This is a genomic window from Companilactobacillus sp. y65-5 (assembly GCF_057541095.1).
Map to the genome: position 1 here is coordinate 57,672 of NZ_BAAJOA010000008.1, position 57,671 is coordinate 115,342.

Annotated in this window: 57 protein-coding genes (2 of these 57 cut by a window edge); 5 read left to right on the forward strand and 52 right to left on the reverse strand. The window is 39.2% G+C overall.

The genetic code is table 11. The features are described 5' to 3' along the window. The 20 genes from lgt to AC27FM_RS11445 form a co-directional block, all read right to left on the reverse strand. A protein-coding gene (lgt, locus tag AC27FM_RS11350; protein WP_487088399.1) for a prolipoprotein diacylglyceryl transferase crosses the window boundary here: on the reverse strand, nucleotides 1–99 show its beginning. It extends 717 nt beyond the left edge of the window; the window shows 99 of its 816 coding nt (coding positions 1–99); the start codon lies at nucleotides 97–99; its stop codon lies beyond the left edge, outside the window. Next, nucleotides 96–1,049 carry an HPr(Ser) kinase/phosphatase gene (gene hprK, locus AC27FM_RS11355; RefSeq protein ID WP_487088401.1) on the reverse strand — a complete coding sequence of 318 codons (954 nt, stop codon included), beginning with the start codon at nucleotides 1,047–1,049 and terminating at the stop codon, nucleotides 96–98. Before hprK ends, lgt begins: the two co-directional genes overlap by 4 nt. Before the next feature lie 206 nt (nucleotides 1,050–1,255). Next, nucleotides 1,256–1,621, reverse strand: a complete 366-nt coding sequence (locus AC27FM_RS11360; protein WP_487088403.1) for a phage holin family protein — start codon at nucleotides 1,619–1,621, stop codon at nucleotides 1,256–1,258. Further along, nucleotides 1,618–1,911, reverse strand: a complete 294-nt coding sequence (locus AC27FM_RS11365) for a PspC domain-containing protein (protein ID WP_487088405.1) — start codon at nucleotides 1,909–1,911, stop codon at nucleotides 1,618–1,620. The genes AC27FM_RS11360 and AC27FM_RS11365 overlap by 4 nt, the downstream gene beginning before the upstream one ends. A gap of 64 nt (nucleotides 1,912–1,975) precedes the next feature. Beyond that, nucleotides 1,976–2,653, reverse strand: coding sequence for a phosphate signaling complex protein PhoU (phoU, locus tag AC27FM_RS11370; RefSeq protein WP_487088407.1), 678 nt, complete (start codon nucleotides 2,651–2,653; stop codon nucleotides 1,976–1,978). An 11-nt stretch (nucleotides 2,654–2,664) separates the two neighbouring features. Beyond that, entirely contained in the window at nucleotides 2,665–3,423 is a 759-nt protein-coding gene (gene pstB / locus AC27FM_RS11375) for a phosphate ABC transporter ATP-binding protein PstB (RefSeq protein ID WP_487088409.1), read from the reverse strand. A gap of 12 nt (nucleotides 3,424–3,435) precedes the next feature. After that, nucleotides 3,436–4,245: a phosphate ABC transporter ATP-binding protein PstB gene (gene pstB, locus AC27FM_RS11380; protein ID WP_487088411.1), complete on the reverse strand. Its 810-nt coding sequence runs from the start codon at nucleotides 4,243–4,245 to the stop codon at nucleotides 3,436–3,438. Between the two features lie 4 nt (nucleotides 4,246–4,249). Then, nucleotides 4,250–5,137, reverse strand: a complete 888-nt coding sequence (gene pstA, locus AC27FM_RS11385) for a phosphate ABC transporter permease PstA (RefSeq protein ID WP_487088413.1) — start codon at nucleotides 5,135–5,137, stop codon at nucleotides 4,250–4,252. Further along, the gene (pstC, locus tag AC27FM_RS11390) at nucleotides 5,137–6,057 is read right to left on the reverse strand and encodes a phosphate ABC transporter permease subunit PstC (RefSeq protein WP_487088415.1); all 921 of its coding nucleotides are present in this window, start codon (nucleotides 6,055–6,057) and stop codon (nucleotides 5,137–5,139) included. Before pstC ends, pstA begins: the two co-directional genes overlap by 1 nt. A gap of 1 nt (nucleotide 6,058) precedes the next feature. After that, nucleotides 6,059–6,934, reverse strand: a complete 876-nt coding sequence (locus AC27FM_RS11395; RefSeq protein ID WP_487088417.1) for a phosphate ABC transporter substrate-binding protein PstS family protein — start codon at nucleotides 6,932–6,934, stop codon at nucleotides 6,059–6,061. 137 nt (nucleotides 6,935–7,071) lie between these two features. Next, nucleotides 7,072–8,046, reverse strand: coding sequence for a glycoside hydrolase family 73 protein (locus AC27FM_RS11400; protein ID WP_487088419.1), 975 nt, complete (start codon nucleotides 8,044–8,046; stop codon nucleotides 7,072–7,074). Nucleotides 8,047–8,266: 220 nt separating this feature from the next. Beyond that, on the reverse strand, nucleotides 8,267–9,292 hold the full coding sequence (locus AC27FM_RS11405) for a glucosaminidase domain-containing protein (protein WP_487088421.1): 1,026 nt from the start codon (nucleotides 9,290–9,292) through the stop codon (nucleotides 8,267–8,269). Nucleotides 9,293–9,462: 170 nt separating this feature from the next. After that, on the reverse strand, nucleotides 9,463–10,386 hold the full coding sequence (locus AC27FM_RS11410) for a peptidoglycan recognition protein family protein (RefSeq protein ID WP_487088423.1): 924 nt from the start codon (nucleotides 10,384–10,386) through the stop codon (nucleotides 9,463–9,465). Between the two features lie 126 nt (nucleotides 10,387–10,512). After that, on the reverse strand, nucleotides 10,513–12,162 hold the full coding sequence (locus AC27FM_RS11415) for a sensor histidine kinase (protein ID WP_487088425.1): 1,650 nt from the start codon (nucleotides 12,160–12,162) through the stop codon (nucleotides 10,513–10,515). 5 nt (nucleotides 12,163–12,167) lie between these two features. Next, nucleotides 12,168–12,830, reverse strand: a complete 663-nt coding sequence (locus tag AC27FM_RS11420; RefSeq protein WP_487088427.1) for a response regulator transcription factor — start codon at nucleotides 12,828–12,830, stop codon at nucleotides 12,168–12,170. A gap of 1 nt (nucleotide 12,831) precedes the next feature. Beyond that, nucleotides 12,832–13,948 (reverse strand): peptide chain release factor 2 gene (gene prfB / locus AC27FM_RS11425; RefSeq protein WP_487088429.1). Its coding sequence is split into 2 segments (ribosomal slippage): nucleotides 12,832–13,875 and nucleotides 13,877–13,948, totalling 1,116 coding nucleotides; the frame shifts between segments, so codons are not numbered across the junction. 43 nt (nucleotides 13,949–13,991) lie between these two features. After that, nucleotides 13,992–16,352, reverse strand: coding sequence for a preprotein translocase subunit SecA (secA, locus tag AC27FM_RS11430; protein WP_487088431.1), 2,361 nt, complete (start codon nucleotides 16,350–16,352; stop codon nucleotides 13,992–13,994). Nucleotides 16,353–16,546: 194 nt separating this feature from the next. After that, a complete protein-coding gene (hpf, locus tag AC27FM_RS11435; protein WP_487088433.1) occupies nucleotides 16,547–17,095 on the reverse strand; it encodes a ribosome hibernation-promoting factor, HPF/YfiA family in 549 nt (182 codons plus the stop codon). Nucleotides 17,096–17,188: 93 nt separating this feature from the next. Next, nucleotides 17,189–17,869 (reverse strand): ComF family protein, encoded by a 681-nt coding sequence (locus AC27FM_RS11440; protein WP_487088435.1) that lies wholly within the window; start codon nucleotides 17,867–17,869, stop codon nucleotides 17,189–17,191. Beyond that, nucleotides 17,866–19,170, reverse strand: coding sequence for a helicase-related protein (locus AC27FM_RS11445; protein WP_487088437.1), 1,305 nt, complete (start codon nucleotides 19,168–19,170; stop codon nucleotides 17,866–17,868). Before AC27FM_RS11445 ends, AC27FM_RS11440 begins: the two co-directional genes overlap by 4 nt. 31 nt (nucleotides 19,171–19,201) lie before the next feature. On the opposite strand from AC27FM_RS11445, the gene AC27FM_RS11450 reads away from it, so the two are divergent. After that, nucleotides 19,202–19,831 carry a YigZ family protein gene (locus AC27FM_RS11450; protein WP_487088438.1) on the forward strand — a complete coding sequence of 210 codons (630 nt, stop codon included), beginning with the start codon at nucleotides 19,202–19,204 and terminating at the stop codon, nucleotides 19,829–19,831. A gap of 33 nt (nucleotides 19,832–19,864) precedes the next feature. Here AC27FM_RS11450 and AC27FM_RS11455 read toward each other — a convergent pair whose 3' ends face one another. From AC27FM_RS11455 to AC27FM_RS11515, 13 genes are all read right to left on the reverse strand, one after another. Continuing rightward, nucleotides 19,865–20,950, reverse strand: a complete 1,086-nt coding sequence (locus tag AC27FM_RS11455; RefSeq protein ID WP_487088440.1) for a glycosyltransferase family 4 protein — start codon at nucleotides 20,948–20,950, stop codon at nucleotides 19,865–19,867. A 135-nt stretch (nucleotides 20,951–21,085) separates the two neighbouring features. Continuing rightward, nucleotides 21,086–22,651 carry a ribonuclease Y gene (gene rny / locus AC27FM_RS11460; RefSeq protein WP_487088441.1) on the reverse strand — a complete coding sequence of 522 codons (1,566 nt, stop codon included), beginning with the start codon at nucleotides 22,649–22,651 and terminating at the stop codon, nucleotides 21,086–21,088. Between the two features lie 126 nt (nucleotides 22,652–22,777). Then, nucleotides 22,778–23,902, reverse strand: coding sequence for a recombinase RecA (gene recA / locus AC27FM_RS11465; RefSeq protein ID WP_487088443.1), 1,125 nt, complete (start codon nucleotides 23,900–23,902; stop codon nucleotides 22,778–22,780). A gap of 96 nt (nucleotides 23,903–23,998) precedes the next feature. Beyond that, nucleotides 23,999–24,553, reverse strand: a complete 555-nt coding sequence (locus AC27FM_RS11470; RefSeq protein WP_487088445.1) for a nicotinamide-nucleotide amidohydrolase family protein — start codon at nucleotides 24,551–24,553, stop codon at nucleotides 23,999–24,001. 23 nt (nucleotides 24,554–24,576) lie between these two features. Next, a complete protein-coding gene (gene pgsA, locus AC27FM_RS11475; RefSeq protein WP_487088446.1) occupies nucleotides 24,577–25,161 on the reverse strand; it encodes a CDP-diacylglycerol--glycerol-3-phosphate 3-phosphatidyltransferase in 585 nt (194 codons plus the stop codon). 118 nt (nucleotides 25,162–25,279) lie between these two features. Further along, a complete protein-coding gene (locus AC27FM_RS11480; RefSeq protein WP_487088447.1) occupies nucleotides 25,280–26,131 on the reverse strand; it encodes a helix-turn-helix domain-containing protein in 852 nt (283 codons plus the stop codon). A 65-nt stretch (nucleotides 26,132–26,196) separates the two neighbouring features. After that, entirely contained in the window at nucleotides 26,197–26,916 is a 720-nt protein-coding gene (gene ymfI, locus AC27FM_RS11485; protein ID WP_487088449.1) for an elongation factor P 5-aminopentanone reductase, read from the reverse strand. 10 nt (nucleotides 26,917–26,926) lie between these two features. Continuing rightward, nucleotides 26,927–28,153, reverse strand: a complete 1,227-nt coding sequence (yfmH, locus tag AC27FM_RS11490; RefSeq protein ID WP_487088451.1) for an EF-P 5-aminopentanol modification-associated protein YfmH — start codon at nucleotides 28,151–28,153, stop codon at nucleotides 26,927–26,929. Nucleotides 28,154–28,162: 9 nt separating this feature from the next. Further along, nucleotides 28,163–29,440 carry an EF-P 5-aminopentanol modification-associated protein YfmF gene (yfmF, locus tag AC27FM_RS11495; protein WP_487088453.1) on the reverse strand — a complete coding sequence of 426 codons (1,278 nt, stop codon included), beginning with the start codon at nucleotides 29,438–29,440 and terminating at the stop codon, nucleotides 28,163–28,165. After that, the gene (locus tag AC27FM_RS11500; protein WP_487088455.1) at nucleotides 29,437–31,860 is read right to left on the reverse strand and encodes a DNA translocase FtsK; all 2,424 of its coding nucleotides are present in this window, start codon (nucleotides 31,858–31,860) and stop codon (nucleotides 29,437–29,439) included. The genes yfmF and AC27FM_RS11500 overlap by 4 nt, the downstream gene beginning before the upstream one ends. A 126-nt stretch (nucleotides 31,861–31,986) precedes the next feature. Then, entirely contained in the window at nucleotides 31,987–32,430 is a 444-nt protein-coding gene (locus AC27FM_RS11505; RefSeq protein ID WP_487088457.1) for a DUF1149 family protein, read from the reverse strand. Nucleotides 32,431–32,486: 56 nt separating this feature from the next. Continuing rightward, entirely contained in the window at nucleotides 32,487–32,996 is a 510-nt protein-coding gene (gene trmL / locus AC27FM_RS11510; protein WP_487088459.1) for a tRNA (uridine(34)/cytosine(34)/5-carboxymethylaminomethyluridine(34)-2'-O)-methyltransferase TrmL, read from the reverse strand. Between the two features lie 189 nt (nucleotides 32,997–33,185). Further along, nucleotides 33,186–34,394, reverse strand: coding sequence for an AI-2E family transporter (locus tag AC27FM_RS11515; protein ID WP_487088461.1), 1,209 nt, complete (start codon nucleotides 34,392–34,394; stop codon nucleotides 33,186–33,188). A gap of 76 nt (nucleotides 34,395–34,470) precedes the next feature. Here AC27FM_RS11515 and AC27FM_RS11520 point away from each other — a divergent pair, with 76 nt between their 5' ends. The 3 genes from AC27FM_RS11520 to AC27FM_RS11530 are packed head-to-tail and all read left to right on the forward strand — an operon-like array spanning nucleotide 34,471 to nucleotide 37,023. Continuing rightward, nucleotides 34,471–35,490 carry a lactonase family protein gene (locus tag AC27FM_RS11520; protein ID WP_487088462.1) on the forward strand — a complete coding sequence of 340 codons (1,020 nt, stop codon included), beginning with the start codon at nucleotides 34,471–34,473 and terminating at the stop codon, nucleotides 35,488–35,490. Between the two features lie 29 nt (nucleotides 35,491–35,519). Next, complete coding sequence (locus tag AC27FM_RS11525; protein WP_487088464.1) at nucleotides 35,520–36,362, forward strand: undecaprenyl-diphosphate phosphatase; 843 nt, start codon at nucleotides 35,520–35,522, stop codon at nucleotides 36,360–36,362. Nucleotides 36,363–36,384: 22 nt separating this feature from the next. Further along, a complete protein-coding gene (locus tag AC27FM_RS11530; protein WP_487088560.1) occupies nucleotides 36,385–37,023 on the forward strand; it encodes a copper homeostasis protein CutC in 639 nt (212 codons plus the stop codon). 16 nt (nucleotides 37,024–37,039) lie between these two features. Here the strand turns inward: AC27FM_RS11530 and AC27FM_RS11535 are convergent, their stop codons facing one another. The 13 genes from AC27FM_RS11535 to yjbM all read right to left on the reverse strand — a co-directional run bounded on the left by AC27FM_RS11535 (nucleotide 37,040) and on the right by yjbM (nucleotide 51,065). Then, the gene (locus AC27FM_RS11535; RefSeq protein WP_487088466.1) at nucleotides 37,040–37,831 is read right to left on the reverse strand and encodes a shikimate kinase; all 792 of its coding nucleotides are present in this window, start codon (nucleotides 37,829–37,831) and stop codon (nucleotides 37,040–37,042) included. After that, nucleotides 37,824–38,663, reverse strand: coding sequence for a prephenate dehydrogenase (locus AC27FM_RS11540; RefSeq protein WP_487088468.1), 840 nt, complete (start codon nucleotides 38,661–38,663; stop codon nucleotides 37,824–37,826). The genes AC27FM_RS11535 and AC27FM_RS11540 overlap by 8 nt, the downstream gene beginning before the upstream one ends. Then, a complete protein-coding gene (gene aroA, locus AC27FM_RS11545) occupies nucleotides 38,663–39,934 on the reverse strand; it encodes a 3-phosphoshikimate 1-carboxyvinyltransferase (protein WP_487088469.1) in 1,272 nt (423 codons plus the stop codon). Before aroA ends, AC27FM_RS11540 begins: the two co-directional genes overlap by 1 nt. Before the next feature lie 43 nt (nucleotides 39,935–39,977). After that, a complete protein-coding gene (gene aroD, locus AC27FM_RS11550; protein ID WP_487088471.1) occupies nucleotides 39,978–40,679 on the reverse strand; it encodes a type I 3-dehydroquinate dehydratase in 702 nt (233 codons plus the stop codon). A 62-nt stretch (nucleotides 40,680–40,741) separates the two neighbouring features. Next, nucleotides 40,742–41,800, reverse strand: coding sequence for a 3-dehydroquinate synthase (aroB, locus tag AC27FM_RS11555; protein ID WP_487088473.1), 1,059 nt, complete (start codon nucleotides 41,798–41,800; stop codon nucleotides 40,742–40,744). 3 nt (nucleotides 41,801–41,803) lie between these two features. Beyond that, the gene (gene aroF / locus AC27FM_RS11560; RefSeq protein ID WP_487088475.1) at nucleotides 41,804–42,790 is read right to left on the reverse strand and encodes a 3-deoxy-7-phosphoheptulonate synthase; all 987 of its coding nucleotides are present in this window, start codon (nucleotides 42,788–42,790) and stop codon (nucleotides 41,804–41,806) included. Nucleotides 42,791–42,817: 27 nt separating this feature from the next. Further along, nucleotides 42,818–43,618 carry a shikimate dehydrogenase gene (gene aroE, locus AC27FM_RS11565; RefSeq protein ID WP_487088477.1) on the reverse strand — a complete coding sequence of 267 codons (801 nt, stop codon included), beginning with the start codon at nucleotides 43,616–43,618 and terminating at the stop codon, nucleotides 42,818–42,820. A 15-nt stretch (nucleotides 43,619–43,633) separates the two neighbouring features. Continuing rightward, complete coding sequence (gene tkt, locus AC27FM_RS11570) at nucleotides 43,634–45,607, reverse strand: transketolase (RefSeq protein ID WP_487088478.1); 1,974 nt, start codon at nucleotides 45,605–45,607, stop codon at nucleotides 43,634–43,636. Nucleotides 45,608–45,636: 29 nt separating this feature from the next. After that, a complete protein-coding gene (gene aroC, locus AC27FM_RS11575) occupies nucleotides 45,637–46,812 on the reverse strand; it encodes a chorismate synthase (RefSeq protein ID WP_487088480.1) in 1,176 nt (391 codons plus the stop codon). Nucleotides 46,813–47,319: 507 nt separating this feature from the next. Beyond that, entirely contained in the window at nucleotides 47,320–48,693 is a 1,374-nt protein-coding gene (gene mgtE / locus AC27FM_RS11580; RefSeq protein ID WP_487088481.1) for a magnesium transporter, read from the reverse strand. A 5-nt stretch (nucleotides 48,694–48,698) separates the two neighbouring features. Further along, nucleotides 48,699–49,607, reverse strand: a complete 909-nt coding sequence (locus AC27FM_RS11585) for an RluA family pseudouridine synthase (RefSeq protein WP_487088483.1) — start codon at nucleotides 49,605–49,607, stop codon at nucleotides 48,699–48,701. Beyond that, nucleotides 49,594–50,406, reverse strand: coding sequence for an NAD kinase (locus tag AC27FM_RS11590; protein WP_487088485.1), 813 nt, complete (start codon nucleotides 50,404–50,406; stop codon nucleotides 49,594–49,596). Before AC27FM_RS11590 ends, AC27FM_RS11585 begins: the two co-directional genes overlap by 14 nt. Before the next feature lie 2 nt (nucleotides 50,407–50,408). Beyond that, nucleotides 50,409–51,065, reverse strand: a complete 657-nt coding sequence (gene yjbM / locus AC27FM_RS11595) for a GTP diphosphokinase (protein ID WP_487088486.1) — start codon at nucleotides 51,063–51,065, stop codon at nucleotides 50,409–50,411. Between the two features lie 158 nt (nucleotides 51,066–51,223). Here yjbM and AC27FM_RS11600 point away from each other — a divergent pair, with 158 nt between their 5' ends. Continuing rightward, complete coding sequence (locus tag AC27FM_RS11600; RefSeq protein WP_487088488.1) at nucleotides 51,224–51,874, forward strand: DsbA family protein; 651 nt, start codon at nucleotides 51,224–51,226, stop codon at nucleotides 51,872–51,874. Here AC27FM_RS11600 and AC27FM_RS11605 read toward each other — a convergent pair whose 3' ends face one another. From AC27FM_RS11605 to AC27FM_RS11630, 6 genes are all read right to left on the reverse strand, one after another. Then, nucleotides 51,875–52,741: a competence protein CoiA family protein gene (locus AC27FM_RS11605; RefSeq protein WP_487088489.1), complete on the reverse strand. Its 867-nt coding sequence runs from the start codon at nucleotides 52,739–52,741 to the stop codon at nucleotides 51,875–51,877. It abuts the gene before it with no gap. Between the two features lie 80 nt (nucleotides 52,742–52,821). After that, complete coding sequence (locus AC27FM_RS11610) at nucleotides 52,822–53,541, reverse strand: ATP-binding cassette domain-containing protein (RefSeq protein ID WP_487088491.1); 720 nt, start codon at nucleotides 53,539–53,541, stop codon at nucleotides 52,822–52,824. Next, nucleotides 53,522–54,499 (reverse strand): iron chelate uptake ABC transporter family permease subunit, encoded by a 978-nt coding sequence (locus AC27FM_RS11615; RefSeq protein ID WP_487088492.1) that lies wholly within the window; start codon nucleotides 54,497–54,499, stop codon nucleotides 53,522–53,524. The genes AC27FM_RS11610 and AC27FM_RS11615 overlap by 20 nt, the downstream gene beginning before the upstream one ends. Further along, nucleotides 54,471–55,355, reverse strand: coding sequence for an ABC transporter substrate-binding protein (locus AC27FM_RS11620; RefSeq protein ID WP_487088493.1), 885 nt, complete (start codon nucleotides 55,353–55,355; stop codon nucleotides 54,471–54,473). Before AC27FM_RS11620 ends, AC27FM_RS11615 begins: the two co-directional genes overlap by 29 nt. Then, a complete protein-coding gene (locus tag AC27FM_RS11625; RefSeq protein WP_487088494.1) occupies nucleotides 55,333–56,115 on the reverse strand; it encodes an NEAT domain-containing protein in 783 nt (260 codons plus the stop codon). The genes AC27FM_RS11620 and AC27FM_RS11625 overlap by 23 nt, the downstream gene beginning before the upstream one ends. After that, on the reverse strand, nucleotides 56,115–57,671 hold the 3' portion of the coding sequence (locus AC27FM_RS11630; RefSeq protein WP_487088496.1) for a hypothetical protein. 252 nt of this gene lie beyond the right edge of the window; 1,557 of the gene's 1,809 nt are visible here — the last part of the coding sequence; its start codon lies beyond the right edge, outside the window; the stop codon is at nucleotides 56,115–56,117. The genes AC27FM_RS11625 and AC27FM_RS11630 overlap by 1 nt, the downstream gene beginning before the upstream one ends.

Consider the following 57,671-nt stretch of genomic DNA (forward strand, 5'->3'; position numbering starts at 1 on the left):
CACTCCGACCAAAGCTCCCAAGGCAATAATAATACCGTACCAATGGATCTCTAGTCCGCCCAGATTAAAGGCTATCGGATTTAATGCTAATAAACTCATTTGTTACCTTCTTCTTCGTGTTTAGTATTTTCTTTGATCAGTGAACCGAGGTTCTCTTCAAATTTCTTCGTGGCGTCATATCCCATATTCTTTGCACGGAAGTTCATTGCGGCAACTTCGATAATAATTGAAATATTACGACCGACCTTAACTGGCACGGTGATTTGCGGAACTTGGACATCAAAAATCGGACGATTATCTTCCATCGAACCTAGACGATCGTAATTTTTGTCAGGTGACCAATCTTCCAGATTTATGATCAATGAGATCTTGCTCTCTTGACGAACAGCTCCGGCACCAAATAAGTTCATCACATCAATGATTCCAATGCCACGGATCTCAAGAAGATGATTCAGGATTTTTGGTGCCTCACCAACGATTGTTTTTTCATCTTGCTGGTAAACATCAACACGATCATCAGCTATCAAACGATGACCTCGCTTAACTAATTCTAGTGCTGTCTCACTCTTTCCAATTCCTGAGTGACCAGTAAGTAAGATGCCAATTCCATAAACATCGACTAAAACACCATGGATCGACTCTCTAGGTGCTAATCGTTGATCCAAGTATTCAGTAACCATACTTGAAAGTCTAGTAGTTGGTAATTCTGACCCAATAACTGGAACACCGTGTTCTTTAGCAGCTCGCAATAGTTCGTCACTTGGTCGAATGTCACGAGATATCAACAATACTGGCGTATCTTCTCGACAAATCTCTAGCATGACTTTATAACGATTATTCGCCGTCATCGAATGTGAATATGCTGATTCTGTTTGACCGAACAATTGAATACGTTCACTAGGGTAATAGTCAAAGTACCCTGTTAATTCGATTCCCGGACGTGAGATATCACTTGTAGTTACTCTTTTTTTATCTAAAAGTTCTTTCCCACCATAAACTTTTAAATTATTTTCTTTAACTAATTCAGATACCGTAACAAAACTTGTCATAAAACAACCCTCGCTAATTTTTATTATTACTTACAATTCTATCATTTTCATCCCGATAAAAGTATTGAGCTGAATCAAGAAAACCAAAATAAAACAAGATGGCAAGTCAGCGGTTGAATACCGACAACTTGCCATCCAGATAACAGCATATTATATCTTCAATTTGAAAGCTTCACTTCAAAAAGGTACTTCTTTGACATTCGTTCTCAAAGTCTTTTATTGAAATTATCTGAAGCATAGTTACTAATAATCGAATTGCAAATCGCTAGGATGATTGCAACAACTACAGCAGCACCAAAACTACTAAAATGAAAAGTATTTGGTCCCATCAATGTCGATGTCAATTCCAAAGTAGCCGCACTGATAACGAACGAGAATAACCCGAAGGTTATGAACGTTATTGGTAGTGAAATAATATGCAGGATTGGTTTGATAGTCCAATTTAAGATTATTAATACAAAACTAGCTAAAATAGCAGTTCCTAGACTGTTCACATAAAACATTCCCGGCAATAATCTAGCAATTGCCAAGAACAGTAAAGTATAGGTCAACATTTTGATTAAAAGTCTCATTTGTTTTTATCACTCCGCTCTTTCGTATTATTTATTTTTCGAATCCGTTTATTAACTCGATTATATGGATTATACGATTTATCAAAGTCTGTTTGTTGGATGTTGCGTTTTTCAGGCATCAGGTAGACGAAAATTATATAGGCTGGAATCGTCAATAAGTATGTGAATGGAGTAATAAAAATCAAGCCCAATCTTATCCAAGTTGAGTCCACTCCAAAATATTCACCTATGCCACCGCACACTCCGGCAAGCATTCTATTAGTGCTAGATCTCGCCATATGTTTTTTCAAGAAATTTCACCTCAACTTTGTCTGAAAAATATACAACATAGTTATGGTGAATTCAACCAACAACCTAATTTGAGTCCGCCATATGTTTACGATTCAATTCAATAACATGTCCACTGTTAAGGTAAACTACCCACTCACAAATGTTAGTTGCATAATCACCAACACGTTCGAGGTAACTGGCTACCAACATGTAAGACGAACCACTCAAAACATTGTCGGCAGTCTTTTGCATATCTTTTATACACAATTCATTGATCATCTTACTCTTATCATCGATCTCGATATCGCGTTGTGCCACTTCCTCTGCCATACCACCATCTTTTTTCAGATAAGCTTCCAATGAATCTTCGACTATACTAGTACTCATGTCGCCCATTTCACTGATCAATTTTTCAATTTCAGGGATACGTGTCTTCCCTTTAACTCTAATCGTCTCCTGAGCAATACTTACAGCATGATCGCCCATACGTTCCAAGTCAGAACTAGCTTTCAAAACCGTAACAATCATACGTAAATCTGATGTAACAGGTTGTTGTAATGCAATCATTTCGAATGAATCTTTTTCTAGATCCATCTCGCGTTTATTGAGATAAGCGTCTTTTTCAATAACTTCCTTAGCTAGTGCTTTATCGTGATTAATATAAGCTTTCACGGACTTCATAATAGCCTCACTAGCCATCATACCCATCTCTGAAAATCTTAAATGCAAATCATTAAGTTGTTCTTCAAAAGTACTACGCATACCGTTGCCCCCTATCCGAATTTTCCTGAGATATAATCCTCAGTTTGTTTTTCCTTTGGATTCAAAAAGATATTTTTTGTTTTATCAGCTTCGATCAATTCTCCATTCAAGAAGAACGCTGTTCGATCAGAAATTCTTGATGCTTGTTGCATATTATGTGTAACTGTAATAATAGTATAGTCTTCACGCAAGTTTAACATAGTAGCTTCAACCTTGGCTGAAGAAATTGGATCAAGCGCAGACGTTGGTTCGTCTAATAGAATGATATCAGGTTTCACTGCTAAAACTCTAGCAATACAGACTCTTTGTTGTTGACCACCAGATAGTGACAATGCACTCTGATGTAGTTTGTCTTTCACGTCATCCCAGACGGCTGCATTCTGCAAGCTCGTTTCCACTGCTTCATCCAACACTTGTTTGTCTCTGATACCTGCTAAGCGTAATCCATAGATTACATTATCATAAACAGAGAACGGAAAAGGATTGGGTTGTTGGAATACCATTCCGACTTGCTTCCTTAATTCTACCGTATCAATGTTAGGTGCGTAAATATTTTTACCATCTAATGAAATAGTTCCGGTGATCGTTACGTCCGGTATTAAATCGTTCATTCGGTTCAAACAGCGAAGATATGTTGATTTACCGCAACCTGAAGGTCCGATTAAAGCGGTGATTTCGTTCTTGTTGAAATCTAAGTTGATTCCCTTCAGTGCTTCTTTCTTACCATAAAATAGGTGTACATCCGAAGATGTTAAAATTTTTTCTGCCAAAGGTGGATCCTCCTACCCAAAATGTCCTGAAACATAATCTTCCGTCGTTTTAATTTTTGGACGAGTAAAGATTTTTCTGGTTTCGTTAAATTCTACAACATGTCCCATATGGAAAAATGCTGTGTAGTCACTAATTCTTGCAGCTTGTTGCATATTGTGTGTAACGATGATGATCGTGAATTGATCCTTCAAATTGAGCATTGTCTCTTCAATGTTGGAAGTAGAAATTGGATCAAGTGCACTTGCCGGTTCATCCATCAATAAGATGTCCGGTTTCATCGCAATTGCACGTGCAATACACAAACGTTGTTGCTGTCCCCCAGAAAGCGCCATTGCACTCTTGTTCAGATCATCTTTGACCTGATCCCAGAGTGAGGCTTGTTTCAACGTCGTTTCCACGATTTCATCTAGCTTTTTTCTATCATGCAAACCGTGACGTTTAAGAGCAAAAGTTATATTTTCGTAAATAGATTTAGCAAAGGGATTGGGGCGTTGAAACACCATCCCTATATGTTTCCTTGTTTCGTAGATATCTACATCGTTCTTATTGATGTCCAAGCCGCGGTAAATGATCTGACCCTTAACCGTTGCTCCAGGTACATTATCGTTCATCCGATTCAAAGACCGCAAGAAAGTTGATTTCCCAGAACCTGAAGCTCCGATCAAGGATGTTATCTTGTATCGCTCAAATTGTAAGCTAGCATTATGCATCGCTTCCTTTTCGCCATAAAACACTTGTAGGTCCTTAGTTGACATGGCAATTTCATGGTCTTCTTCATCTAGATGATGAATAAATTGTTCTTCGCCTTGTTGATTATCCATAAAATTACTCTCCTGTCATTTTTTTGTAGACTAAGTTACCGATGTATCTTGATAATAAGTTAAATAATAATACCGCAATTATCAGAACTGCTGAAGCTCCTGCCGACACTTGAACCGCATCAGGGATAAGTCCTTCAGAGTTGACTTTCCAAATGTGAACCGCCAATGTTTCGGCTGGACGCATTAGATTCAACGGACTAGTAATACTGAAAATATTAAAGTTGGTAAAGTCCAGTGGTGGAGCACTTTGACCGGCTGTGTAAATCAAGGCAGCGGCTTCACCGAAGACTCTACCAGCACCAATGATCATACCAGTGATGATTCCTGGTAGTCCATCAGGAATTATAACATGCAAGACGGTCTCCCACTTTGATAATCCCAGTGCTAATCCAGCTTCACGCTGTGATTGAGGTACTGATCTTAGGGAATCTTCAACGTTACGCGTTAAGATCGGCAAGTTGAAGACTGTCAACGTCAACGCACCTGATAAAATCGAAAAACCAAATTTAAAACTGATTACGAAGATCAAAAATCCAAACAAACCAACAACGATCGAAGGTAGTGAACTTAGTACTTCGATAGAAATCCTGATGACCTCGATCAATTTGTTTTTACCGGCATACTCTGACAAGAAAATACCAGCAGAAATTGAAATCGGTATTGAGATCAACATTGATAAGATCAATAAGAAAAATGAATTGAACAATTGTATCCCGACACCACTACCTGCTTGAAAGGCTTTTGATCCTGATGTTAAGAAGTGCCAGTTAACATAACGTAGACCACTACCCAAAATGTATAACAGTAAACCAGCCAATATCAGAACAATGATGCCAGACATTGCATAAATAACGCCTGTGGCAATTTTATCTTTTACTTTTTCACTGAACATTACATCTTACCTCTCTTTGCAATTAATCTAATGACAAAATTAAATAGCAATGACATAAGAAGCAATAGTAACGCTAATGACCACAATGCATTGTTAGGCGTCGATCCCATGATCGTATTACCCATGTTCATTGTTAAAACACTGGTTAGTGTTGAGGATGGTGATACTAGATTGTTAGGCAATAGCATTGCGTTACCAATAACCATTTGAACAGCTAACGCTTCACCGAAGGCACGTGACATACCAAAAACTACTGCTGTCAAAATCCCCGGCGTAGCTGCCTTGAGGATAACTTTGTTGATTGTTTGCCAACGAGTTGCTCCAAGTGCCAATGATGCTTCACGATAATACCTAGGAACAGCCTTGAGTGCATCAACTGACATTGAAGTAATAGTTGGTAAGATCATAACAAACAGTACAAATGAACCTGCTAAAATACCGAAACCACTACCGCCGGCGATTTTTCGAACAAACGGAACAACAATTGTTAAACCGATGAAACCATAAACAACTGAAGGAATACCAACTAATAATTCAATTACTGGCTGCAAAACCTTACGTCCCCATTTTGGAGAAATTTCTGTCATAAACAAGGCAGCAGCAATTGCAAATGGTGTTCCTATCAGTGCTGCAATCAGCGTAACTGCAAATGAACCAACGATCATCGGTGCAGCACCTACGATCGGATGCCCAGCACTATCTAGCTTATTTGGAGACCAAACTGAATGTGTCAAAAAATTAATTGGATTGACACCATCTTTGATAAAAATAATCAAACCACGGGAGGCAACAAATCCAATGATAGTTACAACCAAAATTACGATAATTGCGGTAAAACTAAATGAAATTATTTTCCCTCGAGTTTCGCGTTTGGCTGAAACTGATTTTTTCGTCAGACTCTCTCTAATCGGATCTTTCATACTACTTTGCCCCCTTTGAAACAGGTGTTACATTACCCTTGTCATCTTTTTGATATTGCATATCTTTGATCGGAACATATTGTAATTTTTTCACGACTTTAGTTTGGATCTTATCTGTCATGATGTAATCCAAGAATCTTTTGGTCATACCAGTAGCTTCACCTTTAGTATATAGGTGCTCATATGACCAGATCTTCCAAGAATTATTTTCGATGTTCTTGATCGTTGGTTTCACATTATCAACTTTAAGTGTCTTAACCGTATCATTCAAATACGGCATAGCCAAATAACTAATAGCACCGTCAGTGTTGTAGACGATTTGACGCACCATACCACTAGAATCTTGTTCTTGTGAGCTGGCAAATTGAGTGTCATTCATAACATCATCTTCAAAAGCTGATCTAGTACCACTTCCGTCAGCACGGTTGATGATAGTTATCTTCAAATCTTGTCCACCAACTTGTTTCCAGTTAGTAATTTGTCCAGAGAAAATTTGACGTAACTGTGTAATTGTCAATGTCTCGACTTTGACTTTTTTGTTGACGATCGGAACCATACCAACAGCGGCAATACGATGATCGACTAGTTTGCTAGCATCAATATTGTCTTTTTGTTCAGCATAAAGATCAGAGTTACCAATATCAACGGCACCCTGTTGAATTTGACTTAACCCTGTACCCGTTCCTCCACCTTGAACATTTACATACTCGTTAGGATTTTCCTTTGAGAATTCTTCACCTGCAAGTTCTACCAACGGTTGGGCTGCCGAAGAGCCAACAGCAGTGATGGTCTTTTGGTCACTGCTACCAGAACAACCAGATAAAACAAAAATTGCAGAGAGCATTACTACGCATAATGCAACAAGCCTTTTTTTCAATATCCTCACCTCTATCCTTTCCATAGTAATATAACGATGTATATTTTTTGTATAAAATAGGCTTAAATTACAAAAAAAATCATAAAAAAAGCAGCTGCCGATTTAATCGGAAGCTGTTTTGTAAATATCATCGTAAATTATAGAACTGTGATGTCATTTGAGCTGACCCATTCTGTTGTAGCAACGTGATACCAAACAGTACCGTTAGAATCAGTCTTAGTCTTGTTGTAATACCAATCAGTGTTAGTCATCAAAGCACGATTTCTAACAATATTACCATCATTGTCATAGATTCTAGCATATGGTGAAGTTGTTGTACGAACTGTACCAGTAGTGGCATCATTGTCAGCACCACTGTTTGTTTCAGCAGTTCCATCGTATTGAGCCAAGTTGTATGTTGCAATCAAACTGTTCAATGATGAAGCATAGTTAGGAGCAGTTGCATATCTACCTTGTAGCCATGCAGTTGCGTCTTTGTATGAAGAAGTATTTTCTTTCCATGTACCACTATAATAGCTTGAATCCCATGCAACGCCGTTACGTAACTTATTACCATTGTCTAAGAATGATTCGTAGTAACTTGGGTATTGTCTAAAGTTAGCATAGATCGTATACCAACCTTGTGAAGCACTCCACTCTGATGTAGGCATTGATACATAGGCACCGTTATAGTCACCCTTGATACCAAATAAGTTGTGACCTTGAGTAGCTAAAGTTGATGTGCCCCAAGCACTTTCAAGGATTGCTTGAGCTAACATAACAGATGTATATAAGTTATATTTAGCAGCAGCTTGTTGAGCCATTGGTACAGCATCGGCTAAGAATGCTTGTTGTTGTGCTGAAGTTACGCCACTGCTTGTAGCTTGAACAACAGCTTTTGTGGATGATTGTGTTTGAACCGCTGTAGAATGTGTAACGGTTGTGTCGGCTTTTTGTACATTAGATCCGGCGATTACATTAGTATTATTATTATTTTGAGTTGTATTACTTACTTGTTCCGAAGACTCTGGAACGCTTGTTGTGTCTGTTGCAGCTGAAGCGACCGTTGGAGCAGCAACGGCAGCCAGTGTGTTGAGAACGGCAACGCTTGTTAACAGCACTTTTTTATTCATTGAAGGTATCCCCCTATATAATATCTAATTATCAGATTACTATTTTGAAAACGTATTTTCAATGAATCTTAGGTTCTGTAACAGAAACTAAATATTGTGTAATAATTCTGCAACATTCTGAGTAAATGAGTACAGTTTTTAAGAATTTATTAAGGTTTTATTGCCTTTACCTTAAATATTAAAAAAAACCACTTTCATTTTCAGAAAGTAGTTTTAAAAATTATTTCATGACAACGTCATCAGCATTGACCCATTCATTAGTTGCAACGTGATACCAGACTGAACCATCAGCGTGGGTTGATTTTTTATTGAAGTACCAATCTGTACTAGTCCTTAAAGCACGGTTCCCGATCGCCTTGCCATTGCTATCACTGATCCTAGCATATGGAGTGGATTTAACGGTAACTACGCCCGTTGTCGAATCATCATTCGAGCTACTGTTAGTTTGAGCACTATTATCAGTGTTATCATCGATACTAGTATCCACATCAGAATTATCAACTGATGTCTGTCCATCATCATATTGTGTCAATCCATATATTTGGATTATATTATTCAAAATAGCAGCATAGGTTGGCTCAGTAGCATATCTACCTTGTAGCCAAGCTGTAGCATCCTGATATGATGAAGTATTCTCCTTCCAAGCTCCACTATAAAAGCTAGAATCCCATGCAACGCCGTTACGAATCTTATCACCATTATCAGCAAAAGACTCATACAAACTAGGATACTTCCTAAAAGCTGCATTAATGTAATAATAACCTTGTTCTGCACTCCATTCAGCGGTTGGGAAGGTGATCGAAGAACCGTTATAATCACCCTTCATACCGAATAAATTATTGCCCATCGTAGCTAAGTCTGATGTTCCCCATCCACTCTCAACAATAGCCTGTGCCAGCATGACTGACGCATAAACATTATATTGTGACGCAGCTTGTTGAGCCATTGGGATGGCTTTAGCCAAAAACTCTTGTTGCTGTGCTGATGTAATATAATTTGTCGATGATTCTACTATCACTTGTTGCAAAGGATTAGTAGTCCCCGACTGAACGATTTCCGAATGAGCAATAGTCGGATCCGCCTTTTTAACATCAGGACCAGCAATCACATTCGTATCACTAGTCTGGTCTGGTGATTGTTGTGCAACAGTCTCATTAGTACTTGCAGCAGAAACGACCGTTGGAGCGGCCACAGCTGCAACGGTATTCAAAACTGCTACACTGGTTAATAGCACTCTTTTATTCATATGCATCCCCCTAATAACGTTATCTAGTTCACAGACTACTATTAGAAAAATACACATTCAATCAATTACCGATTTCATAAATAAAAATTAAACAAATTTGAATTAAAACAACAAAAAACTGAAACAAATAAAATTTATTTCAGTTTTTAAAAATATATTATTGAATTATTTTAACCGACGTAGGAAGTAGCGACCCATTCGTTTGTAGCAACACGACGATAAGTAACACCATTTGATTCTCTAGTCTTATCAGTTTGCCAGTCAGTCCCATTCATTAAGGCACGGTTAGTAACACGGGCAAAAGTTCCGTCATTTCTCAAAGCCATGATCGGAACATAACTACCATTGGCATTGTTGACGCGGATAACATTGCTGTTATTGTTAGCTCCGTTATTTGTCTCATTGGTACTAGTTCCACCGTTACTACCGTATACATTGCCGTAACTCTTAAGATTATTGTAATAATATGCGATCATATCATTCATCTGATCCATACTATATCCTTGAGCAGCAAAGTAAGTATCAGGATCGACGTGAGTAGTCTCATGATACATCAAACTTACTTGATGATGTGATACAACTGTTTTTCCAGGAATATCTGGTAAGTTGTATTGAATCAGCTTGGAAGCAACATAATACGCATCATTGGCGATCGAACGAGCAAAGGCATCGTATCCATTCACACGACAAAGTTCGATTTGAATGTACTTGCTGTTAGCAGTTGGGCCTGCTCCCCAAACCCCATAATCGGCACTGTGGATGTTGATTGTTTCTTTATCATCAGTGAACGCATGAACATACGTCTGTGCAGACTTCCAATTATTGTTGAAACTAGCAACGAATCGTTCAGCGTTTACTCCTGGAGTAGCCGTTTCGTGGACCACTACACCTTCTGGTTTTCCAACTCCATTCTCATAACCAAACCATTCACTGAATGTACCTTCACGATACTGAATGCTTGCTGGCTGAATTTTGTTGGAGATTATATAATCATTGACGCTCGCCTTAGCTTCGGTGTTATTTGTTGAGAGTAAAAGCACTCCTAACAAGATAGACAAGAAGCTTAATATATATATTCTTTTCCCCTTAAACATATGAACCTCCCCTAGTTTATATACTTACCTGAATACTATAACTTATAAAAATTCACTTGCGAACTATTTTGACATTACATTTTGGTTACAAAAAAAGTTTGGATCTACATCCAAACTTTTTGAAATTTATAGTGGAACATCTACGGTGAATTTAGTTCCTAATCCCTTATGTGATTCGAGACTGATCGTACCATTCAAAGTATCGACAGTTTCTTTGACGATGGCTAATCCTAATCCAGTGCCACCCGTCTCCAAGCTCCTAGATTTATCCACACGATAAAATCTTTCGAATACTCGACTTTGATCATCCTCTGAGATACCGATTCCAGTATCTTCAATCACAAACCTAATACGATTTTCAATTTCATCATGATGAAATTCAATCAGGATTTCCCCGTTCTCTTTGTTATAAGAGATAGCATTCTTAATTAAATTACTCATAATAAGATTCATTTTTTCTTTGTTAATAGTGATGTTCTCATTACCGAAGAAATGCTTTTTGACTTTCAACCCATGCTTATTGATCGTAATTGCTAGACCGTCGATGATCTTACTGATGTCATCATTCATGTTGACTAACTGCGTTTGTTCAGTGTCCTTTTTGATCTTAGACAACGAGAGAATATCTTGGATCAGCTCTGTCAATCTAACGCTCTCGTCATTAATGATGTGTAAGAAATGATCTAGTTTAGCTGGATCATCCTTAGCACCATTCAACAAGGTTTCAGAGAAGCCTTCGATCGAAGTGATCGGCGTCTTCAACTCGTGACTAACATTGTTTACAAAATCAACTTGTATTTGCTCAAAACGACGGCTCTCAGTCAAGTCGTAGAGTATGACCAAAACTTGTTGATCAAAATCTTCACGGGAGTGAACTAGTCGGATAACATTCGCGTCAACGAATTTTTGTGAATTACCAACCAGTTGAATTTCACGATGATGATTTTTATTTTTACGAAGTGTGTGTTCGATCATACGACTGAGACTGTATGTCTTAACATCTTCGATGAATGGATGAATCTCATTCGAAATATTGACATCTAATAATCCTGCCATTGCTTGATTATGCATCAACACTTCGCCTTGCGAGTTCAGTAACATAACACCGATCGGCAAGTGTCCGATCAAACTCTTGAACCGTCGTTCACGCAATCTGGCATTATCTCTTAACTCATTGATATCCATACTTAGATCATTTGTCTGTTCAACTAGTTCATACAACTCATTGTCTGGCGATAAAATCAGCGATGCCATATCTTTGTTCTTGCGCACGCGCTTCAAGTTATTCGTGACACTTTGAATATCCTCGCTCAATAACTGACGTTTGCGATAGAAGAACAAGATCATTGAATCAGTGATTATGAAGTAGATAAAGGCGACCATGACAAACGAGAAGGTATCTTGATTCCAAAGTCGCTTGTACTTTTTGGCAACCACGTAACGATTGGAGCCGTGCATATAGTACATTGTCCGAGTACCAAATGTTTTTTTGGCTACATAATTTTGGCCCGGTGAAAGTCGTCCACGATGTATCAGATCGTATGCGCCCTTCTCTAAGTTGGTGCTGCGCTTAGTCGTGTCAACATAGGACAGACTGGAATATCTCGCTGCTTGCAATTGCGTATGTGTCTTCTTCAATTCACGATAGGACACAGTCTCCTCCGCAAACATATCAGTTTGAGAATTCCCCAAGATATTATCGGCAAATATAGACAGTACAATAAAAACTATTACAGAAATAGCGATTGCAATTACTGGACCTAATTTTTTCCTCATTATCCTCACACCTCTAAGACATAACCGAATCCATGTACGGTTTTGATTATTTGCGGATCTTTTGTATCTTTTTCAATTTTATCACGAAGGTGACTGATTTGAATATCAACCATCCTCAATTGCGAATTAGAATTCAACCCCCATACACTATCAAAAATTTGATCACGAGATACAACTATACCTTTATTGTCTAGCAGAAATTCCAACAACTGATATTCCTTTCGAGTTAATGGGATTTCGTTGCCGTTGATGATCAGACTCTTGGCTGCAGTATTCAAAGCAAAATGAGTCTTATCAGAATCTGATGTTCTTCTCAGCACGACCTCGATTCTAGCTAACAGTTCTTTGACACTGAAAGGCTTAGTGACATAATCATCCGCACCACTGATCAAGCCTTCGATTTTGTTCTCTTCAGCATCAACAGCTGTCAAAAAAATAACTGGTGTGGAGTTACCTTCCGAACGCATTTTTTTCAAAATTTCGATGCCACTCAACTTAGGCAACATTTGATCCAACAAAACTAGGTCAAATTTTTCCATCAGTATCCGATTCAGTGCATCTTCTCCATTCGTGGCACTATCCACATCATAACCCTTAGAAGTTAAATTATATTCGATCAATTCAAGAATTGATGCTTCATCATCTACAACTAAAATTCTCTTTGGCATATTAATCTGGATTCTCCTCTTGAAGTTTCCATTGTAAGTAAGCATAGATAAATTGATCCAAATCACCGTCCATCACCGCTTGGCCGTTACCAGTCTCATAATTAGAACGATGATCTTTGACCATTGTGTAGGGATGGAATACGTAAGAACGAATCTGTGAACCCCATCCAATATCCATTTGCTCACCTTTTATTTTTGCATTCTTTACAGCTTGTTCTTCTTGTTCTTTTTGGTATAGCTTGGCCTTCAGCATGCTCATAGCCGTTTGGCGGTTTTGCAATTGCGATCTCTGTGCTTGTGAGCTCACAACTATCCCAGTTGGTATATGAGTGATTCTTACAGCTGATGATGTTTTGTTAATGTGCTGTCCACCCGCACCAGATGCGCGGAAAACATCGATACGTATATCTTCATCATTTACTTCCACATGTATCGAATCATCTAGCTCTGGCATGACATCTACTGAGGCAAACGATGTATGGCGACGACCGGCTGAGTCAAACGGTGAAATTCTAACTAGACGATGTACGCCACGTTCAGATCTCAACAGTCCATAAGCATTTCTACCTTTTATCATCACAGAGACAGCTTTGACTCCACCGTCATCACCCGGTTGGAAGTCTTCGATTTCAATCGAAAACTCATGTTGATCAGCCCATCTTTCATACATTCTCAACAACATTGAACCCCAATCTTGGGATTCCCTACCACCAGCACCGGGATGAATCTCTAAGATGGCGTTGTGAGAATCATAAGGCTCAGAGAGTAGCATCGTCAATTCATAAGACTGTAATTGTATTTCTAATGCTGCGGTGTCACTCTTTAATTGTTTCAATAATTCGTCATCTGGATCGTCTTGATATAACTCTTCCAAAATTTGCAGATTTTCAAAATCATCATTTAATTCTTGGAAATTATCAAAAGCTTCTTTTAAGTCATTATTTTCATCAATAACTTCTTGTGCTTTATCATGATCATCCCAAAAACCATTTTCAGTCATCTTTAATTCATTCTCTGCGATGGCCTCCTCTAGACCATCTAAGTCAAAGAGACCCCCTGAACTGGCTGATTTTGTTTTCAATATTGCTTATTTTTGTTTTAATTTCTCCAAATTCCATAGTTACACCTTTATAAAAAAAGCAGGCCAAATGGCCTGCCGATTTATCTCTCCATGTTTTGTCTAATTTCGGCCTTCATGAACAATCTGGTTACATCGTATTCAATATCTGAAACCATTTCTTCAAACATACGATATCCTTCTTCTTGATATTCAACAAGCGGGTTCAATTGTCCATAACCACGTAGACCGATCGATTGACGCAATTGATCCATTGCATCAATATGATCTGTCCAGTGTTCATCAACAACTCTAAGAATAACAACCTTTTCAAATTCTAGCATTTGTGATGGATCACCAAGTTGTTCTTTCTTAGATTCGTAGTTCTTGTTAACAAAGTCCATTAAATACTTAACAATTTCGTCAGATGTCTTCAATTGTAAATCAACGACACTGAATTCCTTGTCACTTACCAAGGCTGATTTTGCAAAATCAGCGATAGCGTCAAGGTTCCAATCTTCATCTTTACCTTGTGTATGAACGTCAACTTGTGCTTTGATAGTACGTTCAATCATTGGTAGAAGAACACGATCAAGATCTTCATCCTCTGTAATAACTTCCATTCTCTCTTTGTAGATAACTTCACGTTGTTCACGCATAACATCATCATATTGCAAAGTATTCTTACGAGTATCGTAGTTATTACCTTCAACACGTTTTTGAGCAGATTCAACTTGACGTGTCATCATTCTACTTTGGATAACGGCATCGTCGTCTTCGATCTTCAAAGCCTTAAGGACACGTTTGATTCTATCTGAACCAAAACGCTTCATAAGGTCATCTTCAAGTGACATGTAGAATTGTGTAACACCAGGATCACCTTGACGTCCAGATCTACCACGAAGCTGATTATCGATACGACGTGATTCGTGACGTTCAGTACCAATAACACATAGGCCACCAAGATCCGTAACTCCGGGTCCCAGTTTAATATCAGTACCACGACCAGCCATATTAGTAGCGATCGTAACAGCGCCACGTTGTCCAGCGTTCATAACGATCTCAGCTTCTTTGGCGTGGTTCTTAGCATTCAAGACAGCATGTGGAATTCCTTCATTGTCGAGTAACTTAGATAGGTATTCCGATGACTCAACGGCAACAGTACCAACCAATAATGGTTGACCCTTTTCGTGTCTTGTCTTGATGTCCTTAACAACAGACGCAAACTTACTCTTCAAGGTAGGATAAAGGACGTCTTCCTTATCATCACGAATAACTGGCTTGTTAGTAGGAATAGAAATAACTTCCATGTTATAGATTTCTCTAAATTCTTCAGCTTCAGTCTTAGCAGTACCAGTCATACCAGATAACTTGTCGTACATACGGAAGAAGTTTTGGTATGTGATGTTAGCCATAGTCTTAGTCTCATCTTGGATCTCAACGCCTTCTTTGGCCTCGATAGCTTGATGCAATCCATCTGAATAACGACGACCATCCATAACACGACCGGTAAATTGATCAACGATCTTAACTTCGCCTTCTTGGACAACGTAGTCAACGTTAAGACTCATAATGTAGTTGGCACGTAAAGCTTGGTCCAAATGGTGATTCAATACAGTATTGTCAATGTCATACAAGTTATCTAAACCGAAATAATCTTCAGCTTTTCTGATACCTGTTTCTGTCAAACTGATTGACTTTGTAGGCCAGTCGATCTTGTAGTCGTCCTTTTCAAGCGTCTTACAAAATCTATCCGTACGAACGTACATCGCAGTTGACTTTTCAGCGGCACCTGAAATGATCAATGGTGTTCTAGCCTCATCAATTAAAATTGAGTCAACCTCATCAACGATAGCGTAATGTAATGGACGTTGTACCATTTGTTCTTTGTAAACAACCATGTTGTCACGCAAGTAATCGAAACCTAATTCACTATTAGTTGAATATGTAATATCACAGTTATAGGCATCACGTTTTTCTTCTGAATCCATACTATTGACATTAAGGCCTACTGTAAGTCCTAACCAATTGTATAGTTCACCCATTTCCTTGGCATCACGAGATGACAAGTACTCGTTAACTGTAACAACGTGTACACCTTGTCCGGCAAGAGCATTCAAATAAACTGGTAATGTAGCAGTCAAAGTTTTACCTTCACCAGTTTTCATTTCAGCGATATTACCTTCATGAAGTGTAATACCACCAATGATCTGAACTCTAAATGGAAATAGACCTAGTACTCTTTTAGCACCTTCACGAGCTGTAGCAAAGGCTTCAGGCAAAATATCATCCAATGTTTCGCCATTTGCCAATCTTTCTTTAAACTCAGGGGTCTTAGCTTTGAGGTCATCGTCGGAAAGCTCACTGAAGGCATCAGCGTAACTCTCTACTTTATCAGCAATTCTGCCCATACGTTTGACTTCTCTTTTATCACTTTCGACCCATTTTCTTAATGGATTTGCCATATGTAATAATCTCTCCTAAATACTAAACATACTTTTAATAGTAGCATTTTTTTTTCATGTTTTAAACTCACATTTTTATAGAGTCTTCCAGATTTAATATGATACACCATATTTTTATATTTTTGTTATATTTTGCATAAACTTTACAAAAAGAAGCTGGAACAATTAAATGTCCCAGCTTCAATCAAAATTTCCTATTCGTTTGTTTCGATCAAACCGTATTTACCGTCGTTACGTTTATAAACAATGCTTGCACCATTGGTTTCAGCATCTTCGAAAATGAAGAATTCATGTCCGAGCATTTCCATTTGTAGAACTGCTTCTTCAGCGTCCATTGGTTTTAGTGATAGACGTTTTGTTCTAACGATTTGTGATTCGTCTTCTTTGGCGTCTTCAGCAGTAACGTCATCCAAAGGAATGTCTTTAATACTACCTGATTCACGTCCCTTACGATTTACACGTGTCTTAAATTTCTTAACTTGTCTTTCAAGTTTATCAATTACAAGGTCAACACCTGCATACATATCATCGTTGATCTCTTCAGCTCTAAGAGTCATGTATGGAAGTGGAATAGTTACTTCAACTTTTGTACCCTTTGATGGATAAGTTTTCAAATTAACGTGAGCAATTGGATTGCTGTCGTCACTGAAGTACTTTTCCATTTTTGATAGTCTTTTTTCAACGTAGTCGCGAATTGATTGTGTTACCTCGATATTTTCACCACGAACATTAATTGTTAACATAAGAATCTCTCCTTCCGACGATAGGAAATTAAAGAGTGTATCTACTCTTCAATTCAATTATATAGTTCTTACAAGAATGTGACAACGGTTTCACTATCTAGATAATGAAAAAGTATAAATATTATTGAATCCGACTATTTTAAGAGCTTGTCTAGCATGCATCATCGTACGCCCAGTAGTATAAACATCATCCAAGATCAAAACCTTACTATCCCTTGATAAATATGGCTCATCTGACTGATAATAAAAGGTTTGTGGCGTTTGAAGTCTTTCATAGCGGTTCTTTTGAGCCTGAGGTCGATCAGAATCTAACTTAACTAATAAATTCGTCAAATTAAATACTTGATGATACATTTCCCATACGGGATCGAAGCCTCTGGCCTGTAAATGTCCATTACTTGCAGGAATATATGTAATTAAATCAAATTTATTGTGCTGGGACCAAATAGATAAATCCTTAGAAAATAACTCTGCTAATAAGATATCGCCATACCTTTTATAGTTTTTAAAATAACTATGTATGAACTGATTATACTCAAACAACGACTGATGGCAATTAATAATTTGATATTTTTCTTCCCACATTAAACAATCTTGACAGATATTTTGATTATTTTTTTTATAACATCGTTGGCAGCTCTCCGATAATTTCAACGGATTGAGTTGACTGCGGCACAAAGAACAAAGCCTATCTGGAATTATTTTTTCCCAACCAAATAATTCTTTTAAGGTCCAATTATTAACTACTGAGCTCCCACAACTTAAACATTTCATTTTTGTGCCTGCCGATTCAGATAATGTATTTCTGCACAGGCCTGTCGTATTTGTCGATTATAACTTTGATAATAAAAATGAACATCGTCATCGTAATATTTTTTATCTCGGCCAGCTCGACCAGCAATCTGAATCAGTGACGTTTTGGAAAATTCTGTGGCATCAGCGTCAATTACGATCACAGTAATATGCTTGAAAGTAACTCCACGTTCCAAAATCGTTGTCGTCAGTATAGCCTGCACTTCCCCATCTCGAAATTTTGCGACTTTTTCTAATCGACGTTCATCTTTGGAACTCACGTCGACAAAGTCTAGTTCTGGGAACATCAATCTCAAGTCATTCGAAAATTGTATCATTTGCGGAATTTTGGGGAAAAATAGCATGAATCGCTCGCGATCGTTAATCATTTTTCTTATTTTAGATTTCAATCGGGGATTTATTTTTTTGTAATCAATTGATTTGAACAACATGTGACACTTGGGTTCTGGTAACGGAAATGTATGAAATCTTTGATATAATTTAGAAATAGTGATTTTTTTATCTTCGACTTGTTTGAGAAGATGTCTTGGTGGCGTGGCAGATAAATAAACTATATTGCCAGTGGTCTTCTTAGACTTGTCTATGGCCGCATTCAGCATCAAGTTCCCTGCCAATGGATATGAATCTACCTCATCAACTACCAAGACATCAAAGGCTCGTTCGAACTTTACTAGCTGATGTACGGTGGCTAAAACGATCTGTGTTAAAGAATACGGAACATCACTTCTACCATGGAATAGTCCAATACTGACTTGTGGAAATGCAGCTTGAATCCTCGGAAACAATTCAACACAAACGTCGATCCGAGGTGAAGTTATCGCGATCCTCTTGCCTTGAGAGACTGCCTTTGCGATCAGCGGAAAGATCATTTCAGTCTTACCTGCTCCAGTTACAGCCCACACTAGATGATCGTTATGCGTATTAAAAGCCGTAATTAGCTCTCCAGCAGTTTTTCTTTGCATAGTCGTCAATGTACCTTGCCAAGCCATAGGATGACTCAAATTCGGTAATTTGACCTCTGACGGCGTGATAATTATCTCGTCAGTCTGAGATATTTTACCTAGATTGATACAGTTTCGACAATAGAGCTCTTTTGATTTAAGATTTTGGTGAGTGATGCTCATCAGACATCTTTGACATTGATAATCAATGATTGCGGATTTACGAGTACTACCGATCCCCAATAACATTGCAATTTCATTGTCAGATAGATCATTCGCATTAAAAATGCTACCGCCTAAATAATTATTTAAATTTTCCATAAACTAAATTACGAAAGGAAGTCATATTTTTTTGCAAAATTACAAAACAATTGCCAAAACCGGCAGCTTTGAAAAAGACATAAAAAAATCTCGCTTCATTGCTCACCTGGCACAAACTTTTTCAGAGGATGAAGCTAATAGTTTTATTAAAAAAATCAGAGAACAGGAATCTAGTGCCACGCACAACTGCACGGCCTTCATAGTATTAGAAAACATTGAAATAGAGCGCATGTCAGACGACGGTGAACCTAGTGGAACTGCCGGTTCTCCCATCCTGAACGTGCTTCAACAAAACAACTTAAAAAATGTCACTGCCGTAGTCACTAGATATTTTGGAGGCATCAAACTCGGAGCTGGAGGATTGATTCGTGCTTACTCGTCCACGACTGCTGATGCCATCAAAGAGATCGGTTTAGTTGAGAATCGCTTGCAACAAGGATATCAGTTGTCGATTCCTTATCATCTTTATGATAAATTTGAAAATTACGCTAAGAGTAAAAAGATCAATCTAGAAAATAAAAATTTTTCGACTGATGTAACTTGTGAGGTTTTCTTAGACCTAGAAGCTCACGAAGAAATACTTCAAGACATCACTGATCAATTTCAAAACCAAATCCACTACGATCAGACTGAACAAGTTTATAAACAAGTGGAACTTTAAAAGGGAATGCCGTTTAATTGGCATTCCCTTATTTCAATCTTTCTTTTCTAATCGCTTAACAAATTTTTGAATCGCTCGCAATAACGGTTGCCTGTCATCGCCCATTAAGCCGATGGACTCGACGAACAGCTCGAGTCCTATAAAAACCCCAATGGTCAGTAAAACACTTCCCCACAGGCTTGATAATGGGTATAGAAGTGAAATAAAGGCAAAGACTAGTGATAATCCGTAAATAACTAGCACCGTCTGTCTATGTGACAAGCCTAGTTGCATCAATCGATGGTGCAAATGATGCTTATCAGCCTGCGTTATAGGTTTTTTGTTTAAGAATCGACGCAACATTGCATAAACCGTATCTGTGATCGGAACTCCTAAGATAACTACTGGAATCAACATCGTAATGAAGGTAACGTTCTTCAATCCCTTGAGTGAGAACACGGCAATCATGAATCCGATGAACAAAGCTCCCGTGTCACCTAGGAAAATACTTGCCGGATGGAAATTGTGCGGTAGGAAACCTAATAGTGAAGCTACTAAGGCAAAGATCCAAATCGAAACATAAACGTTAGTCATATTCAAGAAGAAGTAACCAACGATACCCATCGTGAACAGTGCAATGATGGAAACTCCTGTCGCCAATCCATCTAATCCATCGATCAAGTTAACAGCATTTGTGATGGCTAATATCCAAATAATAGTAATCGGGAAACTCCACCATCCCAATTTGAAAGCCCCAAATATCGGTAGTACCACTTCATTCATCCTGATGCCAGCTAGGAAATAAATCACTAACGATGCTGCAAAGATACCTGCCATTTTTGCTTTTGGGGATAATTCTCTAATATCGTCAATGACACCAGTCAGAATGATTATACATTCAGCTAGAAAAACACTGAATAACTCATGACTGGGAAATTGGTCTCGTAACAAAACAAAGGTTGAGAAGGTGAACGCAATGAAGATTGCTAATCCACCCATCGTCGGCATTGGTTTTTTGTTGACACGACGAGCATTAGGATTATCAACAGCACCCAAAATATAAGCAAGTTTGATTACAAAGGGAGTTATGATCGCTGACAATATCATTGTCAAAAACAAATATACAATTACATTAAACATACATGGATTACCCCCGAAACTCACTTTCTCATAATATTTCAATTATACAATAACTATGTTCAATACTAAAACTTAATTAAAAAAGACCGCAACTTATTATAAGTCACGATCCCCTTTGCATTCATCTGTTAGATTTTACTTAGCTAATTCAACTTTTCTAACCTCACGTACGACTGTGACTTTAATATGTCCAGGGTATTCAAGGTTATCTTCAATTTCGTTTTTAATATCACGTGAAAGAATTGCGGCTTGATCATCAGAAATTTCTTCTGGTTTGACCATAACTCTAATCTCGTGACCTGCTTGTATTGCATAACAGTGATCAACACCATTGTGTTTATTAGCAATTTCCTCTAGTTTTTCTAGACGGTGAATATAATTCTCCATTGATTCAGATCTAGCTCCCGGTCTAGCGGCTGATATAGCATCAGCTGCTGAAACGATCGTAGCGATCAAGGAGGTTGGTTCCACATCCCCATGATGCGAAGCAATCGTATTAACGACTACTTCTGGTTCTTTATACTTAGTTGCAATGTCCACACCTATTTCTACGTGTGAACCATCAACTTCACGATCAATAGCTTTGCCTATGTCGTGTAATAAACCTGCTCGTTTTGCCATCATAACATCTTCACCCAATTCGGCTGCCATTACGGCGGATAATTTAGCAACCTCAATAGAATGACTTAAAACATTTTGACCATAACTTGTACGATACTGCATGCGACCGATAATCTTGATTAAATCTGGATTGATCGAACTGATACCCAAACTATAAATTGTTTGTTCCCCAATTTCTCTAATGTGATCATCCATTTCTTTTCTAGCTTTATCAACCATTTCTTCGATACGGGCTGGATGGATACGACCATCTTCGATCAACTTCTCCAAAGCCATACGGGCAATCTCACGTCTGATTGGATCATATCCACTCAGTGCCACTGCCTCTGGAGTGTCATCGATGATCAGATCGATTCCAGTCAAAGCCTCGATCGTGCGGATATTTCTACCCTCACGACCAATTATCCGGCCCTTCATATCTTCATTAGGTAATGTAACAGTTGTAACGGTTGATTCAGAAACGGTATCTGCAGCGCTTCTTTGAATAGCAGCAACGATCAAAGCCTTAGCCTCTTTGTCAGCATATTGTCTAGCTTCTTCATTACTGTCGTTGATCATCGTAGCACGTTCGTGTGTTAACTCTTTATTTAAATTCCCTAGAATAATTTCCCTTGCTTGATCACGAGTTAAATTACTTACCCTAGTTAGTTCCGCCTTTTGTTCTTCAAGAGTTGCAGTCAATTGTTTGTCTTTTTCATCAAGCTTGTGTTGACTAGCGGCAATATGATTCTCGTTCTTTTCGATATTTTCCTCACGTTTTTCAAGCGATTGGTCTTTTCTATCCAAAATATCTTGACGCTCAAGAGCGCGATTTTCTTGTTTTTGAACATCCTTACGACGTTCTTTCAAATCGTTCTCTTGCTCTTCACGATAATTATGAATTTCATCTTTTGCCTCAAGCAATGTTTCCTTTTTTAAGGATTTAGCTGCTTTCTTAGCATTTTCAACGATATCATCAGCCGTTTGTTTGGCCTGTGAAAGTTTTTTTTCATAAGAATCTTTACAGAAAGCATATCCAAAAAAGATTCCCACGATTAATGTTATTAGCGCGAAAGAGAAGGTTACGATAGCATGATACATGCCATCACCTCCAAATCGGTAATTATTATTTGTTTGTAAAAGCAATTATTACAGAATTTTTACATACAACGTTTATATTATAGAATAAATATCACCAGTAAACCAAACAAAAAGCAAAAAAGAGACCTATTTGGTCTCTTTTTCTTCTGAAGTATCCAAATCTAGCTCTGTACTAGCTGTTTTAGGTTCTTCAGATTTTTCTTTTTTTGTATCTTTTTCTGTTTTTTTGCTGTCAGTTTCTTTTTTTTCGTCGGATTTTCCGTCCATATTATATGCGTCACGCACTAATTGGCGAATCTCTGCCATCTTATCTGGATTGGCAGCCAAGAATGCCTTCGCGTTCTCGCGACCCTGTCCAATACGTTCTTCATTGTATGAGTACCACGAACCAGCCTTATTGATTATGTCCTTTTCAACGGCCATATCAACTAATTCACCAGTCTGTGAAATACCTTGACCATACATGATATCTACTAGCGCAACCTTAAATGGTGGAGCGACCTTGTTCTTAACGACTTTGATCTTAGTTCTGTTACCGATCACGTCAGAACCATCCTTGATCTGTTCTGCTCGACGAACTTCTAGACGAATAGTTGAGTAAAACTTCAAAGCACGACCACCGGGGGTAGTCTCTGGGTTACCAAACATAATACCGACTTTTTCACGGATCTGATTGATAAACAACGCAATCGTCTTAGTTTTGTTGATCGAGCCAGATAGCTTACGCAATGCTTGTGACATAAGTCTAGCTTGCAATCCAACGTGGGCGTCACCCATGTCACCCTCGATCTCGGCACGTGGTACCAAGGCAGCGACTGAATCGACAACAACGATATCGACGGCACCACTGGAAACTAGGGCATCAGCGATCTCTAGTCCTTGCTCACCAGTATCTGGTTGTGACAACAACAGGTCATCGATATTAACGCCTAGTGCAGTGGCGTAAGCTGGATCCATAGCATTTTCAGCATCGATATAGGCGGCAGTACCACCTTCCTTTTGTACTTCTGCGACTGCATGAAGCGCAACTGTAGTCTTACCAGAACTTTCAGGTCCATAGATCTCCACGATTCTACCACGTGGGAATCCACCAACACCTAAAGCATTATCTAATGCTAAAGAACCACTTGATACAGTAGAAATTTGAGTGTTCAAATCATCACCCATTCGCATTATGGCACCCTTACCAAAATCCTTTTCGATTTTCTTTAAGGCGACGTCTAATGCTTTTTGTCGTTCATCTTTAGCCAAATTGTTTTCCTCCTAATGCATTCATCATTAGTATCTTATTAGTAATTATTCAAAAAAGCAAGAAAAAAGCGAACAAATGTTTGTTTAAAAAAATAATTATTGATGAATTAGTCTTTGTACGAGGACAAATGCCGTAATGACTGACTTCAAACGAACAGCTTGTCTTGAACCTTCAAAATGAAATTCTCTAGCAACGCATGAATCGACTGTCTTGTCGTAGATACCAATAAAGACCGTTCCCACCGGACTACCTTCAAGAGCAGTCGGACCAGCCACACCGGTCAAGCCAACGCCAATATCGGCACCAACTAGCTTAGATGCATTCTCAGCCATAGCTTGAGCGACTATTTGACTGACCACGGTGTATTTCTTGATCACAAACGGATCGATATGTATCAATTGAGACTTAGACTCATCTGAATAAGTTACGAATCCGCCCTCAAATATCTTTGAGGCACCAGGTACATCAGCGATCATCGATTGGAACATCCCCGCCGTAAGACTTTCAGCGGCCGAGATACTCATATTTAATTCTTGAAGTCTTTTAACTGTTTCATCGGGAATTGACTTGAATTCATCAGGGATACCAGACTCAAAATCTGCCGCTTCGATCAATTCACGATATTGAGCAAAACTCTTTTCGTTTTCCATTGTCCTCACTTCTAAATTACGTTTTATTTTTTGAACAAGTCTTTAGATTGGATAAAATAATCTGCTCCAGAGTACAAAGTAAAGAATAAGCAAATGTATAGGAAGATTTCACCGATAGGTATGTGGATCGCTGAGAAGAAAACATTATGCAATAGTAAGAAAATAATGGCAAACATTTGTGTTGTAGTCTTGATCTTACCAGGCATTTGGGCGGCCATGACAGTACCACCTTGCTCTAAAACTAGCATTCTCAGACCTGTGACAGCTAACTCACGACAAACGATGATGGCAATGACCCAAGCTGGAGCCATCTTTAATTCAACTAAGAAAACAAAGGCTGTCATAACTAACATCTTGTCCGCTAGCGGGTCAGCAAACTTACCGAAATTAGTTACGATATGATTAGCACGCGCGATTTTTCCGTCGGCTAAATCAGTTAATGATGCCACAATGAATACGATAGTTGCTAGAACGTGGTTAACAGGGATCAAATCGTTAGCAACATAAATATCCCCCATACCTGACCAACTGAACGCTAGTAAGATGATAAAAACTGGGATCAAGATAATACGGAACATAGTTAATTTATTTGGTAAATTCCATTCCATTTTTAAAATTCCTCCGATTTTTTAACAAAATAAATGAGGCTGGACACAATGTCACAACCTCATTATTTTAACAGGCTGGTACATATTGTTTAAGCCTCTTTATTTTTTCTTAACTAAATTATTCAACATTGAATGTCAATGTTTGAACAATTGAACTGCCATCACTAACACTACTCAAGTCGACTGACTTACCACCAACAGAAACTTCAGTGTTGTTGATATTTCCTGTTTGGATCGAGAATGTCGTGGTATCACTAGTGATCTTAGTTGTCTTCTTGTCACCTGAACTCAAAGCTTGTTGCCAAGTAGTGCTAGAACCTTCTTGGAATTGGATCCATGCTTGACCATTCTTAGCAGTGACAACTACATTAGTCCCACTTGATGGTAGATTCTTAACTGTATAAGTACCAGTTGTACTAGATTCTTTTACAGATAAGTCACTTGAGCTACTCTTTGATTTAGACTTCGTTGCTGCCTTCTTCTTAGTAGTTGGCTTCTTAGTGTCTGAGCTACTCTTTGAAGTTTGTTCTGTGTTGTCCTTTGGAATAGTTACTGATGAAGCACTCTGATTCCTGTGCACCATCCCAAATACTATAACTCCGATGATAACAACTACAATGATCCCGACAATTATTTGTGGAATATAGTTACCTAAATTAGAGAAAAACGAACTAGATTCTTCTTTGATAGATCTAGTATTGTTTTCTTCACTTTGAGTTGGTTCTTTTGGTTGAGAATCAGGGATTTCAGACTTGTATTCTTCTAAAAGATCGTCACTCGAAATTCCTACAGCATCCGAATATTGCTTGATGAATGCTCGTACATAAAAATCGCCGGGAAGATGATCAAATTGTCCTTCTTCGATCGCAATCAAATATCTCTTTTGGATCTTTGTGACTTGTTGTAAGTCATCAATTGTATATCCTTTTTTTATACGTGCATTTCTTAACTTTTGGCCAATTTCGTCCATTATTTACCACCGATTAACTAATTTTTCTAAGTATAACATATATTATTACTGAACTACTAGCGACGTTATAATAACCATCCACCAGCAAAATAAATCGTTTGCCCCGTCAAATAATTGGATTTTATGTTGACTAAATAACTGACTAAATCGGCTATCTCATCCGGATTAGCCAATCTATCTGCCGGGATTTCTTCCTTGATACTTTCTAAATCTTCTGGTGAAAATTCAGCGTTCATTTTGGTGTTGACAGCACCGGGAGCGACTACATTGACTGAGATGCCTAATGACGCCACTTCTTTAGCATATGCGTCAGCAAACGAGCTCATCGCTCCCTTGACAGTGCTGTACACTACCTCCATCGCCGAACCGATTTTACCGTAGATAGAGCCGATGAATACGACTCTCCCATGATGTGTCGAGGCCAATTTATCTTGTAGGGCTTTGAGAATCAAAATCGGCAATTTGATATGGATCTTCCATAACGCATCGATCTCTGATTCTTCAATATCAACTAATAACTTATAGAAGGTATTGCCTTGAGCAAACACAATTGCATCTAATCCAAAAATCTGCTCGGTCAAAGTCTTCACATCGTCTGACTCCATATTGAATTGAACTGGAATGAAATCTTGATCTGGATAACTCTCAGCTAACTCTGATTGTAGAGAAGCAATTCGCTCGCGGTTTTGATTGTAATGAAGGTACAACGACCAGCCTTTGGCGGCTAACGTCTTCGCAGTACTCGTCCCAATGTCACCGGAACTTCCCATAACTAATGCATACATAAGCTACTTCCTATTTTGGCAAAATATTATAGTAGGTACAATTATCGTCCTTAATAAAACGTTTGGCGATTTCTAAAACATCATTGTAACTGATTGAGTCTATTAACGAAACCAATTGTAAATAATCAACATCGTAAAAATACAATTCAGCCATCTGATTAGCAATCGCTTCAGGAGAGTTTTGGGCAAATAAATACGATCCGATCGCATCACGTTTGATTCGTTCAAAACGTTTTTCATCCAAAACTTCATTCAATTTGTTGAATGACAAGTGTTCTCTCAAATATTCTTGAAATTTATCAGGATAATTAGTAGAACCACTTACAATGATAAAGCAATAGTTGTTTTCTGCAACAACATTATAAGAAAAACTATCGTCAATTATGTTCAAATTACTCATTTTTTCATAATTATCCGAAGCCTCACCTATTAGGGTTTCCATGATCATGTTTAATTCGAATTGTAATTTAACTAAATCAGGCATTGATACGTCAGCATTTATCCTGATTCCATAAGCTGAACGTCCCTGACTGATCTCCATAGTTTCATGTCCGCCCTGACCGATTGGCTCAAAAATCTGCTTGGGGATCGGCTTTATTTCTGACAGTTCATGAAAATCAGAATTTTCAACTATATTTTCAATTTTTTCAAAATCAACATCACCAACTATGACCAAGTCCATATTGTCAGAGCGATAATTTTGTTGATAAGTGTCTAACAAATTGCTCTGATTGATACGTTGGAGAGACTCACTCGTCCCAGCGATATCTTGTGCGATGGGATCATTGGGGAACAATTGACCTAAGATTCGTTGCTCCAAGACCCATTCTGGCATATCCAAGTACATCTGAATCTCTTGATCAATGATGCCACGCTCTGAGGCAACATTTTCTTCGGTGAAATGTGGGTTCTGAACTAAATCTAATAAAATTTTTAAATTGTCATATGGATTATCGAGAGTTTGGAATAAGTACGCTGTCTTCGTGTAACTAGTATAGGCATTCGAATTAGCGCCATACTCAGCAAATTTCTCAGAAACATCGTAACTCGGCTTGGCAAATAACTTGTGCTCAATAAAATGAGCGATACCAGCAGGTAATTCACCATTACGAGTATTCACTGAACCGAAGTCGGCCATTGCCAAGCCGTACACTTGGTTGTATCCCGGCAATGGTACAACTTCGATTTCAAATCCATTCTTTAGTTTTTTAGAATATTTTTGTAATTTATCCGCCATTCTACTCTCCTAATCTCCAATAAGTCGATACTGTGCGATGGCACTCATATCTTTTGCGACACTGATGATTTGCTTACGATCGATCTTATCTAATTCTGCCTTGAATTGTTCATCATTCAACAGTGATTTGGAATAAACCGTCTCCCAAATACTACGCATGATATAGTGCTGAATCGAGTCAGAAGAAATCTCACGTCTAGTATCTAGAACTTTTTTAGCATGGGCTACTTGTTCATCAGAAAACTTGTCGTCCTTGATAAAGTTGATCTGTTCGTTGATCAAGTCAATTGCTTGTTCGATCGTCTTGGCATCTAGTCCTGCTTGAATAGTTACTAAGTGATTGATAGGTTGATAAGTACTTGAAACTGAATATGCCAAGCTGTTTTTTTCACGTACTTGTAAAAACAATTGTGATTGATCATCTCCACCAAGAATCAAGTTCATGGCCTGTGCTGACAAGCGGCTGGCATCTTGATCTAGTTTCTTAGTCAGATAGGCTAACGCCAAGCGACTTTGATTCAAGTGTTTGTGTTCTTCCTTTTTAGCGGGAGACTCAACCAACTCATCAAATTTGTCAAATTGAACTTTTAAATCATGACGAGAACTGTTGACACTGTTAGCGAATATACTATTCATAAATATTTTTTCGAATTCGTCTTCATTAACATCACCGACGACATTCACAACAATCGCATCGTTCTTGATAACATCTAGATAATGACTATACAATTCCGCATTCGTCAGAGCTTCCAATCGATCCATATCACCAAAAATCGGCACCTGTCGATCGGGGTTGTTTTGATACAACAGACTAGTCAGACCTAAGATACTGACAAGATCTTGATTATCCTCAACTGAAGCCAAATTAGACATCAGATTGCGTTTTTCAGTATCAAACGCTATCTCATCGAATTCATGTTGACTCTTCAAGTTAGGTTGAAAGACGATCTCACCTAACAAATTCAAGTTTGCTTCCAATTGGTTTGGGTCCCGTATCAAAAATTTGGGATCAGCGAATTCAACGCTGAAGGCCAAGTCATTGAAGTTTAAGAGATTTCGTGTATAAACGTTGATCTCTGAACCATAAAGCTCCATCTCGCGGTCATTCAAGGCCTTAAAAGTTGGATAGTGCTTGGTGGAATTAGACAAGACATTGGCTAGGAGACGGCGAGTAGTCGTTTCATCCTTAGCTAAGGGTCTTAAAAAATCAATTTGAATCTTGATCGTACGAAATTTTTTGATTGGATTAACGTTTAAGACAACATTGTTTGCGATTGTTTTTCTCAATTTTTCACCTGTTTTTCTTTAATTGCATCTAACTGTTCTTGAGTTAATAAAACCTTACGAGGTTTACTTCCTTCAGAAGGACCGACGATCCCCTTCTCTTCCATCTCATCGACCATTCTAGCGGCCCGATTATAACCGATCTGGAAGCGACGCTGGAGCATCGATACACTGGCAGATTGTTGTTGAACGATCATGCCGACAGCATCATCCCAATATTCATCATTAGGTTTCTCATCACTGCCTTTGCCTTCTTCGATGTCAGTTGGAATCATATCTTCGTCATAGTCCGCCTGTTGTTGCTCACTTACGAACTTGACTACATTTTCTACTTCATTTTCGGAGATGAACGCACCTTGTAATCTGACTGGCTTGCTCTTACCGATCGGCTGGAATAACATATCTCCACGTCCTAGAAGTTTCTCCGCACCTACCGAATCCAAGATAGTTCTAGAATCGACTCCACTGGAAACGGCGAACGCCATTCTTGATGGGATATTGGCTTTGATCAACCCTGTTATGACATCTACGGAAGGACGCTGAGTAGCGATGATTATGTGTAATCCCGCTGCACGTGCCATCTGAGCCAATCTGACGATAGCTGCTTCGACTTCATGGCCCGCAACCATCATTAAGTCAGACAATTCATCAACGATAACCACTATAAAAGGCAATCGTTCCATTTTTTTATCTTCATCCGCCGTCTTATTGAATTCATCAACGTCAGCGTTGTACTCGCCGATATTACGATGGTTTGTTTCAGCGAACAATTTATAACGACGTTCCATTTCGGTCACAGCCTTTTGCAAAGCTCCAGCAGCACGTCTTGCATCAGTAACAACGGGAATCAGCAAGTGTGGAATACCGTTATAAACATTCAACTCGACCATCTTCGGATCGATCAAGATGAGCTTGACTTCACTCGGCTTGGCCTTCATCAAAATACCAGTGATTATAGTATTGATGGCGACTGACTTACCACTACCGGTTGAACCGGCGATCAACAAATGCGGCATCTTAGTAATATTGACTTCAATAATATTACCAGAAACATCCTTACCTAGGGGAACAACTAGTGGGTGTGTTTTATCTTTTTGATTCTGAGTGATATCTCTAAACGACACTGTTGAGACAGTCTTGTTAGGGACTTCGATACCAACGAACGATTTACCAGGTATCGGTGCCTCGATACGAATATCTTTGGCGGCTAGTGCCAGTGCTAGATCATCAGCTAGATTAACGATCTTGCTGACTTTGACCCCGACCGCTGGTTGAACTTCATACTTAGTGATTGTTGGTCCCAAACTGGCTTTTTTAACTTCGACGTTAACGCCAAAACTTTTGAAAGTTTGTTTTAACTTGTCCTTGTTATCATCGATCAATTGAACCTCTCCACTCTGATCGACATGTGGAACTTGTTTCAAAAGATCTGCCGGAGGTAATTTGTAATCATCGTCGTCAACATTTCTCGAACTGACCGGATCTGGTAGATCTTTTTTGACAGTATTATCAACTCCATACGGCTTAGACATGATCTGAGCTGAACTACTCTCTGGTTCAGCTTTAACATTTGTCGTTGAAGACATTGGCATGTCGATTTTGAAGTCTGATTCTTCAGTCTTGGGTTCCTCGCCATCTTTGGCGAAGCTATTAACATCCTGAAAGCGATCGTCGTCACGTTTATTCTGAGTGGCCGTCTCTTTTGGTTTATCAGGTTCAGTGGCTTTTTTGGACTTACGTTCATCAATATAATTACTGTAATGTCCTGATAGTGCATTTTTTATAGAAACGAAACCATGCTTAAAGTGTACCAAAATACTCGTCGTAACAACGGCAACTTGCTTCATCGTCACGTTGAACAACATCAATATCCCGACGAAGATCATCAGTGCAGTAATGAAATACGTCCCCCAAGTGGAGAATAATGGCATAAATAAACTATACAAATACGAACCGATCATCCCACCACCAACTGATTTGGCGATAGTAAAGTCTGCCATATCAGCAGATAAAGTATTCCAAGTTATCATATTGTAATTGTGATACAGTTCGATTTTTGAAAACATTATTATATGTAGAATCACTAATGTTCCTAAGTACGTGAACAAGAAACCAAAGTTTCGCTTAGGCGTCATAACGGGTAATCTACCTGTTGCAATCAAAAACGCTCCAGCAAAGATACTGAATATCAGCATGACTGGATAACTATCACCGACAAATATACGATAAATATTAGCGAAAAAATTACCAATGATGCCAAACTTAAACAAGCCTAGGACTGATAATACAATCAGCAGTAGGCCCAAAACAGATCTGATCAGTCTGCTATCATTATTTTTCTTTTTAGTAGTTTTTCTAGTACTTTTCGTAGTGCTTTTCCTTGTTCTTTTTGTAGGCGTTGAACTCGCCCTTGTTTTTACCATACAAACCTCACACAATTCTTGTTAATCATAGAAAATTATACATTTAGAAGTTAGGTAGTACAAACTTCTAGAGACTATTTTTTATAAACAAAAAGCTGAGGTCTAGTTTTGCCCTCAGCATCTTCATTATTTCTTTTTCTTATTTTTTAAATCTTTTGTAGCTTGATTAGGTTCCACTGTACTGTGCGCCATAAAATTTAACGAAACTCCTTGATTGATTGCGACAGAAGTTACTTGATACGTTAGTGTTTCGATATACTCAACGACTGGACGTGAAATTTGTTCGACTTGTTTGGGTTCAAGGTCTTCTTGGCTACCTTGGAATCCGACTAATTGAATGACTTGTCCAATCAATCCCGAAACCTTGAATGGAGCATTTTCTGGGTGGATCTCAAACGGAATAACTACTTGAAAAATCTTACCTTCGGACTCATCTAAAGGTTGTCCCTGTTCATCCTGGAAGTCAGGATGTTCAATTTGAATTTGTAAATCTGATTTAACATCAGCCGCTGGTGATTCAACATCATAGTGAAATGATTGAACCGTGACAGCTCCCTTATGCGTCTTCATAATACATATCCCCTTTATTCTGAGAATCTTGGTACTAATATACCGCTACTCTCTTATTAATCCAGTTTATCATGTTCGTAGTGATGAGATAACTCAAGTCCAGAAAATTTTTGTTGTCTAACTGCTTCATAAATCACCAAAGCAGCACTATTGGATAGATTCAGAGCTCTAATATTATCATTCATTGGAATTCTGAGACATTTATCAGGATTATCGCGCATGAAATCTTCAGGCAATCCCGTAGTTTCTTTACCAAATAGGAAGTAATGATCTTTAGAAGTATCTGAGAAATCTTGATCACTATATACTTTGTCTGAAAACTTAGTAATCAAATACAAATACTTGTCATCAGGTATCGACTTCAAAAAGGCATCTAAATTATCGTGATATGTAATGTCTACCTTATCCCAATAATCTAGTCCCGCACGCTTCATGTGGGCATCGTCGGTACTGAATCCCAGTGGTCTGATTAAGTGCAATTTTGTATTTGTACCTGCGCAAGTACGTGCAATATTACCAGTATTAGCAGGCATAAGTGGTTCATACAAAGCTATATGGTTGGTCATTTTACGTTCTCCTCAAATAATTAAATTAAAAAAACGCATACCCTCGGTGATCGCCACAGCAAGGACATGCGTTAGTCAAGCTTTTACCTTTACGTGCTTTTGTCAAAAATAATCCTGAGAAAAACAAGTAACCGCAAAGTTTATAGATATGATACACCATACAATCTGTAACTACAATAAGAATTTGAATTAATTGTGAATTTTGTCGGAATTATTTGTATCTTCGGGGTTTTTGTCAACTATTTCGCTCTCAACTTCAGCGTCATCGTACCAATGAGAGTTACGCTTGACCCATCTAAAGATTCTCGTTGTAATGATCTTGAGGATCGCGAAGATGGGGATTCCTGCAATCATACCGATCAAGCCGAATAATCCAGCTGATACTAGCAATACTAAAATAGTCGTTACAGGATGCATTGACATTTTATTACCCACGATGATCGGCGAGATAACACGGGTCTCAATCGTCTGTTCAACCGCGAAGACGATCAGGATCTTGATAACCATAGACGGCGAGATGAAAGCACCAATTATAAGAGATGGTATCAAAGCCAATGTCGAACCAACATAAGGTATCAAGTTTAGGATTCCTGCACTGATACCTAAGATCAATGCATAGCGCTGACCGATGATCAAATATCCCACGAAGAACATCACCGCCACCCAAAAGGCAACGGTCAATTGTCCAGTGATATATGAGCTAAGTGATTGGCTCATCTCTGTCAGCATCTCACCAGTTGATTTTTTCATTCTAGTTGGCATGAATGCAACGACAGACTCTTTGAACTTATTCTTGTCCTTGAGCATGAAGAACAAGATAAATGGAGCAGTTAACATAATTATTACAATATTAGTGACCGTACTTACAGCCGAACTAATGCCACTAAAAGTCTGCGGAATTATCTTATTCATAGTCTGCTCAAAGTTCTTAGTGATCTTAGCATTTGAATTAACTAGATTCTCACGGAAAACATGTAATTTCGGATCTTGAAACATATCTTGTAAGCTTTTATTCAAGTAATTCCAATAATTGGGCCAGTTCTTAACTAACGAATCCACTTGGTTCTGGACGAATGGGATCAACGACATGATACCCCATATCAACAATGCCGCGATAATAATAAAAACAAACGTTATCGAAATGACACGATTGACATTAAATTTGTTCTCAAGAACATCGACCAGTGGATTGATCAAATAATACAGGACTAATGCCAAAATGACCGGAGGCATGGTGATCCCAAGTATTTGATTGATCGGATCAAAAACAAAACTGATCTGTGAAAACAAATAAATAACTAGAAAAAATATGAAAACATTCAATAAAACTATCGTTACTTGATTATTTAAAAACCATTTGTAAAACCAAGTCTTTTCTTTTTCCGGAATTTGTTTCATGTGTTCTCCTTACATATACAAAAAATATCTTAGTAAGATTATACTGTATACTATACATTGTTTGGAGGAATTTGTAATGAAAGAAAGAGTTCTCTTTAGTGGCTACACAAAAAAAACTGGTACAGGAGTTTATCAAGCTGAATTGGATTCAGAGACTGGTAAATTATCAACACCAGAAACATTAGTTGAGCTTGATAGCCCAACATACATTGATGTGACTAACGATCTAAAACTAATCGCTTTGGCTAAGAACGGTGACAAGGGTGGCATTGTCACCTACGACATCAGCGACGGTCAAGCTAAGCTGTTAGATGAAGACTTCTCTGAAGATAGTTCACCATCATATGTAAAATTCGATGCAAGTCGCAATTTAGTTTTCAGTGCTTATTTTCATTTGAGCAAAGTCACCATCGATCATCTCAGTGATGCAGGCAAGCTCGAACGTTATTCAGAAATAAGCTTTGAAGGCTCAGGTTCTCGTCCTGAACAAGACCAGTCTAAGCCTCACTACGCTGCACTGACACCTGATGGCAAGCTGATCATCTGCGATTATGGTGCTGATCGAATCTATATCTACGATATCGACGATGCTAAAAATCCTAAATTACTAAATAATTATATTGCTCCAGCAGGCTATGCTCCTAGACATCTAGTATTTCACCCTACTAAGCCGTATGCCTATGTAGCCTGTGAATTATCATCAAAAGTCCTTGTTTTGGAATATGACGAAGAATCATCCCGTCTGACACTAGTTGATGAGATGGACGTCGCCAAGGATGAACAAAAAAATACTACCGCTGCGATCAGGATTACTAAAGACGGAAAATATCTATATGTATCAACACGTGGAGCTAACACCATCGCTACATTCGAAGTCGATCCAGCAGGTGACCGTTTGAAAAAAGTCGATACCGTCAAGACCAAAGGCCATGGACCTCGTGACTTTGAGTTGGATCCTTCCGAAAAATACTTATTGGTCGCTAACCAGGATTCTGACAATTTGAGTATCTTTACACGGAGTTCTAAAAAAGGCAGATTGAATCTTCTTGAAGAAAATATTTCCATTCCTGAGTGTGTATGTGTACACTTTATTTAGTTCCAAATTTATAGGAGAAAATAATAATAATGTTCATTGAAATTATAAAAACCATCATACTAGGTATAATTGAAGGTTTCACCGAGTTCCTACCTATCAGTTCGACCGGACATTTATACTTAGCAGATGAATTCGTTAAGTTAAACGAATCACCAGCTTTCATCCATATGTTTATGGTTGTTATTCAATTCGGTGCCATCCTTGCGGTCATCATGATTTATTTCCACAAGTTGAATCCCTTCTCACCTCAAAAAAATCATCGTGAAAAACGTCTGACTTGGGATATTTGGTTCAAGGTTCTAGTTGCTATCATCCCTTCAGTAGTGATCGGACTACCATTAAATGATTGGATGGATAAGCATTTAACTAGCTGGCAAGTTATTGCCGCCACATTGCTGATCTATGGTATTTTATTCATTTTTGTTGAAAACTACTTCAAGAATAAACGTCCACAGGTCACTGACTTAGACAATCTATCTTACGGTACAGCACTTAAAATCGGACTATTCCAAGTTCTATCATTGATACCTGGTACTTCACGTTCAGGTGCTACGATCCTTGGTGGTATCTCAATTGGTACATCTAGATTTGTTGCTACAGAGTTTTCCTTCTTCTTAGCGATTCCAACTATGTTTGGTGCCAGTCTATTGAAGATCGTAAAATACTTCGCCAATGGTAATGCCTTCTCCACCGACCAAGTGATCATCCTCTTAGTTGGTACATTAGTATCATTTATCGTTGCCTATGTCTCAATCAAGTTCTTATTGAACTACATCAAGAACAATGACTTCAAGGCATTTGGTTGGTATAGAATTATCTTAGCTATCATCGTGATCCTATACTTCGGATTCTTCAAAAATATGATTGCTTAAAAAATCGAAAGAAGTGATTCTCATTTATAAAGAAATCGCCGTAGAAAACTTCACAAATATTCCCCAAGCCGTCTTGGCTGGAGCTAATAGAATTGAACTAAATGATAATCTAGCCGTAGGTGGCACTAGTCCTAGCATCGGTGTCTTACAAGAAGTTACCAAGTATCTCCAAGAAAAATCAATTCCGCTAGTTGAAATGATCCGCCCTCGTGGTGGCAATTTTATCTACAACGACTTGGAATTGAAGATGATGGAAGCTGATTTGTTCCAAGCTCAAAAACTCGGTGTTGACGCTGTAGCATTTGGCGCCTTGACTGAGAGTGGTGAACTAGATGAAGATGCCATGGAGCAATTGATCGCCGCTAGCTCAGGCATGCAAGTAGTCTTCCACATGGCCTTCGATGACATACCAGAGGACAAGCAGCCTGAAACAATCGATTGGTTAGTCGATCATGATGTCGATCGAATTTTGACTCATGGTGGACCACTGGATATCAACATCAACGAAACACTTGCTAATATCCAAAAAAATCTCGAATACGCTGCTGGTAGAATCAACATTCTACCCGGTGGTGGGATCAGCTATGAAAATTGCGATGAGATCGCCTCAAAACTCGGTGTTAAAGAGTTGCATGGTACTCGTTTGATCGATCTAGCTTAATACAAAAAAGTCGACTTTAATTAGTCGACTTTTTTATTTGCGAATTTTCTCTCTGAATTGAATTAGTAAATAACAGATTCATTGTATTCTCAATCAACTCATCGGTGATGTTTTCATCATGCTCAAAATCTTCCTTTAATTCCGTACGCATTTTATCCATGCGTCCGTTTTGGACAACCGAAACATTATTGAGTTTTTTGAAAGCGGCGACTTCACGCACGACGTCGAAACGTTGTGAAATCAAATCAAAAATTTGTCGATCGATACTGTCGATCTTGCTACGCAGCGGAATCAAGTTATCTTGATTCTGATTAAAAGTCAGGATCTCCTGAGCAATCCTCAAGGGTTCCTTATTAGTGGTTTCAATTGTCAAACTCGCTAGTTCCCGATAAAAGACACCTCTGCGTTCCCAGCAATTTTGTAGGTCGATGACTGACATGTTGCGTAACATTGGGCGGACGCTGTCATTGGTCAATCTTGCCAATATATGAGCTAAGTCAGTTTGCAAGTAGACTACTGGTGCTCCGGAATCCCGAATTAGTTGACGATTGGCGGCAGACTCAACTACTCCGCCACCAGTACTGATAATCGCTGACGAATTGATGTGTTTCTTTAAAATACTAGTCTCTACATCACGAAAACTTTCCTCGCCGTTTTGTTCCAAAAAACACTTGGGTGAAAGTCCCACTTCTCGTGTAAATTCGTCATCTAAATCGATCATCGCTTGACCTGATATCTGCGCTAGAGCATGTCCGACGGTGGTCTTGCCGGCACCCATGAATCCGATTAAAATTACGGTTTCAGTCATGTAATTCACCTACTTTCTGACGTACTTTTTTTGATCTACTGATAATACTAATCAATTCTTCACTATCTTTGGTTATTAAATCTTGCCGATATTGTTCTAAGGTACTTATCATCTGATCAATTCCATCCACAACTGAATCACTGTTACTGATCAAAATTTGTGACCACAACTCTGGATTGGATTGAGCAATTCTCGTCGTATCAATGAATCCTCCAGCTACTCGAGCCTGCCAGTCTAGCTGATTGTCTGGTAATTCAGCATCGATCGTATTGACCAGCGCGAACGCTACGACGTGAGGTAAGTCACTGATACTAGTAACTAGTCGATCATGTTCAGGCGCTGAGATAGATTGGAATTTTGCCTGTAATGACTGTAATATACTCTCAACGCGTTCAGTCTTGATGGCATCTCCAACTAAGAAGAACGACTTATCTACAAACATATCTTTGTTTCGGCTACAAATTCCAGTTTGGTCAGTGCCAACCATCGGATGTCCACCTACAAAATTCGACCAGTCTGCTGCTACTCTCATGATGTCTACTTTGGTTGAACCGATATCCATCACAATCGTCTCTGGATCAAGGTCGAGTTGTTTTAATGAGATAATCTCTGTTTTGATCATCGCGATCGGTCCTGCCAAAATTATCAAATCAGCCTGGAGGATGGCCGGAGAACTTAGCGTTATCGTCTCATCTACCACTTGTTCACGTTTCGCTATTTCACAAGTTTTAGGGTCATTATCGATACCTAACACTTTATTATTAGATTCATGCAACTTTTGAGCGATTGAAGCTCCCATCGCGCCTAATCCGTCTACGATTATTGTCTTCATTATTTGATCAACCCTTCCAGCTGTGAGAAAAATGTCGGATAAGAGATATTAACCGACTCTTCATCGTCAATGATGACCTTTCCAGCTGTGATCAATCGTGCTATTGCCAGCATCATCGTAATGCGGTGATCTCCGTGACCTGACACATGAGTCTCGTTTGCTACTAGTTGGGTCGGACCATCGATGATAAATCCATCGTCAGTCGCTTGAATCTTGGCACCTAGTTTTTGTAATTCTGTCGTTACATTCGCAATCCTATCAGTCTCTTTGACTTTCAATTCCGCTGCATCGTGAATGACCGTTCGTCCATCAGCCTGTGTGGCGGCTAAGGCTATGACTGGCAATTCATCAATGCAAGTGGGGATGATTGGACCACCGATGTCAGTAGCCTGCAAGCGACCAGAATGTGGCAGTATGTCGCCAATGACTTCTCCATCAGTCGAAGTCTGTTCAAGATCGATGTCGGCATCCATCTCTCTCAGAATAGTAAGAATACCCGATCTAGTAGGATTGATACCGACGTTTTTGATCATAAGCTCACTGTCTTCGACTAATAAGCCTGCAACGATCCAAAATGCCGCCGAAGAAATATCTCCCGGAACTAAGACATCGTTAGCCGTCAAATGTTGATTAGCTGGCACGGTTATTCTTGGTCCATCGACTTCCACATCGACTCCAAATTGTGGCAACATCACTTCAGTATGATTACGTGTTTGAAATTCATCAACGACTGTCATTTCGGAGCCATTGGCAAGGCCTGCTAACAAGACTGCACTCTTAACTTGGGCTGAACCTACGGACAGTCTAAAATCAAACTTGTCTTTAATAGCACCGTGACCGATCACCAATGGCAACTTGCCCTCATTGCTGGTGATATCAGCCCCAATCTCATTCAGTGGTTTGATAACTCGATTCATCGGACGTTGAGAGAGACTGTCATCACCGACGATGGTCGCAGTTAAGTTAGCTCCGGCAATCATCCCTGTCAATAATCTAGTCGAAGTACCAGAATTTCCCATGTCCAAGACATGCTGTGGATCATGCAGTCCTGCTATGCCACGACCAATAACTGATGTAACATCATCTTCTTGATGGATCTCAACACCCAAGTCGGTCAAAACCTGTCGTGTAGTGTTGACGTCGGCGGAGTTCAATAGATTAGTTATCTTAGTCACACCTTCTGCCATGGCTCCAAACATCAAAGCACGATGAGAGATACTCTTGTCGCCGGGAACTGAAACGATTCCGCGTAGTGATATTGTATTATTCATTCTTCATCTTTCCTCTCTATCAAAAACTCTCCGACAAAACCGCTTAATAATGACTGTAATAATTGTTCAGCTCTTCAATCGTCGGTTGCCCTGGTGCTGAAGATTTACCTAAGGTACCAAAGGTAAATTTCGAACCATATTTGAAGCCTTCATAACGGCTGATCGCTCCTAATTCTCCCATACTGATAGAAATCGCTGGTTTAACAAGATCTCTAGTCGATTCTAATAATAATTTGACATCAGATTTTTCCTGTGGCATAACGGCAACTTTGACGATGTCTGCAAGGCTGTGATCAATTTCTGTCATTATTTGCTTTAATTCCACAGGTGTCTCATTGAAATCATGAAAAGAACCAATGACCTCGGTTCCGTTACGATGAGCAAATCCTATCAACTGTCTGAGTTCGGGAAATAATCTGAATTCAATATCGACTATTGAGATTCCAGCGCTGATTGCGTTGGTATAAATCTTCTCATATTCAGATTTATTGAACTGACATCGTCCACCCTCAGTTTTAGTTCTCCAAGTCACGATGATCGGTAACGAAGTAGCTTCATTTATCAGTTGAAAAGTGGATAAAGTCAAGTCTGACAACCGTTCCCAGTAATCGACTCGTAGTTCGATCATATCTGCACAAGAGTGTTCGACCTGCGTTATAACGGCTAATGTGTCCGTCAAATTAGTTTCGACGATGGGAACTACTAATTGTGGACGTTGTTTTTCTAGGATAATTTGCTTCATCATTTGATTCACCTTATCTGATCTCTTAATTCAAATTTCTCGTGCCTAATCTCTTAATAACTCGGTTAACTTTTCAAAAACTCTGCCATTGATGATAAACTCTTAGGAACTAAAACTGGCTTGCCGATTTCTGACAGTGCCACTAAGTTCAATTGTTTACCGTCATTTTTTTTGTCGTTTTTTAAGTGGTCAAAAAATCCAGCCGTACCGATCAAGTCAGAATCAGTTGGTAAACCGACCGCCTTTAGCCTCTCGACTATGGATTGTGTGATGCCTACTTTCGTTATCCCTGCATCTTCAAAGCGCTGACTGATTTGAACCATGCCGATGGCAACTGCTTCACCGTGTTTCAAATCTCCATGTGCCAATAGTTCGATTGCATGTCCGAATGTATGTCCAAAGTTTAAGATTCTCCGCAAATTTTGTTCTTTCTCATCTTTCATAACTACATCGGCTTTGAACGAAATCGAATCGGTGATCAGCTCTAATGCCCGCTCAATGATGTCAGCAGGACTGCTGATTTTACCGGTCAATTTGAAGAATTCCCCACCAGCTAAGGCGCTACACTTTACGACCTCGCCGTATCCTTCAACTAAGTTACGTTGCGATAAGGTAGTTAAAAATCCTGGATCAATAATCACCAAATCTGGTTGATGGAAGGTCCCAATGATATTTTTGACATTGCCTAGATTGACCGCCGTTTTACCACCAACGCTCGAATCGACCATCGCCGTTAAGGAAGTAGCTATTTGAATGAACGGAATACCACGCATATATAGACTTGCGACCAAGCCTGACAAGTCACCGACAACTCCACCACCTAGAGCAACAACTCCGTCTTTTCTAGTAAAACCAGCGGCTGCCATGTCAGTAACGATCTTACTGACCGTCGCCAAGCTCTTGGAAGATTCCCCCACTGGCACGATTTCGACTAAAACGTCAAAGCCAGACTTTTTTAATTGTGATTCCGCATCTTGTAGGTAGTGTTGAGCTACCTCTTGATCGGAGATCAAAACTATTTTTCGAGAACTCCAAACTGATTCGACCAAAGAACCGATTCTTTGATTTAAACCTGATTTGATTTCAATATTGTATGTTTTGGTAGGTAGAGTTACGGTAATCATCTTTTACGCTTCTTTCACTATTTCATGTATTTTGTCAGATAACTTGGCTAGATGTTGAAATTGTTCTGGTGTTAATGCTTGTTTACCATCAACGAAGGCTTTTTCAGGATGATCATGAATCTCCGTCATCAAACCATCAGCGCCAGCAGCTACTGCAGCTAGACCGATCGGTGTAACTAAGTCTGATACTCCAGCGGCATGTGATGAGTCAGCCAATATTGGGTAATGTGTCAATTGTTTAAGAACGGGAATGGCTGAAACATCCATGGTGTTACGAGTGTACTTGTTATCAAAAGTTCTAATTCCACGTTCCATCAGCATAATTTGGGTATTGCCACCTGCAGCGATGTACTCGGAAGCATTCAACAGGTCATCAATGGTCGCTGACATACCACGTTTTAGAATGATTGGTTTGCGTGTCTTACCCAGTACTTTGAGTAATGCGAAGTTTTGCATATTACGTGTCCCAACTTGGAAGATATCCGTGTATTTATCGACTAAGTCAATATCTCTAGTGTCCATGATCTCGGTAACCATATCCATCTCTAACTTATCCGCCGCAGCACGATGTTCTTTCAAACCTTCTTCACCATTACCTTGGAACGTGTATGGATTAGTTCTAGGTTTGAATGAGCCACCTCTTAGCATTGTTCCACCGACTTCTTTGACCGCACGTCCCATCTTTAGAACATGTTCAGGAGATTCGATCGAATCAGGTCCAGCAATCTTAGTGAATGAGCCATCCCCTACCACGCTGTGTTCCGTGCGGATAACTGTATTCTCTGGATGAAATAGTCTTGATGCTTGTAATGCGGCGGGATGGTCTGTGATGACTTCCTCGGCTTCGATTGCAAAAGGTACATCGGCAATATCCTTGGCATGTGCAAATCCTACTCGTTCATTATGTTGGAAGACGTCCTTTAGACCAGCTTCTTCAGCTTGTTTCATAATTTCATTAGCACTCTCAGTATTTTTAGTTACGATAATCATATTAATTTCCTCATTTCAATTTTTTATTTAGTTTTTGACTACTTGACTCATCAATTCAATTGGAGCTGGTCTTCCGAACCAGATTTCAAAACTCAATGCTCCCTGTGCAACTAACATATCCAGACCATTCTTGGTTTGTAATCCTGCGTTTCTAGCTAATTCTAAAAATCGTGTCGACTGATCGCGATAGATGATATCCACCGCCATACCACCAGACATCAGTGCAAAGTCAGACTCTGATAATACGCTGGTCTCATCTTGCATTCCGACATTAGTCGCATTGATGACTAAATCAGTCGTAGGTAAAACTTGCTGAATATCTGCTAAATCCTCAAGTTCTATCCCCATCAGTCGATAAATATCTCTAGCGTGTTGTTCGAAGCGACTGCTACGATGATTAAACACATGTATCGTTATACCATCGGGTTTTGAAGCTAGGATAGACCTTGCCGCCCCACCTGATCCGATCAATGACACCGTTTTTGGTATCGTAGTTATCGTCTTCCAGAATCCCGCACCATCAGTTGAATGTCCGATCCATTTGCCGTTGATATTTTGTACGGTATTGACTGAACCCAACTTAGTTGCTTTGGCATCAACTTCATCTAAGAAATCTATTATTTTATTCTTATAGGGCATGGTCACGTTGAAACCTTGAATATTTAGTTTTTTCAATTCGGCGATTTTTTCAGCTATATCACTAGGTTTGAAACCAAAAGCTTGATATTTAGCGTTAATATTTAGTTCTTTCATAGCGGCGTTATGCATCTGTGGCGATTTGGAATGCGCTACTGGATAACCTATCAAACCGTATAATTCTTGTTCCATAATCTCCACCTCGTTTTATGATGCCATGCGCTTGCGATTGATTCTGACTAATTTCATGACCTCTGCTACTACATCTTCGACTGTAAAATCAAACATATCTTCGACGTCAGCCTCATCACCGGATCGACCAAAGCCGTCCATACCGATGATCTCACCATCTAAGCCCACTAGGTTAGCCCATCCGAGTGAACTTCCCATTCCGATAGCAACTCGGCAACGTTGATTATCTGGTAAGACGCTCTCACGGTATGACGACGCTTGATCCATGAATTCGGCCTGATTAGGGATCGAAACCACTCTGACATGAATATTGTTCATGGCTAATTGATTCTGTGCCTCACGTGCTAGTGGTAATTCCGTCCCATTAGCCATTAAGATGGCTGATAGCTGTCCGTGTTCGAAGGACGAAACGTATCCACCTCTTGATTGAAGTAAAATAGCTGAATTATCATTTTGTAGTTCTTCGATATCTTGGCGACTTAGTATGATCACCGTTGGTTTATTAGTAGATTCAATCGCCGTTTTCCATGCGGCAACGATCTCATTAGGACTACCCGGTCTAATCACGTTTAGATTAGGTATGCTCTGCAATCCTGCCATCTGCTCAACTGGTTGGTGAGTAGGTCCATCTGAACCTACAGCAATTGAATCATGCGTGAGTACAAACGTAACAGGTAGTTTTTGCAAAGCACTGAGTCTGATGGCACCTTTCATGTAATCAGAAAATACTGCAAAAGTTGATCCGAAGACCTTAACTCCGCCGTGCAGTGCCATCCCATTCAAGATCGTTCCCATCCCAAACTCATGAACGCCGAAAGGAATATTGCGACCTAGTGGATTACTAGCGTCGAACATCCCACCGTTATCAATGCTAGTCTTGGTGGAAGATACTAGATCCGCCGAACCACCGATCAGATTCGGGATTTGTTCGGATAATGAATTGAGTACGTCCTTACCAAAGACCCGTCCATTCTTCTTAGCTCCGATTTCAAAATGCGGTAGTTGGCTTTCAGATACCGTCACCGGAGCAAATGACCGTAGTAATTCTGAACGTTGTTTGGAATTGTGTAGTCGTTCTTCCCAAGCCAATCTAGCTTGATGTCCTCGGTCAAAAATTTGTTGCTTGAATGATTCTCTAACCGTGTCCGTAACTTCAAAATCCTGATGGTGCCAGTTCAAATTGTCTTTTAAAACTTCAATTTCGTTCCAAGTTAGTGGTGCTCCATGAACTTTGTTAGTACCTTCATTAGGTGTTCCGCGACCGATGACAGTTCTTACTTCAATAAAACTAGGTTTGTCGGACTTCTTAGCAGCGATGATAGCCTGGTCGATCTCCTCGACATCTTCGCCATCTTCAACTAAAAAGGTTTCAAAACCGTATGAATCAAAACGTTGTCTGACGTTAGTCTTAAAGGAACGATTTGTTGGTCCATCTAACGAGATATCATTTGAATCGTACAAAACGATCAGGCGATTCAAATTATTATTACCGGCGAATTCTGAAACCTCATGAGAAACTCCCTCCATTAGATCCCCATCACCGACGATCACGAATGTATCATGCGACATCAGCTCGCCAAATTGTGCCTCCATGCGCTTTTGGGTCATTGCCATGCCGATACCCATTCCTAAACCTTGTCCTAGTGGTCCCGTAGTAGCGTCTACTCCAGGAACGATGCCAAATTCTGGATGTCCCGGTGTCTTAGAACCTAACTTACGAAATGACTTCAAATCATCAATGGATAAATCAAAACCAGCAAGATGTAAGAAACTGTATAACAGTGCTGAACCGTGTCCCGCCGACAAAACTAAACGATCTCGATCGATCCATTTTGGTGAAGTCGGATCAACTACTAGATGTCTTGTTGCTAGAGTGTAAAGTGTAGTTGCTAGGTCGATGGCAATACCTGGGTGACCTGAACCAGCTTTAGTAATGGATTGAACGGCTAACATTTTCATCGTATTGATATTTTCTCTATCTTGTCTCATAATATTTACCCTCTTTATTTACAGATTATTTAAAATTGTTTGATTTCTTCACGGTAATTTTTTAATTGTGCTTGTAAACGTTCTAAGTTATCTGAATCAAATTTGTCTAACATCGCCTTGGCTAGTTCAATCGCAACCATGTGCTCGGCGATAACTGCTGCTGCAGTAACTGCGGTCGTGTCTGAACGCTCGATACTTGCCTTATGAGGAGCATGTGTGTCAACATCGACTGACATCATCGGTTGATATAGCGTTGGAATCGGCTTGACGACACCTCGTACTACGATCATCTCACCAGTCGTCATACCACCTTCGAAGCCACCTAAGTTATCTGAACTACGATAAAAGCCTTTTTCTTCTGACCAAAGAATCTCGTCCATGACCTGACTACCGAATTTTTCAGAGTTATCAAAACCTCCACCGAAATCTACGCCTTTGAAAGCATTGATGCCAACAATACTAGCGGCAATCTTCGCATCCAGCTTCGTATCTGCTGAAACATAAGAACCTATACCAGCGGGAACTCCCGTCGCCACCACTTGTACCGTACCACCGACTGTATTACCTTCTTTTTTTGCTTGATCGATGATTTCCTGCATGGCTGAATCGGTCTCAGTATCAAATGTTCTAGTAGCAAAACTTTCAGTCACCTGTCTTAATTCATCTAAATTATGAAAATTGGTCAATTGGTCGACCTTAGTCTTCACTGGTCCGATGTTGGCAACGAATCCGTGAACATCGATTCCTAATTCCCTTAGTAACTGCTTAGCAACTGCCCCGACGGCTACTCTCATAACGGTCTCTCTAGCTGATGAACGTTCAAGGACATTTCGTAAATCCTTGTGGCGATACTTCATTCCTCCGACTAGATCAGCGTGTCCCGGTCTAGGTCTAACTACTTTCCTGACCGAATTTTCTTTTGTTGCTGCATCGTCAGCTGACATGATGCTTGCCCAATGATCATGATCATCATTGTGAACATTTAAAGTTATCGGTGAACCTAATGTTAATTGATGTCTGACCCCTGAGAGGATCGAAACTGTATCACTCTCGATTTTTTGTCGATTACCACGTCCATATCCATGTTGTCTACGACTTAGTTCCTGATTAATATCTGTATTTGTAATTTTTAATCCTGAAGGAATTCCTTCAATAATTGCGATTTCTTCTGGTCCGTGGCTTTCACCGGCTGTCATGTATTTCATATTTGAATTCCTCCTGATCTTTGAATAAAAAAATAGCGATAAACCAATCAACTTGGTTTATCGCTATCAAAATAATCTATTGTTCTAAAACAAAAAATGAACGAGAATAAATTACTTGTAGTTGGTTTAACCAAGTGATGAAATTGTTACCTTCACTCGATTAATCCAACAACAAAAATTGTTTTATATCGAGTGTGCCTGATCGACACACTCGTGACGACCAGCTAGATATAAAACAAATAATAATTTCTCAAATTAGTCGTAAATCGTTTCATTTTTGTTTCCTGCCTTTATTAGTTATTTTTTAATGTTTCTCAGTTACTTTTAACATGCACATAATTTAGCATTAATTTTTTCATTGTGCAAGTCTATTTTCAGGATTAGTTTACATTTACACCGCCAAACACGACGCTAAAAACTACTGGGACAACGTTTAGAGTAATATTAATTTTTTTAATTTAATTCAAAAAAAATAGCCTGAGACTTTAGTCTCAAGCATAGATGTGTTCACATTCGTACAAATGATTGCAAAAAGATTCCGGCAATACTGAAGTAGATCAAGACACTAGTCAGATCACTAAGTGTCGAAATAAATGGACCACTGGCAACCGCCGGATCAAAACCAAAGCTAGACATCATCATTGGGATCAAACTACCCGCTAAGTTGGCCACGGTGATGGCTGCGCACATGGCGAGGCCGATAACCATACCGAGTATGAAGTTATGCTTCCAAAATCCAACTAGTAACCAGACTGACGCACCAGTAACGATCCCGGTGATCAGTCCTGTCAGTAATTCTTTAGCGATCAGCTTGAAGAAATCATGTCGATCGATCTCCTCGACTGCCAAACGTCTAACTGCCACAGCCAAACTCTGAGTACCAGCATTACCAGCGGTACCGGTAATGGTTGAGATGAACACTGCCAAGATACTGGCCTCAGCTAGCAAACTCTCATAGTGGTTGATCAAAGTCGCTGTGATCATACTCAATAGTAATAGAGTGATCAACCAAGGTAGACGTTTTGACGCCGCCTTGAATGGATTATCTTGGACTGTCTCATCGACACTAACACCGGCAAGTCCTGAATAGTCTTGTAAGGATTCGTCATCGATAACTTCGATAACATCATCAACCGTAACGATACCGACTAGTTGATTGGAATGGTCAACAACGGGAACGGCAAGAAACTCATAGTCTCTGAAGACTTTAGCAACTTCTGCCTGATCCGCATCAACGTTGACCGTTATAACGTCGCTGTTCATTTTTTCTCCCAAAGTATCATCTGGCTCTAACAGGATCAAGTCACGTAATGACATGACCCCGACTAAATCGTCATGATGATCGAGAACATACAAATAATAAATCGTTTCGGCTGTTTCGGCAAAATCCTTTAAGTCACGGATCGCATCAGCGGCAGTCTTACCTTCATGAAAACGGACGTAATCCGTTGTCATGATACCACCGGCAGTCTCAGTATCGTAATGAAGTAATCCACGCAGATTGTTAGCATCGGAACGAGGCATCTGGCCTAAGAAACGATCAACATCGACTTTATCCAAGTGTTCCAAAACATCGGCAGCATTATCATCATACATGTCATTCAACATTTCTGCCGCAAAATTCAAATCCATTTCTTTTAGAAATTCAGGTATTTCTGGGAGATCATCCTCGATCGTATCGAACATATCACCCATTTCATCTGGTTCTAATAGTGTATACAAGCTCAAACGTTCTGGTTTATCTAAGGTAAGGTAAAAAGTGCTCTGGTCATAAAAATGCATATCTAGATAGGTTTTTCTAAATCGCTTTTTATCACCTTTATCTAAATACGTTTTTAGTTGTGCAAACTTTTCTTGCAGTCTTTTTTCATTTTCATCCATTACTCTCACCCCTTTAACGCACCCCTTAACGATACCATATCTTGGGGAATTGGCGCTTTTAATTTTAGTATTTTTTTCGTCACAGGATGGACTATCTCTAACTCATAACAATGCAATGCTTGCCGCTTCATAATGGTATCTTTTTTGTGACTATACATTTCGTCTCCAATGATCGGATGACCCATAGCACTGAGATGCACACGGATTTGATGCGTTCGTCCGGTCAATAATTTCAGCCGCAGCAGGCTGGCAGAATGATAAGTATCGACTGTTTCATACATTGTCTTCGAATCTTTGCCATTTTTCCAATCAATTGCTCGCAAATAAAAAGCCTTAGGATCGATACCGATAGGAAGGTCGATCAATCCTGAAGCTGGTTTCATCTGTCCATATACAAAGGCTAAGTAGTATTTTTTAAACCCCTCTGAATGCAGAATCTGGTCTAATAATGAATGTGTATATGAATTCTTGGCAAAAACCATTAATCCTGAAGTATCTCGATCCAATCTAGTGACTAGATGGATCGTGCTATTTTCATGTTTCTGTTCCAAATAATACTTGACGATGTTTGCCACCGTCTTGCTAGACCTTGCCCTTGCTGGTAGACTAGCCAACCCCGGTGGTTTATTCACAACTAGTAAATACTCATCTTCATAAACAACGTCGATCGTGCCTTCCATTGATTCGATCAAGTCCGATGGACGTTCATCATTCAAGACTATCAGTAAGATATCCCCGGTTTTCATCTTGAAATTAAAGTGACGTTGCTTGTGGTTAACAAAAATTTGACCGCCTTTGTTCTTCAAATTATGCAGTTGACTTGAGGAGAATCGCTGATGTTCTAAAAATTTGCGGATGATTTTTTTATCGTCATCCTTAATCGTGAATTTTAAATAGCGATTATTGTTGGTCATCTTTTCCTAAGAAGGCCGTTTCTACTCTCGTCCAGAAATGGCGGTGACGGTATTGAGCGAATTGTGCTCGCTGATAATTGAGTTTGACTGAGATTTTTTTAACGTTTTTTAATTTGGTTGAAATTCCATCACAGGTGATGACATAATCATCTGCTCGATGTGGATAGAGATCGACTTGTTGATTGTGGGGAATAATAATTGGCGATGAGATCGTTCTGTAAACACGATTGTTGATCGATGCCATCTCGACCATCTGATAAACACTGATCTTGGGGTGGATCAGCGCGCCACCGATAGCCTTAGAATAAGCCGTAGAACCAGTTGGCGTCGCAAAACACAGTCCATCTCCACGGAAATTCTCAAAGAATTCTCCGTCTAGATTAACTTTTGTTTTCATCGTCAATGCTGACAGGCGCCGAATGACCGTCTCATTGATGGCAGTCTCGTGGAATGATTCACCCTCTGTACGTTCAACTCTAATATCCAATAGTGGATAACTAGTCGACGGAATCTTCTCATTACACTTGATGATGCAGTCCACCAATTCATCGATCTCCTCATCAGTCCAATCAGAATAAAAGCCCAAATGTCCAGTATGTAACGCTAGGAATTTGACCTTGTCCAAATGTGCAGCATAGGCGTGAAAGGTACTCAATAACGTACCATCGCCACCGACACTAATGACCAACAGTGGGTCACGGCGATCTTGTTCCATTCCATTATCGACCAAAGCCTGTCTGAGCTTATTGGCAGCTGCCACTGACTGCTCTTTGTTATTATTATTTACCCAAAATTTCATTGTTATTTATCCTTATGCTCCGTTGTATTATTTACATCTCGCTTACGATCAGTGAAATACTGTTGTGCATCTTGAATCTCTTCACGGATCTTCGACATCTCTTCATCCAGCATGAATGAAGCCTCAGCTGCACGTTTCAAACGTTCGTTGATCTCTTCGGGGAAATCACCTTGGTACTTGTAGTTGAGTGAATGTTCGATCGTTGACCAGAAGTTCATCGCTAAAGTTCTGATTTGAATCTCAGCCAAGATCTTTTTCTGGCCACTAGCCGTCTGAATAGGATACTCTATAACTACATGGTACGAGCGATATCCACTAGACTTACTATTGGCGATATAATCACGTTCCTCGATGACACGCATATCTTCGCGCATATGTAATAGTCTAGCAACATCGTAGATATCTTCAACAAATTGGCATTGAACTCTGATTCCAGCAATATCTTGCATATCCTGTTCAAGCAGATCTTCGGAGATATAACGACGGCGCATCTTCTCTTTGATACTATCGATCGTCTTAACACGACCTGTAACGAATTCAATCGGTGAGTGCTCGTTTTTTTCCAAAAACTCCTTACGAAGATCTCTAAATTTTATTTTTAATTCATCTACTGCTTGCGAATATGGTATCAAAAACTCATTCCATTTGATTTCTGTCATGATAACCCCACTTACTTCCTTATTTAATATATCGTAATTTTGGGCAAGTTGCACTACAATGATAGAATTACGAAAAAAATTAATTCGTGAGTTAAAAATTTTACCTTTTATATTATTGCTGTTAGAATGACTATGCTAGAGAGATGGAGGGAATCAAAATGTGGGAAGTTTTTGTTTATATAAATCCCGTATGTTCGTATTGCCTAAAGGTAGAACAATCAATTATTGACTTCACAAGAAAACATGAAATTGAAACGCAATATCATTTTGTTACAAATTTTAATATGGAAACAATCAATGAATATATTCAATTACAAGGTTATAAGTTATGTGATTTGAAACAACGCGCTAAAGCTACACAAGAAGTAGAAGAAGCTGCTCGTTTGTATCAAGCCGCATCATGTCAAGGCAATAAAAAAGCACGCAATTTTTTAATGAACTTACAAGAACAGATCAACACCTATCAACATCCTTTCGACGATGAAACTATCAAAAAAGCCATTGTCAACAGTGGTTTGGACTATAAATCCATAATGGCTGAAAAAGATAGTTACTGCGTCGAGCTTGGTATCAAACGTGATAAGCAATTATCAAAAGAAATGCAAATCGAAAAAGCTCCTACTATCGTGATTTTTGACAACGAACATCCCGAAAAACCGGGTATCATGATCAACGACTTCGGTAGTAAAACGTCTGAAGAAACTATCAATCACAACTTAACTGCAATGCTGGAATCCACTATGCCGCAAACCAAACCGACATACATCAACAACAGCACAGTCGTAAGTATTGACCAATTCAGAAGGTAATCAGTTGCCTTCTTTTTTTGTACTCAAAAAAGGTTGCTGAAAATACTTAGCTTTTTCACCGCAGCTCATTCTCCACTGATGATTTTGATAGACTGGCTTGATAGCTCCGAATTTTTTTCCTTGTAGATGTTCTTCAACTGTCAGACCGGAATTGTTATAAAAACGCAATTTTAAATCATCAGTCTTTTTATTTTTTAACTTGCGGATTTTTTCCAGTTGATATGGACTGATCTCAGTCTGACTATTTCGAGTCAACTTAGGTTCAAATTCCAACAGATTCTTGATATCTTCGATCAAAAAGTTCTTTTTTTGATATTGAAGTTTATTGAATGGCCCAAATAATTTTATACCGTAAAATAAATTTATTTGTTCCTGCATTGAATCGAGCATAATCAAATAAAATCCCCATGGCTGACGATATGAGATGAATTTCATATGGGTCCGATACAATTGATTCGATAGGTATTCTCCCCCTAGTATCCACAGATTAGGGATTTTTAACGCATGGTAACTTTCCACACGATTGGATAATTTATCAGCGTTTATTTTTGCGCACTGATACTCAAGAATCATCTTATTGGCAACCAAAACATCCGCTCGCTGCTTGATCGGCTTCAAATAGTATTCTGTTGCAATCTCTTGATAGCCGAGTATCTTCAAAGCATCAACGATCAGTTCTTTGCCTTTTTTGTGAATATCACGCTCATTTTCTTCATTGTGAGAGGTATTCTCGTGTCGAAAAAAAGCCTTGTCGTCATTTTGGATCAAAACAACTGGGAGCTCACATTCGACACAGTAATACTTATCTTCAAAATTACTCTCAACTGCATAGATCAGTTGCTTAGCTTGATTAAGTGCCGCATACATATTTTTCACCTCTTAAATTAAATTACGTGAAAAATACATCAAAAAAATCGTAACTGACAAGTGCCGGCTACGATTTTTAATTAAAAGTATTGAACTAAGCGCTTGTTCCCAGCCCCATCAAAGTAGGTCTGAAAGTGCGTGTTGAAAATATAGCTGAGGTTTTGGCTGTCCAAGATATTCGTATCACCGCCATTGACGATCACACCATCCTTATACAACAAAACCCAATCCGACAGCATCGCCAAAGTATCAATGTCATGGTCAACGATGAAGAAAGATTGGTACTGCTTTCGGAACCGAATCAGATTTACCAACTTGGACTTGTACAGTGGGTCTAAGTTATTGAATGGTTCATCTAAAAAAACATAGTCCGTATTCTCAATTAAAACTGCCAAAACTAGCAAGACTTGTTGTTGACCACCAGATAGATTGTTAAAAGATTCATCCAACTTGTCAGCTAACCCGAAGTAATCAACAAATTCCATATAGTCGATATTTTTTTGATTGCTCATGTCCAAAATCGCGCGGACACTGATCAGTCCGTAGACACGCTCCCGCTGATTAAAATACGAGACTAGTTGCGAGCGTTGTTTGACTGACATTTGTAAGAAATCACTATTGCGATATCGCACTTGTCCTTGATAGTCCTGGATCTGACCAGTCATTATCTTCAGCAACGTGCTTTTGCCGCTACCATTAGGGCCGATCAAAGAAGTTACACCGCGCTCAGGCAGTGTCACTGAAAGATTGTTTATCACTATGTCATCATCATATGAATAATTAATATTCTTTGCTTCCATGGCTGCCTCTCAATACAAAATAAAATAAAATCGGTGCACAGATCAGACTACAGATCAGCCCGGCAGGAACTTCTACTGGGAAAAATAAATTTCGCCCGATAAAATCTGATATCAGCATCAAGTTAGCTCCCAATAAGACCGTATCAAAGAAATAATTCTCAGTCTTAGTCCCATTGAGCGACTTGACGATATTGGGGATAACGATCCCAATGAACAAGAATTCCCCGACAATGCCGACGATCGTAGCGATAATGATACTTATGATAACGAGAATATAAATATTTATTTTTTTAATATCAATTCCCAATTCAGTAATCTTACTATCGTTGAACGAGTAATAAGGGATGAATTTGTCGAACAGAACTAAGATCGATAATAAGATGCCGCCTACGATGACCATCAAGTAGGTCACGTCAGGGCTGACTAAATTAAAGCCTGAAAAAATTGCATTATCCGCATGGGTGACGTAGCTCATGACTTGATTCAGACTGATGAAGAAGACGGTCAGACAGACACCGAACAAGACGAATCTAGTCGGTCCGATATCCTTTGACTTCAGCCAGATCAAGATTAATACCAAGATAAATGATCCCACGGCACCGTAGATAATATTGGAACCCAAAAATGCTGGCAAAAATATTGCCAACAGATTTTTGAAGAAACTCGTACTTGAAGTCAGACCGACTAATCCCGGATCGACTAGGTTATTGCGAAAGATCAACTGTAAGAACAGACCAGTAATACTGATCAATCCACCAGTAAAAATCGCCACCATCGTACGACTGATGCGGAGTTGTAAAATCGGATAGTCACTAGTTTTAATGTCTAGAAGATTTACCATACTATTGTCACCTGAGAAGATATTTAAGAAGACAAATAATAATAAGACAATAATATTCAAAAATAAAAATTTATTAAACTTACTTTTCTTACTTATTGACAATTTTATCAATCCCATTCATAGCTTTGATAACGTTCATATTGGCGGTGGATGAATAAGTCGGTTCTCTCAGGTAGTAAACCTTCTTATTCTTAAAAGCGGGCAATGATTGCCACAACTTATTACTAAATTCTTGCTTAAAGGATTTTTCCACCGTTTCCGGCATAGCATGTGCCAAACAAATGACGATCTCTGGCTTAGATTTTTGGATTTCTTCCATATTAACGGAGATGTATTCACCCTTAGAATTCTTAGGTTCGATCACCTGATTGTTGGTGATCTCGACTAATGAGCCAATGTAAGAGTTACTCGTCGCTTGCAAGTAACTGCCACCCGGCATCCCAAATAAAACCAGCACTCTTTGACGAGGACGATTTTTATTCTCTTGCTCAATCGCATGTTGTCGTTTATCCAGCTTATCAATGAATGCCTGTGCATAAGTTTGCTTATGGTACTTCTTCGCCAGCATATTCATCGACTTCTTCAAATCATCGACCGTCTGGACGTTGACGTACTTGACATTGATGTCATTAGCTTTGTAGCTATCACCGTGCATATCCTTGAGTGTCGTCACTGAATAGACCGCATCGGCATTTAGTTTTTTGATTTTTTCCATACTCGGCGCGTTGGGCGTACCCACTCGAGCAACGTCCTGATAGTCCTTGGGTAAGGGATAGGCTGAGCTAGGCATCCCCTTTAGATCCATGTGTAATTCATCTGCCATCCAAGTCAGAGCATCAGTCGTCATCACGACAGAGCCGCTCTGTTTGACTTGGTCCACCGAAAGAGTGTGTAAGAAAAAGATCGAAGACAGGCTGATCAACCAAAGAAAAAAGACGAAGATTATTTTTTTAGAAGAACTTCTTCGCTGCAAAATATCCTCCGCCTGCAATCAGTGCCACTACGGTCGTGATTGCTGTAATTCTTGGGATGTTAATATTGTTATCTTTATTTTTCTTGTCTTTTTTCTCGATAGCTTTGGTCTTACTATCTTTATTGGTTGGAGCCTGTGCTTCAGCCTTTTTTTGTGCCTTATTATTGATTTTTTCAGGCTCACCGATCGTAACGGCCTTCTCGCCGTTATCTGAACCAGCAGCATCTCCGCCAGCATTGGTTTCATCGCCATTGCTAGCTTGTCCAGAGTTGGCAGGAGCTGACTGCTCGCCATTATTAGTTGCTTGGGCTTGGGACGAACTACCTAGACTGGGGACGTCATAAAATTTCAATGTAAATGTATGCGTTGCATGAATCTTGTATGAATCGATATTGATCGTCATCGTACCTGTGATATTTGACAATTGGTCGGACTCAAACGTTACAGCCGAATAATAATTATTACCATCCTCGTAATTTTTGACCCCTGTGGTATTAACATTCATCGACTTAACTTGTACCGGATACTTACCTAATGTTTTCTGCGTCTTGATAGTATAAGTAACTTGATATTTGTTATTGACGATGTTGATCGTTGCAGGTTTGACCATATAAGCATCAGCATAACTAGTATCACTAGTTCCAGATTTTAGTGCGCTAAAGTTGATTGTTGCGGCATCTGCCGTCAGCTGGAGACCGTTGAACAGTGCCACGATAGAGAAGATTAAGCTGGCAAAAACTACATACCATAGCTTTTTCATTATTTTTTACCTGTGAACTTTACCTTACCAGCACCAGCTAATGTGACCGCAAGAATGATGAAACCTGCGTACATGATGTATGTTGGTAAACCTTTAGCGTCTGTCTGTGGTAGTGTACCTGATGTTGTGCCTGTTGAACTAGTAGTTCCGGTGGTTCCAGTGGTTCCAGCAGTTCCAGTTGTAGCCGTGCTGGTAGTACCAGTTCCGGAGCCAGTGTCTGAACCAGAACCTAGGACTTGGTCAGATGTATTATTATTTGCTTCATTGATCGGTAACTTAGCCGTGTTGAAGACCAAGTCAGCTGATTCAGTCGCCGTGATAGCATTGGGGATATCCAGAGACATCGTTACAGGTGTAACGTCGTTCAAGTCAGATAATTCGTCAATATTGAATTGGAAACTCTTAACGTAGTTATTGTCATCAGAAGTTGTCTTAACAGTGCTTTGGTCGATGTCCTTACCACTGACAGATTTAATAGCCACTCCGTTTTCAGTGTATGCCAGAGGATATTGCATTTGAATTTCCACCGAATAGCCCTTGCCATCAGAATTCTTGGTTACATAAGCCGTCTTCGTGAAATATTCTGATGATAATGAAGCCGTGTTAGTGCCAGTCTTGTTGACAACATAAGGAACTTGGTACTCGTCAGCAATATCATCCGAAGCATCGTCTGAAGTTTTGTTGCTGTCAGTTTCATCCTTAACATCTACTGGATCAGCAGCGTTAGCATCTGCTAGAGCCTCTTTTAGTTTAGTTTTTAGTTCGTCCGCTGTTGTTTGTAGCGTATCAAGCTGCTTATCAACTGCGTCTTTAGCAGTTTTTATTTTTTCCAAAGCCGTTTTAGCTTCGGTTAAAGCATCCGTGGATGTTGTTCCATCAGTTGTTAACTTGCTTATCTTATCAGTTAATTCAGTGATTTGAGTTTTTAAGTTTTCTTGTTGGGTTTCCAAGTCTTTTTTGTTATCTTCTAATTTTGATACTTGTTCTGTTAACGACTGTACTTTGTTGTCAGATGCATTCTTATCTAATTTTAATTGTGATAGTTGCTCATTAAGATTGGCAACTTTACCATCAAGATTCTTCTTTTCAGTAGCTGCATCATCCTGGATCGCGGCTAAACGATTCTGTAAGTCAGTTATTCCACTTTTAAGTATGTCAGTTACATCGGCATCTGGATTCTTAGCTTTAATAGCTTTGGCTAAGTCCAATGCATCAAACTTGAATTTTGCTGAAGGATACATTGTTGGAAAATTTAATGCAGCAGGTAAGGTGATAATAAAATCAACCGGTATATCATTTACTAATGAATTCAGTTTATCCACCTTAAAGTTAAAATCATATACAACATTACCACTAGTATCTATATCTTTATGAATTGTAACTGGAATATCAGTCTCACCATTAATCGAAGTTATTTGTAGCAATGGTATCTTAGGATCTGAATCCAACGACTTAGATACTTGTGCCTCCATGCTAACTGTATAGCTACCATCATCGTTCTCTGTGACTTTTGATATTCCTGTTAAATATGGATTTGCTGCCGAAAGTTTAGAATC

What these genes read in the sequence shown, in the direction of transcription:
- secA (WP_487088431.1), bottom strand. Translation starts at nt 16,352, where the DNA reads ATGGCAAATCCATTAAGAAAATGGGTCGAAAGTGATAAAAGAGAAGTC.
- AC27FM_RS11440 (WP_487088435.1), bottom strand. Translation starts at nt 17,869, where the DNA reads ATGAAATGTTTAAGTTGTGGGAGCTCAGTAGTTAATAATTGGACCTTA.
- AC27FM_RS11535 (WP_487088466.1), bottom strand. Translation starts at nt 37,831, where the DNA reads ATGACTGAAACCGTAATTTTAATCGGATTCATGGGTGCCGGCAAGACC.
- AC27FM_RS11480 (WP_487088447.1), bottom strand. Translation starts at nt 26,131, where the DNA reads ATGGACGAAATTGGCCAAAAGTTAAGAAATGCACGTATAAAAAAAGGA.
- pstC (WP_487088415.1), bottom strand. Translation starts at nt 6,057, where the DNA reads ATGAAAGATCCGATTAGAGAGAGTCTGACGAAAAAATCAGTTTCAGCC.
- AC27FM_RS11590 (WP_487088485.1), bottom strand. Translation starts at nt 50,406, where the DNA reads ATGAAATTTTGGGTAAATAATAATAACAAAGAGCAGTCAGTGGCAGCT.
- AC27FM_RS11405 (WP_487088421.1), bottom strand. Translation starts at nt 9,292, where the DNA reads ATGAATAAAAGAGTGCTATTAACCAGTGTAGCAGTTTTGAATACCGTT.
- aroE (WP_487088477.1), bottom strand. Translation starts at nt 43,618, where the DNA reads ATGGAACAAGAATTATACGGTTTGATAGGTTATCCAGTAGCGCATTCC.
- AC27FM_RS11505 (WP_487088457.1), bottom strand. Translation starts at nt 32,430, where the DNA reads ATGAAGACGCATAAGGGAGCTGTCACGGTTCAATCATTTCACTATGAT.
- hpf (WP_487088433.1), bottom strand. Translation starts at nt 17,095, where the DNA reads ATGTTAACAATTAATGTTCGTGGTGAAAATATCGAGGTAACACAATCA.
- pstA (WP_487088413.1), bottom strand. Translation starts at nt 5,137, where the DNA reads ATGTTCAGTGAAAAAGTAAAAGATAAAATTGCCACAGGCGTTATTTAT.
- aroA (WP_487088469.1), bottom strand. Translation starts at nt 39,934, where the DNA reads ATGAATAATACAATATCACTACGCGGAATCGTTTCAGTTCCCGGCGAC.
- AC27FM_RS11360 (WP_487088403.1), bottom strand. Translation starts at nt 1,621, where the DNA reads ATGAGACTTTTAATCAAAATGTTGACCTATACTTTACTGTTCTTGGCA.
- tkt (WP_487088478.1), bottom strand. Translation starts at nt 45,607, where the DNA reads ATGAGACAAGATAGAGAAAATATCAATACGATGAAAATGTTAGCCGTT.
- yfmH (WP_487088451.1), bottom strand. Translation starts at nt 28,153, where the DNA reads ATGGCGGATAAATTACAAAAATATTCTAAAAAACTAAAGAATGGATTT.
- AC27FM_RS11540 (WP_487088468.1), bottom strand. Translation starts at nt 38,663, where the DNA reads ATGAAGACAATAATCGTAGACGGATTAGGCGCGATGGGAGCTTCAATC.
- yjbM (WP_487088486.1), bottom strand. Translation starts at nt 51,065, where the DNA reads ATGACAGAAATCAAATGGAATGAGTTTTTGATACCATATTCGCAAGCA.
- trmL (WP_487088459.1), bottom strand. Translation starts at nt 32,996, where the DNA reads ATGACCAACCATATAGCTTTGTATGAACCACTTATGCCTGCTAATACT.
- AC27FM_RS11520 (WP_487088462.1), top strand. Translation starts at nt 34,471, where the DNA reads ATGAAAGAAAGAGTTCTCTTTAGTGGCTACACAAAAAAAACTGGTACA.
- ymfI (WP_487088449.1), bottom strand. Translation starts at nt 26,916, where the DNA reads ATGTATGCATTAGTTATGGGAAGTTCCGGTGACATTGGGACGAGTACT.
- AC27FM_RS11455 (WP_487088440.1), bottom strand. Translation starts at nt 20,950, where the DNA reads ATGTTTAATGTAATTGTATATTTGTTTTTGACAATGATATTGTCAGCG.
- mgtE (WP_487088481.1), bottom strand. Translation starts at nt 48,693, where the DNA reads ATGGATGAAAATGAAAAAAGACTGCAAGAAAAGTTTGCACAACTAAAA.
- AC27FM_RS11445 (WP_487088437.1), bottom strand. Translation starts at nt 19,170, where the DNA reads ATGGAAAATTTAAATAATTATTTAGGCGGTAGCATTTTTAATGCGAAT.
- AC27FM_RS11415 (WP_487088425.1), bottom strand. Translation starts at nt 12,162, where the DNA reads ATGAGGAAAAAATTAGGTCCAGTAATTGCAATCGCTATTTCTGTAATA.
- AC27FM_RS11625 (WP_487088494.1), bottom strand. Translation starts at nt 56,115, where the DNA reads ATGAAAAAGCTATGGTATGTAGTTTTTGCCAGCTTAATCTTCTCTATC.
- aroC (WP_487088480.1), bottom strand. Translation starts at nt 46,812, where the DNA reads ATGAAATACATGACAGCCGGTGAAAGCCACGGACCAGAAGAAATCGCA.
- AC27FM_RS11605 (WP_487088489.1), bottom strand. Translation starts at nt 52,741, where the DNA reads ATGTATGCGGCACTTAATCAAGCTAAGCAACTGATCTATGCAGTTGAG.
- aroB (WP_487088473.1), bottom strand. Translation starts at nt 41,800, where the DNA reads ATGATTACCGTAACTCTACCTACCAAAACATACAATATTGAAATCAAA.
- AC27FM_RS11610 (WP_487088491.1), bottom strand. Translation starts at nt 53,541, where the DNA reads ATGGAAGCAAAGAATATTAATTATTCATATGATGATGACATAGTGATA.
- aroF (WP_487088475.1), bottom strand. Translation starts at nt 42,790, where the DNA reads ATGATTATCGTAACTAAAAATACTGAGAGTGCTAATGAAATTATGAAA.
- phoU (WP_487088407.1), bottom strand. Translation starts at nt 2,653, where the DNA reads ATGCGTAGTACTTTTGAAGAACAACTTAATGATTTGCATTTAAGATTT.
- aroD (WP_487088471.1), bottom strand. Translation starts at nt 40,679, where the DNA reads ATGATGAAGCAAATTATCCTAGAAAAACAACGTCCACAATTAGTAGTT.
- AC27FM_RS11400 (WP_487088419.1), bottom strand. Translation starts at nt 8,046, where the DNA reads ATGAATAAAAAAGTGCTGTTAACAAGCGTTGCCGTTCTCAACACACTG.
- AC27FM_RS11615 (WP_487088492.1), bottom strand. Translation starts at nt 54,499, where the DNA reads ATGGGATTGATAAAATTGTCAATAAGTAAGAAAAGTAAGTTTAATAAA.
- pstB (WP_487088411.1), bottom strand. Translation starts at nt 4,245, where the DNA reads ATGGATAATCAACAAGGCGAAGAACAATTTATTCATCATCTAGATGAA.
- rny (WP_487088441.1), bottom strand. Translation starts at nt 22,651, where the DNA reads ATGTATCATGCTATCGTAACCTTCTCTTTCGCGCTAATAACATTAATC.
- AC27FM_RS11470 (WP_487088445.1), bottom strand. Translation starts at nt 24,553, where the DNA reads ATGGAAAACGAAAAGAGTTTTGCTCAATATCGTGAATTGATCGAAGCG.
- AC27FM_RS11420 (WP_487088427.1), bottom strand. Translation starts at nt 12,830, where the DNA reads ATGCCAAAGAGAATTTTAGTTGTAGATGATGAAGCATCAATTCTTGAA.
- pgsA (WP_487088446.1), bottom strand. Translation starts at nt 25,161, where the DNA reads ATGGAATGGAATTTACCAAATAAATTAACTATGTTCCGTATTATCTTG.
- hprK (WP_487088401.1), bottom strand. Translation starts at nt 1,049, where the DNA reads ATGACAAGTTTTGTTACGGTATCTGAATTAGTTAAAGAAAATAATTTA.
- AC27FM_RS11500 (WP_487088455.1), bottom strand. Translation starts at nt 31,860, where the DNA reads ATGGTAAAAACAAGGGCGAGTTCAACGCCTACAAAAAGAACAAGGAAA.
- AC27FM_RS11515 (WP_487088461.1), bottom strand. Translation starts at nt 34,394, where the DNA reads ATGAAACAAATTCCGGAAAAAGAAAAGACTTGGTTTTACAAATGGTTT.
- AC27FM_RS11585 (WP_487088483.1), bottom strand. Translation starts at nt 49,607, where the DNA reads ATGACCAACAATAATCGCTATTTAAAATTCACGATTAAGGATGACGAT.
- AC27FM_RS11410 (WP_487088423.1), bottom strand. Translation starts at nt 10,386, where the DNA reads ATGTTTAAGGGGAAAAGAATATATATATTAAGCTTCTTGTCTATCTTG.
- AC27FM_RS11525 (WP_487088464.1), top strand. Translation starts at nt 35,520, where the DNA reads ATGTTCATTGAAATTATAAAAACCATCATACTAGGTATAATTGAAGGT.
- AC27FM_RS11600 (WP_487088488.1), top strand. Translation starts at nt 51,224, where the DNA reads ATGTGGGAAGTTTTTGTTTATATAAATCCCGTATGTTCGTATTGCCTA.